Origin of the sequence: Mameliella sp. CS4 (assembly GCF_019392335.1) — a bacterium.
In the GTDB taxonomy this organism is placed as follows: domain Bacteria; phylum Pseudomonadota; class Alphaproteobacteria; order Rhodobacterales; family Rhodobacteraceae; genus Antarctobacter.
Genome location: NZ_JAHXRQ010000031.1, coordinates 1 through 45,964 on the forward strand (window position 1 = coordinate 1; position 45,964 = coordinate 45,964).

At 65.2% G+C, this 45,964-nt stretch carries 40 protein-coding genes and 2 pseudogenes; 25 read left to right on the top strand and 17 right to left on the bottom strand.

Translation table 11 applies throughout. The features are described from left to right. Window positions 1–174: 174 nt before the first annotated feature. The 7 genes and pseudogenes from KZZ07_RS23620 to KZZ07_RS23650 all read right to left on the bottom strand — a co-directional run bounded on the left by KZZ07_RS23620 (window position 175) and on the right by KZZ07_RS23650 (window position 8,160). Window positions 175–1,012 (bottom strand): annotated as a pseudogene (locus tag KZZ07_RS23620) (IS5 family transposase). 418 nt (window positions 1,013–1,430) lie between these two features. Next, window positions 1,431–3,110, bottom strand: coding sequence for an ABC transporter ATP-binding protein (locus KZZ07_RS23625; protein WP_219518240.1), 1,680 nt, complete (start codon window positions 3,108–3,110; stop codon window positions 1,431–1,433). A gap of 3 nt (window positions 3,111–3,113) precedes the next feature. Then, window positions 3,114–3,941: a metallophosphoesterase family protein gene (locus tag KZZ07_RS23630; protein ID WP_219518248.1), complete on the bottom strand. Its 828-nt coding sequence runs from the start codon at window positions 3,939–3,941 to the stop codon at window positions 3,114–3,116. A 57-nt stretch (window positions 3,942–3,998) separates the two neighbouring features. Next, window positions 3,999–5,549 (bottom strand): ABC transporter substrate-binding protein, encoded by a 1,551-nt coding sequence (locus KZZ07_RS23635; protein ID WP_219518250.1) that lies wholly within the window; start codon window positions 5,547–5,549, stop codon window positions 3,999–4,001. Window positions 5,550–5,595: 46 nt separating this feature from the next. Next, window positions 5,596–6,480 (bottom strand): ABC transporter permease, encoded by an 885-nt coding sequence (locus tag KZZ07_RS23640; RefSeq protein ID WP_219518252.1) that lies wholly within the window; start codon window positions 6,478–6,480, stop codon window positions 5,596–5,598. 4 nt (window positions 6,481–6,484) lie between these two features. Continuing rightward, entirely contained in the window at window positions 6,485–7,411 is a 927-nt protein-coding gene (locus tag KZZ07_RS23645) for an ABC transporter permease (protein WP_219518255.1), read from the bottom strand. Continuing rightward, window positions 7,408–8,160, bottom strand: a complete 753-nt coding sequence (locus KZZ07_RS23650) for an HAD-IIA family hydrolase (RefSeq protein ID WP_219518258.1) — start codon at window positions 8,158–8,160, stop codon at window positions 7,408–7,410. Before KZZ07_RS23650 ends, KZZ07_RS23645 begins: the two co-directional genes overlap by 4 nt. 186 nt (window positions 8,161–8,346) lie before the next feature. On the opposite strand from KZZ07_RS23650, the gene KZZ07_RS23655 reads away from it, so the two are divergent. Then, a complete protein-coding gene (locus KZZ07_RS23655; RefSeq protein ID WP_219518260.1) occupies window positions 8,347–9,219 on the top strand; it encodes a LysR substrate-binding domain-containing protein in 873 nt (290 codons plus the stop codon). Between the two features lie 224 nt (window positions 9,220–9,443). On the opposite strand, the gene KZZ07_RS23660 is transcribed toward KZZ07_RS23655, so the two are convergent. The 3 genes from KZZ07_RS23660 to KZZ07_RS23670 form a co-directional block, all read right to left on the bottom strand. Next, window positions 9,444–9,683, bottom strand: a complete 240-nt coding sequence (locus KZZ07_RS23660; RefSeq protein WP_219518262.1) for a transposase — start codon at window positions 9,681–9,683, stop codon at window positions 9,444–9,446. 182 nt (window positions 9,684–9,865) lie between these two features. Then, complete coding sequence (locus KZZ07_RS23665) at window positions 9,866–10,855, bottom strand: tyrosine-type recombinase/integrase (RefSeq protein WP_255564557.1); 990 nt, start codon at window positions 10,853–10,855, stop codon at window positions 9,866–9,868. Between the two features lie 199 nt (window positions 10,856–11,054). Then, window positions 11,055–12,896, bottom strand: coding sequence for a feruloyl-CoA synthase (locus KZZ07_RS23670; RefSeq protein WP_219518266.1), 1,842 nt, complete (start codon window positions 12,894–12,896; stop codon window positions 11,055–11,057). Between the two features lie 97 nt (window positions 12,897–12,993). Here KZZ07_RS23670 and KZZ07_RS23675 point away from each other — a divergent pair, with 97 nt between their 5' ends. From KZZ07_RS23675 to KZZ07_RS23690, 4 genes are all read left to right on the top strand, one after another. Further along, window positions 12,994–13,509, top strand: coding sequence for a MarR family winged helix-turn-helix transcriptional regulator (locus KZZ07_RS23675; RefSeq protein ID WP_300443757.1), 516 nt, complete (start codon window positions 12,994–12,996; stop codon window positions 13,507–13,509). Between the two features lie 79 nt (window positions 13,510–13,588). Continuing rightward, window positions 13,589–14,680 carry a TRAP transporter substrate-binding protein DctP gene (gene dctP, locus KZZ07_RS23680; protein WP_219518270.1) on the top strand — a complete coding sequence of 364 codons (1,092 nt, stop codon included), beginning with the start codon at window positions 13,589–13,591 and terminating at the stop codon, window positions 14,678–14,680. A gap of 66 nt (window positions 14,681–14,746) precedes the next feature. Next, window positions 14,747–15,247, top strand: a complete 501-nt coding sequence (locus KZZ07_RS23685) for a TRAP transporter small permease (RefSeq protein WP_219518278.1) — start codon at window positions 14,747–14,749, stop codon at window positions 15,245–15,247. Further along, a complete protein-coding gene (locus KZZ07_RS23690) occupies window positions 15,244–16,545 on the top strand; it encodes a TRAP transporter large permease (RefSeq protein WP_219518280.1) in 1,302 nt (433 codons plus the stop codon). Before KZZ07_RS23685 ends, KZZ07_RS23690 begins: the two co-directional genes overlap by 4 nt. Window positions 16,546–16,781: 236 nt before the next feature. Here the strand turns inward: KZZ07_RS23690 and KZZ07_RS23695 are convergent, their stop codons facing one another. Next, window positions 16,782–18,692, bottom strand: a complete 1,911-nt coding sequence (locus tag KZZ07_RS23695; protein ID WP_219518282.1) for a hypothetical protein — start codon at window positions 18,690–18,692, stop codon at window positions 16,782–16,784. 188 nt (window positions 18,693–18,880) lie between these two features. Here KZZ07_RS23695 and KZZ07_RS23700 point away from each other — a divergent pair, with 188 nt between their 5' ends. Beyond that, the gene (locus tag KZZ07_RS23700) at window positions 18,881–20,515 is read left to right on the top strand and encodes a tetratricopeptide repeat protein (protein ID WP_219518284.1); all 1,635 of its coding nucleotides are present in this window, start codon (window positions 18,881–18,883) and stop codon (window positions 20,513–20,515) included. Between the two features lie 89 nt (window positions 20,516–20,604). Here KZZ07_RS23700 and KZZ07_RS23705 read toward each other — a convergent pair whose 3' ends face one another. Then, window positions 20,605–22,071: a mannitol dehydrogenase family protein gene (locus KZZ07_RS23705; protein ID WP_219518286.1), complete on the bottom strand. Its 1,467-nt coding sequence runs from the start codon at window positions 22,069–22,071 to the stop codon at window positions 20,605–20,607. Further along, window positions 22,068–23,276: a mannonate dehydratase gene (uxuA, locus tag KZZ07_RS23710; RefSeq protein WP_219518288.1), complete on the bottom strand. Its 1,209-nt coding sequence runs from the start codon at window positions 23,274–23,276 to the stop codon at window positions 22,068–22,070. Before uxuA ends, KZZ07_RS23705 begins: the two co-directional genes overlap by 4 nt. A 101-nt stretch (window positions 23,277–23,377) precedes the next feature. Between uxuA and KZZ07_RS23715 the strand changes: the two genes are divergently transcribed. The 11 genes from KZZ07_RS23715 (at window position 23,378) to KZZ07_RS23765 (ending at window position 33,498) form a co-directional block, all read left to right on the top strand. After that, on the top strand, window positions 23,378–24,121 hold the full coding sequence (locus KZZ07_RS23715) for a GntR family transcriptional regulator (protein WP_219518290.1): 744 nt from the start codon (window positions 23,378–23,380) through the stop codon (window positions 24,119–24,121). Next, window positions 24,118–25,089, top strand: a complete 972-nt coding sequence (locus tag KZZ07_RS23720) for a TRAP transporter substrate-binding protein (protein ID WP_219518293.1) — start codon at window positions 24,118–24,120, stop codon at window positions 25,087–25,089. The genes KZZ07_RS23715 and KZZ07_RS23720 overlap by 4 nt, the downstream gene beginning before the upstream one ends. 75 nt (window positions 25,090–25,164) lie before the next feature. Then, window positions 25,165–25,668, top strand: coding sequence for a TRAP transporter small permease (locus KZZ07_RS23725; RefSeq protein WP_370631245.1), 504 nt, complete (start codon window positions 25,165–25,167; stop codon window positions 25,666–25,668). 3 nt (window positions 25,669–25,671) lie between these two features. Then, a complete protein-coding gene (locus KZZ07_RS23730) occupies window positions 25,672–26,949 on the top strand; it encodes a TRAP transporter large permease (protein WP_219518298.1) in 1,278 nt (425 codons plus the stop codon). An 11-nt stretch (window positions 26,950–26,960) separates the two neighbouring features. Beyond that, complete coding sequence (locus KZZ07_RS23735) at window positions 26,961–28,007, top strand: L-idonate 5-dehydrogenase (RefSeq protein WP_219518307.1); 1,047 nt, start codon at window positions 26,961–26,963, stop codon at window positions 28,005–28,007. Next, the gene (locus KZZ07_RS23740) at window positions 28,007–29,059 is read left to right on the top strand and encodes an Ldh family oxidoreductase (RefSeq protein ID WP_255564558.1); all 1,053 of its coding nucleotides are present in this window, start codon (window positions 28,007–28,009) and stop codon (window positions 29,057–29,059) included. The genes KZZ07_RS23735 and KZZ07_RS23740 overlap by 1 nt, the downstream gene beginning before the upstream one ends. Before the next feature lie 151 nt (window positions 29,060–29,210). Then, complete coding sequence (locus tag KZZ07_RS23745; RefSeq protein WP_219518310.1) at window positions 29,211–29,696, top strand: OmpA family protein; 486 nt, start codon at window positions 29,211–29,213, stop codon at window positions 29,694–29,696. After that, the gene (locus tag KZZ07_RS23750) at window positions 29,693–30,382 is read left to right on the top strand and encodes a hypothetical protein (protein ID WP_219518312.1); all 690 of its coding nucleotides are present in this window, start codon (window positions 29,693–29,695) and stop codon (window positions 30,380–30,382) included. Before KZZ07_RS23745 ends, KZZ07_RS23750 begins: the two co-directional genes overlap by 4 nt. Before the next feature lie 52 nt (window positions 30,383–30,434). Beyond that, window positions 30,435–32,108, top strand: coding sequence for an ABC transporter substrate-binding protein (locus tag KZZ07_RS23755; protein WP_219518314.1), 1,674 nt, complete (start codon window positions 30,435–30,437; stop codon window positions 32,106–32,108). A gap of 16 nt (window positions 32,109–32,124) precedes the next feature. After that, complete coding sequence (locus KZZ07_RS23760) at window positions 32,125–32,877, top strand: vWA domain-containing protein (protein ID WP_219518317.1); 753 nt, start codon at window positions 32,125–32,127, stop codon at window positions 32,875–32,877. Between the two features lie 3 nt (window positions 32,878–32,880). Beyond that, complete coding sequence (locus KZZ07_RS23765; protein ID WP_219518319.1) at window positions 32,881–33,498, top strand: hypothetical protein; 618 nt, start codon at window positions 32,881–32,883, stop codon at window positions 33,496–33,498. A gap of 3 nt (window positions 33,499–33,501) precedes the next feature. Here KZZ07_RS23765 and KZZ07_RS23770 read toward each other — a convergent pair whose 3' ends face one another. The 4 genes from KZZ07_RS23770 to KZZ07_RS23785 all read right to left on the bottom strand — a co-directional run bounded on the left by KZZ07_RS23770 (window position 33,502) and on the right by KZZ07_RS23785 (window position 37,250). Then, complete coding sequence (locus KZZ07_RS23770; RefSeq protein ID WP_219518321.1) at window positions 33,502–34,251, bottom strand: maleate cis-trans isomerase family protein; 750 nt, start codon at window positions 34,249–34,251, stop codon at window positions 33,502–33,504. Next, entirely contained in the window at window positions 34,248–35,414 is a 1,167-nt protein-coding gene (locus KZZ07_RS23775) for a M24 family metallopeptidase (protein ID WP_219518322.1), read from the bottom strand. The genes KZZ07_RS23770 and KZZ07_RS23775 overlap by 4 nt, the downstream gene beginning before the upstream one ends. Then, entirely contained in the window at window positions 35,407–36,447 is a 1,041-nt protein-coding gene (locus KZZ07_RS23780) for a pyridoxal-phosphate dependent enzyme (RefSeq protein WP_219518324.1), read from the bottom strand. Before KZZ07_RS23780 ends, KZZ07_RS23775 begins: the two co-directional genes overlap by 8 nt. An 83-nt stretch (window positions 36,448–36,530) precedes the next feature. Beyond that, the gene (locus tag KZZ07_RS23785) at window positions 36,531–37,250 is read right to left on the bottom strand and encodes a GntR family transcriptional regulator (RefSeq protein ID WP_219518326.1); all 720 of its coding nucleotides are present in this window, start codon (window positions 37,248–37,250) and stop codon (window positions 36,531–36,533) included. 167 nt (window positions 37,251–37,417) lie between these two features. On the opposite strand from KZZ07_RS23785, the gene KZZ07_RS23790 reads away from it, so the two are divergent. From KZZ07_RS23790 to KZZ07_RS27870, 8 genes and pseudogenes are all read left to right on the top strand, one after another. Beyond that, on the top strand, window positions 37,418–38,458 hold the full coding sequence (locus tag KZZ07_RS23790) for a TRAP transporter substrate-binding protein (protein ID WP_219518328.1): 1,041 nt from the start codon (window positions 37,418–37,420) through the stop codon (window positions 38,456–38,458). A 128-nt stretch (window positions 38,459–38,586) separates the two neighbouring features. Beyond that, complete coding sequence (locus KZZ07_RS23795; protein ID WP_219518330.1) at window positions 38,587–40,662, top strand: TRAP transporter large permease subunit; 2,076 nt, start codon at window positions 38,587–38,589, stop codon at window positions 40,660–40,662. A gap of 10 nt (window positions 40,663–40,672) precedes the next feature. After that, window positions 40,673–40,795, top strand: coding sequence for a dihydroxy-acid dehydratase (locus KZZ07_RS23800; protein ID WP_219518343.1), 123 nt, complete (start codon window positions 40,673–40,675; stop codon window positions 40,793–40,795). 13 nt (window positions 40,796–40,808) lie between these two features. Continuing rightward, window positions 40,809–42,539 (top strand): L-arabinonate dehydratase, encoded by a 1,731-nt coding sequence (gene araD, locus KZZ07_RS23805; protein WP_219518345.1) that lies wholly within the window; start codon window positions 40,809–40,811, stop codon window positions 42,537–42,539. Between the two features lie 91 nt (window positions 42,540–42,630). Next, window positions 42,631–43,530 (top strand): dihydrodipicolinate synthase family protein, encoded by a 900-nt coding sequence (locus tag KZZ07_RS23810; RefSeq protein WP_219518347.1) that lies wholly within the window; start codon window positions 42,631–42,633, stop codon window positions 43,528–43,530. A 10-nt stretch (window positions 43,531–43,540) separates the two neighbouring features. Continuing rightward, a complete protein-coding gene (locus tag KZZ07_RS23815; protein WP_219518349.1) occupies window positions 43,541–44,266 on the top strand; it encodes a ribonuclease activity regulator RraA in 726 nt (241 codons plus the stop codon). Beyond that, window positions 44,266–45,789 (top strand): UxaA family hydrolase, encoded by a 1,524-nt coding sequence (locus KZZ07_RS23820; protein ID WP_219518351.1) that lies wholly within the window; start codon window positions 44,266–44,268, stop codon window positions 45,787–45,789. The genes KZZ07_RS23815 and KZZ07_RS23820 overlap by 1 nt, the downstream gene beginning before the upstream one ends. Window positions 45,790–45,803: 14 nt before the next feature. Further along, a pseudogene (locus KZZ07_RS27870) lies at window positions 45,804–45,964 on the top strand (aldehyde dehydrogenase (NADP(+))); the annotation flags it as partial.

Sequence of the window (45,964 nt, forward strand, 5' to 3'; positions counted from 1 at the left end):
ACGAGCTTGCGCGGGGTGTTGCGGTCGGTGACCAGAGCCTGCAGCTCGGCTCGGTCGTTGGGGTTCAGATACAGGCAAATGTCATCGCGTCTCATACCCCGAGCATGACATGCTCGCCCAAAAATGGGAATCCTACGTCAGGCGGGGAACACTAGGGTCTGGACTCATTGAGTTTCAGAGCCAGTAGATTACGAGTGCGGCCAGCGCGATGGCCGACAGGAAGACCCTGGGACAGCGGTCACAGCGGGTTGCCATGCGCCGCCAGTCCTTAATCCTTCCGAACATGATCTCGATCCGGTTGCGCCGCTTGTACCGGCGCTTGTTCCTTGCCCGGCAGTGCATTGCGCAGCAATGGCACGAGAGGGGTATTTAACGGTTTTCTTGCGCTGCTTTCGACCTGGGATGCAGGCGCGTATCCCTTTGTCTCTCAACGCTTCTCGGAACCAGTCGGCGTCATAGCCCCTATCTGCGAGGAGCCAATCGACACTTGGCAGGCTGTTCAGAAGCGCCCGCGCACCGATGTAATCGCTGACCTGACCGGCAGTGATAAACAGGTTGAGCGGTCGCCCCTGGCTGTCGCAAATGGCGTGCAGCTTGGTGTTCATGCCGCCTGTGTGCGCCCGATCAGGCGCCCAGGCCCCCCTTTTTCACGCCCATGCTGGTCGCTGTCCGGTGTGCTTTCAGGTCCGTCGCATCGGTCATCACGGTCTTCTCTTCGCCGTGGTCTGCGGCCAGACCGGCCATCATCCGGGCGAAGATGCCTTTGTCGCTCCATCGCTTCCAGCGATTGTACAGCGTCTTGCAAGGACCGTATTCCTTGGGGGCGTCCCGCCATCGCAAGCCATTGCGGTTGATAAAGATAATCCCGCTCAACACCCGTCGATCATCCCTTTCGGGACATTGCTGCGCAATGCCCTGACGGGCAGTGGACCCGCGGCTTGCCGTGGGACTTGGGAAAGAAAGGCTCAAGGCGCGCCATCTGCGCGTCGGTCAACCAGAAAAGATCCGACATGTTCACCGCTCGTTTTCGAGCCGTGAACCATGCTGTCTTTCGGAAATCAATGGGTCCTGACCCTAGATAAGTTGCGCCGAGGCGTACAAGTGAGTGACTAAGGTCCGCTTAGGGATGTCCTTGCTCTGAAGGCGGACGACGCGCCCCAACTTTGCAAAGTCCGCTCCCTGCGCGTTGCTGCCGTTGGTGCCAGGCGCAGCGAAGGACGGGATCCGGCCCGGTCTGGCAGGGATGTCGCTCACGGCCCTCAGAGGCCATTGCCTACACCAGCTTCCGCCGCTGTGCGGCTTGACCGAAGCGGCCGTTGGTCGTTTGCGCAGCATTTTCGCGGGCCGGATGTCCGCAGCGCGGGCAAAGCCGCCTTTCACCAAGAGATCGCAGAACCAAGTCCACCCCCGGTTCACTTCATGCTTTCGAGTCAATTCGATCCGTCAGCAAGAGCCAGAGCATTTTTCGACGGCAAGTGCAGATTGGCGCGGGAGGGCCTTTGGGGAAGGGGGCTGGGCACGGCAGACAGCAGCCTTTTCGTGTAGGGATGGTGAGGCGATCGCAGCACTTGCGCAGTCTCGCCGGTTTCGACGATCTCGCCCCGGTACATGACAGCAATACGGTGGCTGACACGTTCGACGACGGCGATGTCATGTGAGATGAACAAGAACGCGATCCCCAGCTTTTCCTGCAGATCCTGCATCAGTGCTGTGACACGGGCCGCGGTGGAAACATCGAGCGCGGATACGGCTTCATCCGCAACAATCACCTTCGGGGAAACCGACAGCGCCCGTGCAAGGCAGAGCCTCTGACGCTGGCCCCCGGAAAACTGATGCGGATAGCGGTCGGCGGCCGAGGCATCAAGCGTCACCATTTCCAGCAGGTCAGAGGCCAGTGCCGTGCGGGCGGCGCCTTTCAATCCGCTGTGCAGATAGGCCGGTTCGGTGATGAGATCGCGCACCTTCATGCGGGGATTGAGGCTGGCGAACGGATCCTGAAAGACCATCTGCACATCGGCGCGCGCCTGTTGCAGCGCCTGCGTGCCAAGGCCGGTGAGCTCGCGCCCGGCCAGGATCACGCGTCCGGCATCCGGCTCGATCAGGCGCATCAGGGTGCGCGACAGGGTGGACTTGCCACAGCCGGATTCACCGACAAGACCCAGCGTCTCGCCCGGGCGGATTTCAAAGGACACGTCCTTGACGGCGGGCACCTTGACCTTCGCCTTCAGGAACCCGCCGTTGCGGACAAAGCTCTTGGACAGACCTTCGACCTTCAGCACCGGCTCCGCGGACGAAACCTGTGACCGCAGGGGCGACAGGCCCAGCTTGGGCGTCGCCGCCATGAGATCGCGTGCGTATTGCGATTGGGGGGCCTTGAAGAGTGCGCCGGTATAGGCAACCTCTTCGGTGTTGCCGTGCCGCATGACGACAACACGATCGGCGATTTCCGCCACCACACCCATGTCATGCGTGATGAACAGGATTGCCATGCCGATTTCCTGCTGAAGGCTTTTCAGCAGTTTCAGCACCTCGGCCTGTGTCGTGACGTCCAGCGCCGTTGTCGGCTCATCGGCGATCAGCACGTCCGGGCGGCAGGCCAGGGCAATGGCGATCATGACCCGTTGGCGCAACCCTCCCGACAGTTCGTGCGGATATTGGTCCAGACGCCGGGCGGGATCGGGGATGCGCACCTGATCCAGGGCACGTTCGGCGGCGATACGTGCCTCTGCGCGGCCCATGCCCTGGTGACGGCGCAGCACCTCGCCCAGTTGTTCGCCGATCCGCATGACCGGATTGAGAGAGGTCATCGGCTCTTGAAAGATCATCGAGATGCGGTTGCCACGATGGGCCTGCATCCCGCGGTCGGACAATTGCGCCAGATCGATCGGCGCCTGCGCGCCCAACCGGATCTGACCGGCGGTGATGCGCCCACCCTCACGTTCGATCAGGCGCATGACCGACAAGGCCGTGGCCGATTTGCCCGAGCCGGATTCCCCGACAAGTGCCAGCGTTTCCCCGGCATGGATGTCAAAGGACAGATCGCGCACGGCGGTATGGCTGCCAAAGGCGACAGTCAGCGACTTTATGGAAAGGACGGGAGCATCAAGCATGGGTCAGAACGGCATCAGGGCGGGCGTCCAGCGCCCGTGTTTCGGGGTAATGCGTGCCTCGAACGGATCTGCGCCAAAGACTTGCCAATGCAGGGTGTCGGACAGTTCGATCATCCCCCAGGCGGCGGCGGGCGCGCCCTGGGTGGTGAAGCTCTCCGTCAGGCTCTGCTGGGTCAGGTGGGTGATCCCGTCCACCGTGGTCACGGTGTTCCAGTGAACGTGGCCGGACAGGCAGACCACCGGCACGCGGGCCTGCGATAGGGCCTGCCGGGCGCGGTCGCTTTGCGGATAGCGAGAGACACCGGGGTTGCGTTCAAAGTAATAATTGCCGGTCTGGCCGTGTCCGGAAACGGGGACATGGCTGACCACCAGTGTCGGCTTTTCGGCGGCCTGCATGGTGCGCGACAGCCAGAGCAGGTCCGGTTCCGGCAGGTCGAACCCGATCCGGTCGGTTCCTCGGCTGATCTTGGGGTCGGCCCGCCACAGGGCGATCTGCCAATCGCCGCAGTCCAGCAGCTCGTTCCCAAGGCTTTGTCCAAGGATCTTCTCGTTCTGGGCCGTGGTCAGGTGGTCGCGGTCGTGGTTGCCGTTGACGTGATGGATGGGCGCGTTCACGGCCTTGAAGACCTCGGCCACCTCGGCTTCCAACCGCAGGTCGGTGGTCTCGTCGATGTCGGAGATACGGTCGCCCAGGTCCAGCACAAGATCGGGGGCCTCGGCATTGGCCCATGTGGCGAAATCCGCCATCAGCGAGAGCGCGGTATCGCCGCGCTTGGTGTGCGAGGGGGCGCCGTGGTGAATGTCGGCGATGGTGGCTATGCGGAAGGTCATGATGCGTGGTCCTGAAGGGAAGGGTGGCGCGCCCCGTTCGGGACGCGCCAAAGGTGCTCAGCTGTCGGCAAGCGCGATGGCACCGGCGCGGAAATCCAGCACATAGGGGATGTGGCCGGGCTGCGGCGCCCAGTCGATGCCCTTGTGCATGCCCCAGCTTTCAAAGGGACGGTACAGCGGCAGCACCGGCGGATCCTGCTTGATGCGGTCCATCAGCTCGACGTAGGCGGCCTTGCGCGCCTCGACGTCCTCGGAAAAGCGGAAGCGTTCCCAGATCGCGGCATATTCGGCGTCGGTGTTGAAGCGGCCCGAGCCTTCGGAGGGGCCATTCGGCGCCCACATCACCCCGAACGAACCGAAGGGGTCGGCGAAATACATCGGGTTCGACCAGCTGCGCGCCATCAGGTCCGGGCTTGCGCCGGTCCATTGTTCGGTGACGTTCACGCGGCCCTTGATGCCGACCTCGGCCCACATCTCGGTGATGGCCTGCGCGGCAAGCACGCCGTTGGTGTAGTAGACCGGGTAGGCGTCAAAGACGATTTCCTCGCCGTCGTAGGACGATTCCGCCAGCAGTTCGCGCGCCTTCTCGGGGTTGTATTCAAAGGTGTTGAGCTCGGGCATGTGCAGCTCGCCCATTTCGGCCATCGTGTGGGTCGAGGGCACGATCGCCTTGCCCAGCCACAGCGCCTCGTTCAGCAGGTCGCGGTCGATGGCCATCGACATGGCCTGGCGGATCCTGGGATCGACCAGGTCGGGATGGTTCACGTTCATGATCATGACGTGGAACAGCGCGGTGGCCGAACCTTCGGTCTTGAGGTTCGGGTCGGCATTGATCAGGTCCAGCTGATCGGGCGCGATATTGGTGACGATGTCCGCTTCGCCGGTTTTCAGAGCGGTGATGCGGCTGGCGGTTTCGGGGATGCGGATGACGGTGGCCTGTTCCAGAGGCGCGCGGTCGCCCCAGAACTCGTCAAAGCGGCTGTAGACGACCTTTTGCCCCGGAACGAATTCCGAGATCGCATAGGGGCCGGTGCCGACCGGTTTCAGCGAGAAGGCCTCGAAATCGCCGTCCTCGGCCACGTCCGGGTCGCCGGACAGCGCCTTGGTATAGTCTTCGGGGATGATCATGACCTGTTGCAGCGAAACCAGCGTTTCCCACAGCGGCTCGGGGCGCTCGACCTTGATCTGGACGGTATGGTCGTCGATCTTCACCGCCTCGGCAAAGTTTGCCAGGCGGTCCTTGGAGCGCACGACATAGGGGGCAAAGGTCGCCTGGTACATGCGGTTCAGCGAGAATACCACGTCATCTGCGGTCATGTCTTCGCCGTTGTGGAACTTGACGCCTTCGCGCAGCTTCAGTTCCATCGTGGTGTCATCCACCAGCCGCCATTCGGTGGCCAGCGCGGGCACCCATTCGGGCTCCAGCTTGGAGTGGTCGCGGTCGATCAGCGTGTCGAAGCTGTTATAGTAGAACTGCGATCCGACGTTGGAATGGTCACGGCCGGGATCAAGGTAGTCCGAGATATTGGCCGCGCCGACGGTGATCGACTGGGCAAGAGCAGAGCTGGCCAGAAGCGCAGCAGCGGTGGTCATCAGAAGGGTTTTCATGATTGTCTCCATTGAAGGACGTTGACGGGCGTCTTCGGCCTCTTGATTAGCGGTCGCGCAGGCGGACATCGGCGCGGTCGCGCAACCAGTCGCCGAGGATCTGCACGGAAAAGGTGACAAGGATGATCAGCGCAGCAGGGGCGATCACCATCCAAGGGGCGGTGGGCATGTAGTCGCGGCCATAGCCGACCATGCTGCCCAGCGTGGCGGTCGGGGGCTGTACCCCAAGGCCCAGGAAGGACAGCGTCGATTCAAGGATCACGATGTTGGACAGGGACAGGGTGAATTGCACCACCAGCGGCGAGACGATGTTGGGCAGCACATGGGTCAGCGCGATATACCGTTGACCGCCCCCCGAGGCGCGGGCCGCCTCGATGAAGGGCAGTTCGGTGATCTTGCGGACCTCGGCGCGCACGATCCGGGCGTATTGCTCCCAGCCGGCGATGCCCAGCACGCAGATCATGACGGTCAGGGACGACCCGAAGAGCGCCAGGATCAAGAGCGCCAGCAGGGTGAAGGGCACGGCGATCTGCAGATCGACGGCGGCCATGATCGCGTCTTCGGCCCAGCCGCGGCGCAACCCGGCGAACAGGCCCAGGGTGCCGCCGATCAGCAATCCGATGGTCGCCCCCGCCAGTGCCAGCCCAAGGGTCAGTTGCAGGCCGTGCAGGCTGCGCGAAAGGACGTCGCGGCCCAGTTCGTCGGTGCCCAGGTAGAACCCGTCCTTGTAGCGGTCGAACCCCAGCGGCGGGCGCAGGCGCGAGATCAGGCTTTGGGCCAGCGGATCGAAGGGGGCGATCAGCGGCGCCAGCAGCGCCATGAGGACCAGAGACAGACCGATCAGTGCTGCCACCTTCTGGATGGCATTGCTGTCGCGCCATAGCGTCAAAAGGAAAGGCGCGCGCGAGGGGACATGAGTGGTTGCAGTCATGGTATTATCCTTTCGCCATGCGGATGCGCGGATCCGCGACGACATAGGCGATGTCGGTGAGGGCATTGATGACGACCACGGCGAAGGCGACAGAGATCACCCCGAATTGCAGCACCGGGTAGTCCCGCATGATGGCGGCCGAGACGAGCAGCTCTCCGATGCCGGGCCAGCTGAAGATGGCCTCGACCACCACGTTGCCGGCCGCCGCCATGCCGGCGATCTGCAGGCCAAGTACCGACAGCACCGTGACGCCTGCATTGCGCAAGCCGTGTTTCAGGATCACGATCGTTTCCGGCAGGCCCTTGGCGCGGGCGGTGCGCATGAAATCCTGCCCCAGCACGTCCAGCATGGCGTTGCGGGTAAACCGGGTCAGCGCGGCAATCAGCACCCCGGACATGGCGATGGTGGGCATGATGAAATGCCAGGGCGAGCCATTGCCCACCACCGGCAACCAGTTGAGCCAGAAGGCAAAGATCAGCACCATGAAGGTGGCGATGACGAAGTTGGGCACCGCGTAGCCGATAAAGGCCAGGCCCATGACCGCGCTGCCGATCCAGCTGTCTCTCCACAGCGCCGCGACCACGCCCAGCGGGACGGACACAACCAGAGTCAGCGCAAGCGCGCTGCCCAGAAGTTGCAGCGTGGGCCAGATGCGTTCGGCCACGATGTCGGCCACGGGGCGGCGCTCGATGAAGGACAGGCCAAAATTGCCTTCCAGGATGCCGCGCAGATAGGCGAGGTATTGATGCCAGATCGATCGATCCAGCCCGAAGTACTCGATCATCAAGGCGCGATCTTCTGCTGACAGGCCGTCACCAAGGGCGGTGTCCAGCGGGCTGCCCGACATCCGCGTGGCAAAGAAGACAAGTGTGATGATGGCGAACAGGGTCAGCACCATCTTGAGCAAGGTGCGCAGGATATAGAGGGTCATTCCGGGGCTCCCGTGCGGCGAAGCAGGACAAAGCGGGTGCCGATGGCCCGCGCGATAGCGCCATCCGTGTCCGGGTTGTCCCCGACAAAGACGGCTTCTGTGGCGGAAACGCCGGTGCGTGACAGCGCCTGCGCTGCCAGATGAGGGTGGGGTTTGCCGATGCTCTCGAATTTCAGTTCCGACAGCATGGCGCGCAGCGCAGCCAGCAGGGCGCCGGTTTCGGCGATGGGTTGGCCAGCATGGCCGGGATGCGCGGTATCGGTATTGGAAACCCAGAAGGCAGCGCCGCCCTGGACCAGGGCCGCGATCGCGTTCAACCTGTCCAGCGACAGTTGCGTGTCACGACACAAGAGCACCAGGTCTGGCGTATCCCCTGTCAGGACAAAGCCCAGGCGCCGCGCTTCCTGTTCCATTGCCGGGCTGGCGAACAATGCCAGTCGCGCGCCGGGATGCAGGCGCGCCAGGTGCGCCAATGTCTGCTCCCCGGCCAGCAGGATTCGTTTGGCCGGAACGCTCAGGCCAAGCGCCGCGAGCTGGGTGCCGAGGTCTGCCGCGCAATGGGACGAATTGTTGGATACCAGCCAAAGGCGCTCTCCGCAGCTCTTCAGGAAGGAGGCGGAATCCCTGTAGGCGCGGCCTTCCGAGACAAGGCAGCCATCGAGATCACACAGCACAAGGCGGTCCTGCGCGATCAGATCGGGCGAAAGCTGGCTTACAATCCGGGTGTTTAAAGTCAGTACGGAGGCCACGGGCAAAAGCTCCCTGCGCCTCGGCGCAGGTTGCGCCGAGGTGGTCTGGTGTGGGGACGAGAGATCATTCAGGTTCGAGTGCGACCGTTTCCGGCCTTGGCGGCACATTTGCCTGCCGGCCGTGACATGGCTGTGACAAAGCAAAGTTATGCTTTGGGGAAACCATAGTTTTGTTTTGGATCGCTCATGACAATTTCTCTTCGCACCCTCGAAGCGCTCCGTTCGGTGGCCGAATCCGGTTCCTACGCTGCGGCCGCGCGGTTGTTGAACGTCACCCAGCCGGGAATCTCGCAGCAGGTGCGCAAGCTGGAAGAAGATTATGGCGTGGCGCTTTTCTTCCGCGAAAAGGGAAAGCTGCATCCGACGCCCCTCTGCGATAGGCTCTGTGATGCGGCCGAGCGCGTGATCAGCGAATATGAAACGCTTGAGCAGATGTTGTTGCGCCACGGGTCGCTGACCAAGGGGGAACTGTCCGTGGGGCTGGGCAACGCGATGCCCGGCATGTCGGTGATCGCGGCCTTCAACAAGGCCTACCCGCAGGTTTCCTTGCAGGTCACCACCGGGTCACATGACAAGATCATGCGGCAGGTCATCAACCACACCGTGGACGTCGGCATCCTGCCGGAGGTGCCCAAGGACGGGCGTTTCCGCCGTCATGCGCTGTTGACGAACAATGTCGTTGCCATCGTGCCGCTGTCGCACCCGTTGGCCAGCGCCGAGGCCGTCACCTGCGAAGACCTGCTGCGCCACAGGTTGATCTTTCGCACGACCGGGTCCTCGACACAGAAGGTGCTCGACCGCTACTTTCGGCGCCACGATGTGTCGCCGGAGCCTTTCCTGACCCTCGACAACCGGGATGGCGTCTATGAGGCAGTGGTCAATGACATGGGGATCGGGTTCGTCTGGCGGACGGGAACAGGGCGCAATGAGGATGTGAAACAACTGAAGCTGCTCGGAGCCGATACATCGAGCGCGGAGGTGGTCTTTGCCCCGGTCGAACGCAAGATGGAGACGTTGAATGCGCTTTTCGGACTGATGGACGGCATAGAATTACGTTGATCCTGGCATGTCGCGTGGAACCGGCAGAATCTCAGTTGAAGAACGCGTGTAATTTTGTAGCGGCACATTGTGTCCCGCCAACGAACATCGGCGAAGGGCGACAAGGCTGGTTGCTCAATGTCCTGCGTTTTTGGGGCAATCGACGCTCAGGTTGAACTGCCCCTTTCCCCGCTGACTTCGCGCCAGGGCGTCGCTCTCGTCCCTTCCGAGAGCTGAGCAGCGGTTCATTGTTGCGTTACGGAACTCGATTTCGGCGGTCTGTCAGCCGGGATCCCCACGCCTTTGCCGTTGCCAACCTCGGCCTTCTTGACCCACTCGTTCAGGGTCCGAGGCGCACAACCGATCTTCGAGGAAATCGACAGGATCGCCGACCATCGGCTCTCATGCTGACCGAGATTGTCGAAAACAAGGTGAACGGCACGCTCGCGCACTTCGGGGGAATACTTGTTCGTCGTCTTGCTCATGATGCTCCATCCTGCTCAGGAGTCGGAGCCTCCGGAAAACCCGGCGCGGTTCAAGGTTTCTCCACTAAATTGGCATTCCTTCACGTCCGTGGCGTTTGGGTCTCCGCCTGCGATGAGGATTACAGCATTTTCGACTGACAAGTCTGAGGCAAGCCGCCAAAGGTCCAAGGTCATTTCGTCATTTACCCAATAGTAACTATTTTTGCCCCAGCCCGGTCCTTTCCGGTCAGGTAATCTGCCCATGCCGCCATCATTGCGCGGCGTTTCTCCACCATGTCGCCGCGCCGGTAAGATGCCTCCACGGCATTGCTCAACTTGTGTGCCAAGGCCACCTCGGCCATGTCGCCAGGAAAATGCGTGCGCTCGGCCACCCAATCGCGGAAGGTGCTGCGCAGCCCGTGCGGCACTGCCGGGCGCTTGCTCACCCGGTCCACGAAACCCGGTCCGCCTGCATCAACGTCAGCCTTGTGCAACCGTTTCATGGCCGCGCTCAGGGTCATGTCGGACATCTCGCTACTACGCGGCGCAGGGAACACAAGCGGGTTGTCCTCGAAGCGCGGCAGAGCTTCCAAGAGCGCCACGGCCTCGGGCGTCAGCGGCACGCGGTGTTCCCGGTCCATCTTCATGCGCGCCGCTGGAATGATCCAAAGCCCCGCGTCCAGGTCGATTTCCACCCAGACAGCGCCGCGCACCACTTTGGAGCGGGAAGCGGTCAGGGCGGCAAATTCCAAGGCGCGTGCGCCCGTGCCGTCGCGCTTGCGCAGGGCAGTGAGCCAGCGCGGCGCATCGTCGATCTGAACCGCCGGTTGATTGTCCTGTTTCGCCACCTTCGCGGCGGCGGGCAGAAGTTCATTCAGGTTACCCGCCCAAAGGGCGGGATTATCGCCAGAGCGGTGCCCCGCCACCGTGGCCCATGACAGCACGCTTTCAATCCGTCCGCGCAATCGGGACGCGGTTTCCGTCTTGCTCTGCCAGATCGGTTCCAGAACGCGCAGCACATCCTGCACCGTGATTTCATCCACCAGCATTTTGCCAACCTCAGGCATTGCGTAGCTCTGCAAGGTGTTCTGCCATTGCTGGCGGCGCTTGGCGTTCTTGAAAGCGTCCAGCTTCGCGGTAAGGCATTTGTCGGTTGCCTCCGCAAAGGTCAGGCCCCGGCGCCGTGCGGCCAACAGTGCGCCTCTGCCTTGCGGCGCTGGGCGGCAGGAGCCGGACCGTGATAATCTCCGACATGACCGTCCTCCTTTGTGGATCAGCGCAGACCCACCTTGGCACATAGATGCCGTTGGGGGGCGGTCACATCATCAAAGCCCACAGGGATCGGACGTGCTGTTCGTGCATTGCGGCGGCACGCCCGCGCCGTTGTGGCTGTCAGCGGGGAGGGCGGGCCAGGATCACCTCGGGGCCGCCCGCGTAAAGCTGCCGGACCAGGTCGCCGCGATTGTTCAGAACGGCGCGCTGGTTGACAGATCCCTTGTCCGTCACCTCGCCCGCGTTCAGGTCCAGCGGGTCGATCATCACCGTCGCGCGGGCAATCCGCATCGAAGAGCCGGTGGCCTCTTGTGCCAGGTGCGCCAGCCGTTCTTGCAGCGCGGCGCGCACCTCGGGTCGGGCCCAGAGCGTCGCGTCGTCCAGCGTGGCGCCGTCGGGCACCAGCGCCTCTGCCCCGGCGCGGGCCGGGACCAGCAGGGCGCCCAGTTCGTCCTGGCCTTCGCCGGTGATGACCGCGTCGCGCGCGAGGCCCCCAAGGGCATCGACCAGTTTCGCCCGGAGCGCGCCCACAGCGACCCATGTCCCGGTGTTCAGCTTGAAGTTCTCGGCGATGCGTCCGTCGAAAAAGAACCCCTGCGCGGCATCGCCGGGAACGGCAAAGCGCACAGCATCGCCGAGCTTGTAGAACCCTTCCTCGTCAAAGGCCTGGGCGGTCAGCTCCGGTGCGCGCCAGTAGCCGGGTGTGACCAGTGGCCCCTTGATGCGCAGTTCCAGCTTGCCACCCGTGGGCACCAGCTTGATGGTGACGCCCTTTGCCGGCACGCCGACATTGCCGGGCAGCGCTTGTTCCTCGACGCAGGTCAGGGCAAAGGGCGCGGTTTCGGTCGCTCCCAGCCCCGTCGACAGCAGGGTGCGGGCACCCACGGTCTGTTCGGACAGCGCCTTGAGGTCTTCCCAGGTGTGGGTGGCCATGCCCGCGCCCGCGTAAAGCAACAGCTTGACCCGGCTGAAGAAGGTGCGGGCCAGGCCGGCGTCCCCCTTCATCGCGCGGATCAGCGCGTCATAACCGACGGGGACGTTGAAATACCAGGTCGGCGCGATCTCTCGCAGGTTGCGGATGGTCTCTCCGATGCCCTTCGGGCTGGGGTTGCCGGTGTCGATGTAGAAGGTGCCGCCGTTGTAGAGCGCCATGTTGAAGACCTTGCTGCCCGAGGCGACATGGTTCCAAGGCGCCCAATCCACCAGCACGGGGGGCTCTTCTTTCAGGAAGGCATAGCAGTCCTGCACCATCGCCATGTTGGAACAGAGCATCCGCTGTGTCGTGATCACCGCCTTGGGTGAGCCGGTGGTGCCGGAGGTAAAGAGAAACTTGGCCACCGTGTCGGGGCCGACGGCGCGGGCGGCGGCGCGGGCGGTCTCTGTCGGGGCGGTCCGCTTGAGGGACTCCCAGGACAGGATGCGGTGGCCGGGCAGCTCGCCTGCGCCGGTGATGATGGGCAGGTCGGGATCAAGGACCTGGGCGATGGCGGGGGCGAAGGCGTCTAGCTTGTCGGCAAAAACCGCCCCGGGCGTGATCTGGCCCGCGATGTCGGCCAGTTTCGGAAATTCCGGCCCGGTCAGCGAATAGGCCGGGGCAATCGCGGCGGAAGGGATGCCGACATGCTGGGCCGACAGGGCGATCACCGCGTGATCGAGGCTGTTGCCCGAGAGGATCAGTAGCGGACGGTCCACCGAGAGGCCCAGATCCAGCAGCGCGCTGCCGACCCGCTCGATCAGTTGGGCCAGCTCTGCGTAGTTGTGGCCGCGCCAACCGCCGGAGCCGTCGCGTTCAGCCATCCACAGCCGGTCCGGCGTGGCCGTGGCCCAATGTGCGATCTTTTCCGACAGGCAGCGCGGATAAGGGTCAAGCGGCTCTTCCTGCCAGACGAGAATGGTCCCGTCATCGCGGGTTTCCTGCCGAATACGCGGCTCCCACAGCCTGACCGGCCGCATCTCTGTCATGGTCGAACCCTCCCCCTGGTCCGGTTCATGTCTTACGAAAATCTTTACTTGGAAACAATTTAAAAATATAGAATCGGGGCAATCGCAGGAGGACCGTGTGAACAAGGGGGACACTTTCAGGCCCGAAGAGGATCGGCCCGGCGCAGAGGCCGCTCCGGAATCCGATGGGGCCGTTTCCCTCTATGAGCTGGAAGAGTCCCTTGGGTTCCTGCTGCGGATCTCGCAGGTGCGGGCCTACGAACGGTTCTATGCCGCATTCGACGAAATCGAACTGCGCCCGGGAGAGTTCTCGGTCATGTGGGTGATCCTGCGAAACCCGGGAGTCCGGCATGGCCTTCTGGCGGAAACTCTGGGGATCAAGCCTGCGCAGATGACCAAGATGATCCGCCGGCTGGAGGTTCAGGACCGCATCCGTCGCGTCATTCCGGACGATGACCGGCGGTCTGTCCGCCTGTACCTGACCGCAGGCGGCAAGGCCTTCGTCAGGGAACATCGGGACGCCTTTTTTGGACATGACGACTATCACAATCACGGGCTGAGCGAGGCGGAATGCCGTCAGCTGGCCCACCTTCTGCGGCGGTACAGCGGGGTGGGACGCAGGACGGACAACTGAATGGTGGCTGCCGGGAAGCCGTGAGGAGACGCGCAGCCCGGCAGGCCGAAAATGGACGACATCCAGGGAGGATAGACCTATGAAAACGCCCTTCTCATTCGCGGCGCTGGCCGTGGCGGGGACCTTGATCGCCGGGACGGCGGCGGCGCAGGACCTGCGCCTGGCGCCCGCGGCCCCGCCGGCGCATCCGGCCCATTACATGTACACCCATTTCGCCGAGTACCTGGCCAAGGAGTCCGGGGGCACGATCGGGACCACGCTGCTGGGCCCCGAGGTGGTGGCGCTGCCGCAGATGGCGGATGCGCTCAAATCGGGCCTGGCGGATGTCGGCAACTCGCTGCCGCTGTATTTCGCGGCCGATTTCCCGCTGACCGGCGTGGCGGGCGACCTGGCCCTGCAGGGGCGCAACCCGCATGCGATGGCGCTGGCCATGACCGAATGGGTGGTCACCTGTGAACCCTGCCAGCAGGAATACAAGGAGTTCGGCGGCGTTTTCCTGGGCGCAGGATCGTCCGACGTCTATGGTCTGATCACCACCAAGCCGGTGGAGTCGGTCGAGGATCTGAAGGGCCTGCGTCTGCGGTCGGGCGGCGCGCCCTATTCGCGCTGGGCCGAGCATTTCGGCGCGACCGGGGTGCCGATGGGGGTCGGGGCGACCTTCGAGGCGATGAGCCAGGGCGTCATCGACGGCACAATGGCCTCTGTCGTGGACATGCTGTCCTATCGGCTGGTGGACATCGCCACGCATTTCAACACGGTTCCGATCGGCACCTACCATGCCACCTCGAACTTTACGGTTGCCCTGCCGACATGGCAGCGCCTGTCCGAGGAAGAGCGCCTGATGATCGTCAAGGCGGCCAACCGCGCCAATTTCGACCTGACCGACCGCTGGGCCTTTCAACTGCCCGCCGATGCGCGCGACGCGGTGGCCGCCTCGGATATCGTGGTGGTCGAGGCCTCGGACGACCTGCTGGCCGCTTCCGAGGCCTTTGCCGCGGCTGACCGCGAGGCACAGATCGCCAAGGCCGGGGACATCGCCGCCGATTTCGCCCGGCTGGTCGACGAGTGGTCCGAGCTGATCGCCGAGACCGGCAACGATCCCGACGCCCTGGCCGAGCTGGCCTGGGAGCGGATCTGGAGCAAGGTCGACCTGGCGACCTACGGCCTCTGAAACCTCTGGCCCTGGCCCGCGCCCGGCGCGGGGCAGGGCGCCCCATCCGACCGGAAAGCCCGATACATGAACGCGCTGACACAGGCCGCGTCACGGATCGCCCGCGTGCTCGCCCTTCTGGGGGCCATCGCGGTTGTCGTGATGATGCTGCATATCTGCCTCGACGTGGTGCTGAGGAACCTCTTTCGCTATTCCTTCAGTTCGACCAACGCGATGGTGGCCCGTTACTACATGGTGCCGCTGGCTTTTCTGCCACTGGCCTATATCGAGCTGCGCGATGAAATGGTCTCGGTCGAGCTGATCGACAGCTTTTTGCCGCCCTGGCTGCGGCAACTGTCGGACGCGCTGGTCGCGGCCATTGCCTGCGGGATCTACGGCACGCTGGCCTGGGCGACCTGGGGGTCGATGGTCTCCAACTGGAGGCGGGGCACGATGATCGAACTGGGCGATATCGAGTTCCTGACCTATCCCAGCTACATCTTCCCGACGCTGGGCTTTGCGCTGGCAACGGGTGCCTGCCTGGTCAAGGCCGCCGACCGCGCGCGGCAGATCGGACGCAGCGCATGAGTGTCGAGACGGGCTTTTACGGGGTTGGCATCCTGATCGTTCTGCTGCTGTTGCGGGTGCCGGTGGCGATGGCGCTGATCGCGGTCAGTTTCGGCGGGGTGGTCAGCCTTGTCGGGATCAAGCCGGCGGTGGGCATCCTTTATTCCACGCCATACGATTTTGTCGCCTCCTGGACGCTGTCGGCGGTGCCGATGTTCTTGCTGATGGGCTTTGTCGCCTTTCACGCCGGGCTGACCGGGGGGCTGTTCGAGGCGGCCAAGCTGGTGCTGCGCAGGCTGCCGGGTGGATTGGCGATCTCTTCGATCTTTGCCTGTTCGGGGTTTGCCGCCGTGTCGGGGTCGTCGCTGGCCTGTGCCGCCGCAATGGGGCGCATCGCCATCCCCGAAATGGTCAAGGCGGGCTATCGCCCCTCCATCGCCGCCGGGTCCATCGCGGCGGGGGGCACCATCGGCGCCCTGATCCCGCCGTCGATCCTGATGATCCTCTATGGCGTCTTTGCCGAGACCTCGATCACCCAGGTCTTTGTCGGCGGCATCGGCATCGGGCTGGTGACGGCAGTGTCCTACTGCGCCGTGATCCTGCTCATCAGCCTGTTTCGCCCGGACGTCGTTCCGCCGCGTGTCGCGGCGCCCGAGTCCGGCACCACGCGCAGCGCGGTCCTGAACGTCCTGCCGATCCTGGCGCTGATCGTGCTGGTCTTTGGGGGGCTCTTCGCCGAGTTCTTTTCCGCCACCGAGGCGGGGGCGGTGGGCGCGTTGGGCACCATCATCATTTCCGCCGTGACACGCCGCCTGACCCGCGAGGTCATCAGCCAGTCACTGCTGGAAACCGTCACCACGACCGGCTCGCTTTTCATCATCGCCGTGGGCGCCTCGATGTTCACCCGCTTCCTGGGGCTGTCCGGCTTGTCGGGTTTCATCAATTCATGGGTAGCCGGGGCAGACCTGGCCTATGTGCAACTGATGCTGATCGTGGTGCTGATCTACCTGGTGCTGGGCACCTTCATGGAGCCGGTGGGCGCCATGCTGGTCACGTTGCCGGTCTTTCTGCCCGTCCTGCAGAATGAGGGGCTGAGCCTGGTCTGGTTCGGCGTGCTGGTGGTCAAGCTGCTGGAGATCGGGATGATCACGCCGCCGGTGGGGCTGAACGTCTTTGTCATCAAGAACGTGGCCTACAAATACGTCACCACGGCACAGATCTTTGCCGGGGTGATCCCCTTTCTTCTGGCGGATCTCGTGGTGGTGATCCTGACAATCGCCTTCCCGGCGGCGGTCCTGTTCCTGCCCGGGCTGCTATAGCCGCCGGTCAGCGCGGCCAGCGCAGCGCTGGCGTGGGCAAAGGGCTACACGCTGGATTTCTGCCGCCGGTGCATGCTGACTGAAGGGCTGAAGGATCTTTTCTGTGGCAAGGTCTGGGCAGAGGCCCACGCCCGGACGGAGGTGCCAGGAGAAGCGGACCTGGATCGCGACCGCCGACGCGGCTGATCCCTGAAAGGCGGCTGCCGGACCTGCAAGGGCACGGCAGCCGCTTTGCCTTACTTGGTGTCGAACAGCGCGATCAGGTCGGTCCCGACCGTCTTCAGCTCTTTGCGCAACGCGTCCAGCTTGTCCGCTGCCGCGACGATTTCCGTTTCGGTGCTGTCCAGCGCCTCGATATAGCGGTTGCGCAGGCTCTCGACCTCGACCGCGTCGAGGTTCGCGCGCAGGCGGCCCTGTTCGCTCGACAGCTCGCGTTGGCGATCTTCCAGAGAGCCGATCTCCTGCTCGATGGCGCGGGCCCGGCGCAGCAGGTCATGGGCGGTGTCAAAGCTCTCGCTCAGAGCCGCATCGACGGCAATCCGCCCGGCGCGGACGTCCAGCACCAGCCGTTCGAAATCGCCCGAGTCCAGCGAATATTGCCGGCGGCTGACCGAGCGTTCCACCAGGGCCAAAGAGACCTCGCCCTCTTCGACGGGCACGGTCACACGGATGAAACCGTCGCCCTGTTCCACCTTGCCCGGGGCGCTGTCGAGTTCGCCGAAGCCGCCGGGATGTTCGACCGAAAACAGCGTCGCCTCTTCCGGCACGGTGGCGTCATACCGCGTGGTGCGCAGGGTGATCAGGTTGACGGTCACACGTTCTCCGCCCGAGATCATCGCGGAAATGCGCTGGGTCTGACGGCGGTCGGTATTGACCGTGGCGCCGGTGGCCTCGGCGAAGGGCAAGAGACGGCTCTGTCCGGCCAACATGCCGGTGAAGGGCGCGTCGCCGACGAAGCCGTTGGCATCCTGGACCGAGACCAGCCCCGGCGCCAGCGCCTGATCCGCCTGCAGCGAGGCGGCCATCAGAACCTGGGTCCCGGTTTTCTGCGGACGGTAGAGCGCGCGGATCTCGGGCTCGATCGCCATGTCGAAATACATCAGGTTTGCGGTGCGCCCATCCTCCAGGTCGACCGGCTGCGGCATGGCATAGCGCAGGATGCCCGCGCCGCTCAGCACCTCTCCCGCGCGGGCGGTGCCCGAGGGTTTCGCAAGATCGAGTGCCAGTGATTCCTTGAACACGGGGGCATAGGCGGCTTCTGGAGCGGGGGCGGCAAGCGCCCTGACGCCCCGGTCGGGCGCAACCGTGACCGGGCGCGGACCCGAAGGAGGATCATTCCGCGCGATGTACAGTGGGTCGATCAGTTCGCGCCGGTAGGCCACGGGAGAGCCGGTGGTCAGCGTCAGCGCCACGTCGTCCCAATCCTGCCCCGAGACATTCTCGACCGTGGCCCAGCCCTGGAACCGGCCTTCGTCCAGCAGAAGACGCCAGGAGTTCTTCCAGGCCGCGACCTCGGTCACATAGGACAGGTGTACGTCGCGGGCATCTGCGGCCTCCAGCGTCAGGTCAAAGCGGCGGGTCTTGCTGTCGCGCCGGTCGGCGTCCATCGCGCGGGCCAGTTGCGCGGCGACCTCCTCGGAAAAGGTGACCTGCGCGCCGGGCGTCAGCACGATGTCCTGTACGCCATCCTCTGTCAGCATCAGGACGGTGGTGCGGGTGACGTCCTTGCCCTCTTCGACGATCTGGGTTTCGCCCACGCCCATGATGCGGCCGGTAAAGGCGCCGCGTGCGGTGGTGACTTCCAGAACCTCGCCAATCATGGCGCGCACCAGCCCCTCTGTCGTGCGGGGCACGCCGCCGGCAAAGATGGTGTCCGCCAGGGCGGCCAGGCTGCTGCCGGGGGTGTCGGTCTGCAGGTCGATCACGCCGCCCGACGGATCGCGCACGACGAGCGAGGCCAGCACGTCGTCGGAATCGCGCATCGGCACGTCAAAGGAGAGGGTGTTGCCCTCGGTCGGGGCGATGAATGTATAGCGCGCGATCCCGGCCTGTCCCAGTTCGATCCGGGTGATCTGTGGAGAGGCAAGGGCGGTGGAAACAAGACAGGTGGTCGCCAGCAGGGCGGGCAGGAAAATGGATTTTGTCATGGTCGTCGACTCCTCGGTGTTCGCGGACGGCTGAAAGGCCGTGTTCCGAGTCTACGACGCATCAGCCGCCCGCGTCCTTGGTGAGGTCGTGTCAGATTGTGAATTTTTTTCCGGCGAACCGTTCAGGCGGGTCTTTGGCCTGCCTGCCGGGAAATCTGTTACGATGTTCGCGGGAAAAGGGGGATGCGATGTCGGACTATTATGATCTCGGGACCTATGGCCGCCCGGTCGGGACCGTTCCACAGGCGCAGGTCTGGCTGGATCGGGGGCTGGTCTGGCTCTTTGGGTACAACCACGAAGAGGCGATCCACTGTTTCGAACGGGCGTTGGTGATCGACCCGGCCTGCGCGCTGGCCCATTGGGGCATCGCCTATGCCATCGGGCCGAACTACAACAAGCCCTGGGAGGTCTTCACCCCCGAGGAAAAGGCACCGGCGCTGGCCCGCGCCCATGCGGCTCTGGCCGCCGGGTTGGCCCTGACAGGCGCGGCGCCGGTCGAACGCGCCCTGCTGGAGGCGCTGGCCGCGCGCTATCCGCAGGATCCGGAGATCGAGGACTACCAGCCATTCAACGACGGGTTTTCCGCCGCGATGCAGCCGGTCCATGCGCAGTTTCCCGACGATCTGGATGTCATCTTTGTGCATGCCGAGGCGATGATGAACCGTACGCCCTGGCAACTCTGGGACTTCCATCGTGGCATCCCGAACCCTGAGGCCTCGACCACTGAGGCGATGGCGGTGCTGGAGCGGGCCTTCGACCAGATACCGGGCGCCTGGGATCATCCCGGCCTTCTGCACATGTATATTCACCTGATGGAAATGTCGCCGCATCCCGAACGCGCATTGCCCCACGGCGACCGGCTGACGGGGTTGGTGCCGGACGCGGGGCATCTGGTGCACATGGCGACACATATCGACGTGTTGTGCGGGGACTATCAGAGCGTTCTGTCGCGCAACCTGGCCGCGGCCAAGGTCGACGAGACCTTCAAGGCGCGGTCGGGGGCCGCGAATTTCTATGCGCTCTACCGCATTCACAACCTGCATTTCGCGCTCTACGGGGCGATGTTCCTGGGCCAGAAGGCTGCCGCCCTGGACGCGGCGCAGCGCTTGCGGGCCGAGGTGCCGGACGAGGTGGTGCGGGTCTATCCCGACCTGTTCGAGACCTTCGTGGCGGCCCTGCCGCATGTCTATATCCGCTTTGGCATGTGGTCCGAGGTGCTGGATCTGGAATTGCCCGAGGATACCGAGCTTTACACGACGACCAACGCGCTGATCCTTTATGCGCGGGCCATCGCGCTGGCCAACCTGGGCCGGCACGACGCGGCGAAAGCGGCGAAACAGGCTTTTGCCGAGGCCTATGCCGTGGTTCCGGAAGAGCGGATGCTGTTCAACAACACGGCGCGCGACGTGCTGGCCGTGGCCGAACAGATGATGCTGGGCGAGGTCGCCTACAAGGGAGGGAGACGCGAAGAGGGGCTGGCCTATCTGCGCGAGGCGGTCGCCCTCGACGATGGGTTGCAGTACGAAGAGCCGTGGTCATGGCCGCAGCCCACGCGGCATGCGCTGGGCGCCTTGCTGATGGATGCCGGACGCTACGCTGAGGCCGAGGCGGTCTATCGCGCGGATCTCGGGCTGGACGGGAAATTGCCCCGGCCAAGCCAGCATCCCCGCAACGTCTGGGCGCTGCACGGGTTGGACGAATGCCTGACCCGACGCGGCGAGACGGTGGAGCGTGCCCATATCAAGGCAGCGCTCGACGTGGCCCTTGCCCGGACCGATGTGCCGATCCGGGCAAGCTGCCTTTGCCGGTCCCGGGTGGCCTAGATGTTTTGTCCCGAGGTGTGATGCTCTGTTGCCTCGGCCTCGCGGACAACGGCCCCACCCGAAAGGCGGGGCCGTTTCGCGTTCCGGGGTCAGCGCGTGGCTTCGGTCTCGATGGCTGCGCGCATGCCCTTGTCCAGCATGAGCGATAGCCGAGCGATGACCGCGTCGCGCCAGCCGGAGGCCTTGGTCAGGCGGGCAGGGATCAGGTCCGGGATCGCGGCAAGCCGGTCGTGCAGGCCCTCGGGCGTGACCGGCAGGTCCGGCGGCGGCGTCAGCAGGGCCGCCCTCGGGTCGCGCAGGTCATAGGCTTGGCCTGTCGCGTCGCGGCCAAGCGTGTAGCGCATCCAGGCGGCGGTGGCGAAGGCGAAGGGCTCCAGCGGTTGGGCGCGTTCCTGCGCGTCACAGGCGGCGGCAAAGATGCGCTGCGGCATCTTCTCGGTCCCGTCCATCGCGATCTGGTAGGTCTCGTGACCGAGGTGCGGGTTGGCAAAGCGCGCGGCCAGATCGGCGGCGTAAACCTGCAGATCCACGCCGGGCAGGGTCGGCAGGGTTTCTGCGGCGGCGGCCAGATGGCGCCGGACCAGCGCCGCCAGCGCGGGGTCGCCCATCACGTCGCGGACATACCTGTGCCCGGCGAGGAACCCGGCATAGGCCAGCATGGAGTGTGCACCGTTCAGCATCCGCAGTTTCATGTTCTCGAAGGGGCGGACATCCTCGACAAAGACCGCGCCACCGGCCTCCCATGCGGGACGGCCTTGGGGAAAGCGGTCCTCGATCACCCATTGGCGAAAGCTCTCGCTCTCGATGGCGCCGTGATCCTCCACACCCGTCATCTCGCGGGCCAGCGCCAGCGTGGCCTCGGTGCGGGCCGGGGTGATCCGGTCGACCATCGTCGAGGGGAAGGCGACCTCCTGTGCGATGTGATCTGCCAGGTCGGGCGCGGTCTGCCGGGCGAAATCGACCAGAAGCGCGTGCACGAGTGTCCCGTTTTCCGGAAGGTTGTCGCAGCAGAGTACGGTAAAGGGCGGCGTGCCGGCCTGTTTTCGCTGCCCCAGCGCCCAGACCAGCAGACCGGCCACGCCCTGCGGGTCGGTCGGGTCCGCGAGGTCGGAGGCAATCGCCGGATGGGTGCGGTCGATGCCGCCGCTGGCGCGATCAATGCCATAGCCCTTTTCGGTCACGGTCAGAGAGACGATGCGCGTTGCCGGATCACACAGCGCATCCAGAACCGCGCGGCGGTCCGTGGACAGGCTGAGCGCGCGGTCGATGGCGCCGATGACGCGCGCTGTGCTGCCCTCGACGCCGCGTTCGATCACGGTAAACAAACCGTTTTGCGGCGTCAGTTCCGCCGCCGGTTCCAGGCTGCGCAAGCTGACGCCGGTGATGCGCCAGTCGCCGCCTGCCGCTGCCAGCGCATCATCCGTGTAGACCGCCTGGTGCGCCTTGTGAAAGGCGCCAAGGCCGATGTGGACGATGCCCGGGCCGTGGGCCGCCGGATCAAAGCCCGGGCGGCGGACACCCTGGGCAAGTTGGTCAAGTGCGCTGAGCCGGGTCATGCCACCACCCGGGGCGAGAGTGCGGCGATGATGCCGCGCAGTTCCGCCAGGCCCTTGAGACGCCCGATAGACGGATAGCCCGGCTGCGCCTTGCGCCCCAGGTCATCAAGAATGTCCTGCCCGTGATCGGGGCGGAAGGGGATGGACCAATCGGCGCGGCCCGCGGCCCTGCGGCGGGCCTCTTCCTTCAATGCGGCCTTGACAAGGGCCACCATGTCGGTGTCGCCGCCCAGGTGCTCTGCCTCGTGGAACGATCCGCGCAGCTCGGGTGTCTCGCGCTTGACGTTGCGCAGGTGCAGGAAATGCACCCGGTCGCCGAGACGATCCATCATGCCCGGCAGGTCGTTGTCGGGCCGCGCGCCCAGCGAGCCGGAGCATAGCGTGATGCCGTTGGCGGGCAGGTCGACCGCCTCCATCACCGCGCGGTACTGTGCCTCTGTCGACATGATGCGCGGCAGGCCCAGCAGCGGAAAGGGTGGGTCGTCCGGGTGACAACACAGCCGCAACCCCAGGTCTTGTGCCACCGGCGCCACCTCTGTCAGGAAATCGATCAGGTGGCCGCGCAGGGTCTCTTCGCTCAGGGCGGCATATTCGGCCAGGTGCGCGCGCACGTCCTCGAGCGAGAATCGCTCTGCCGCGCCGGGCAGGCCGTAGACGACGTTTCCGGCCAGCGCCTCTTTCGCCTCGTCCGACTTTTCGGCAAAGCGGCGGGCGGCGGCCTCGCGCAACTCTGCGCCATAGTCCTCTTCGGCGCCGGCCCGCGCGAGGATATGCAGGTCGAAGGCGGCGAAATCGGTCAGGTCGAAGCGCATGCAGGTGGCGCCGCTGGGCAGGCGCCAGGCCAGGTCCGTACGCGTCCAATCCAGCACCGGCATGAAGTTGTAGCAGATCACCTCAAGGCCCGAATCCGCCAGATTGTGCAGGCTTTCCTTGTAGTTGGCGATATGTTGCCGCCAGTCGCCCTGTTGCTTCTTGATGTCCTCGGAGACAGGCAGGCTTTCCACCACGGCCCAGTCCAGCCCCGACGGGGAGCCATCGGAAAAATGCGCGATTTCCGCCTGCCTCCGGGCGATCTCGGCGGGGCTCCAGACGGCGCCGGTAGGGACATGGTGCAGGGCCGATACGATGCCTTCGGCCCCCGCCTGTGCCACGTCATCGGGTGTCACCAAGTCCTTTGGGCCAAACCAGCGCCAGGTCTGTTTCATCTTGTCCTCCCGCGTTGAAGTCTCGCCGACTCTGTATCATCCGGCAACATTGCTGACTAGTATGGAAGTATGGTAGATGCCAAGTGGGAGGACGGCGAATCATGCATGTCGAGGGTGGAAACTGGGAGCTTGACCCGGCATTGCCGATTTCGCGGCAGATCCTGCGGATCCTGCGCGAGCGGATCATCCACAACGATCTGAAGCCCGGCGACAGGCTGTCCGAGTCCGAAGTGGCCCGCACCTACGATGTCAGCCGCCAGCCCGTGCGCGAGGCCTTTATCCGGCTTGCCGATCTCGGCCTGCTGGCCGTCCTGCCGCAGCGGGGCACCATCGTCAGCCGGATCGGGTATTCGGCAGTTCTGGATGCGCGATTCCTGCGCGAGGCCATCGAGGCCGACATCGCCAAGATCCTTGCCCGGTCGCCCGATCCTGTCGTTATCGCCGACCTGCGCGCACAACTACGCCGCCAGGAAGAGGCAGAGGGCGGGGACCCGAACGATTTCATCGACCTCGACGACCTGTTTCACCGCACCCTGGCCGAGGCCGCAGGCAAGGGCGGGGCATGGAAACAGATCGAGGGGCTGAAGGCCCAGATGGACCGGGTTCGTTTCCTGTCACTGGGCCAGTTCCCGCTGCGCAAGCTGATCGCACAGCACCGCGACATCGTGGACCAGATCGAGAAGGGCACCATCTCGGGTGCCAATTCGGCGGTCCGGTATCACCTGCGCGAGGTCCTGGGCGACCTTCCGCAGATCGTGGCGGCGAATGCCGCCTATTTCGAATTGCCGGACGGCGCATTGCCGCACCCGGTGAACGCACCCATCCAAGGAGGAGAACAGGGATGACTTTTGGTTTCAGGATGACCGCAATCGCCGCAGCCGTGGCGGCAATGGTCGCCGCCCCGGTCGCGGCGCAGGAGATGACGCTCAAGCTGGGTCACCTCGCCAACGAGGAGAACTCGTGGCACAAGGCCAGCGTCAAGTTCGGCGAGGAACTCTCGGCGCTGACCGATGGCCGTATCGCCGTCGAGGTGTTCCCGAACGAGTCGCTGGGCAAGGAAATCGACCTGATCAACGGCATGCAGCTGGGCACCGTCGACATGACGATCACCGGCGAAAGCCTGCAGAACTGGGCGCCGATGGCCGCCCTGCTGGCGGTGCCCTATGCCTTCCAGACCATCGAAGACATGGATGCCTTTGCCGCCGGTCCGGTGGGCGACGACATCAAGGCGCAGATCATCGACAAGGTGCAGATCCGCCCGATCGCCTATTTCGCCCGTGGCGCACGTGACCTGACCTCGAACCGGCCGATCACCTCGCCCGCCGATCTTAACGGCCTCAAGATGCGCGTGCCGAACGTGCCGCTCTTTGTGGACGTCTGGAAAGCGCTGGGCGCCAACCCCGGCCCGATGGCCTTTTCTGAGGTCTTCACATCGCTGCAGAACGGCACCATCGAGGCTCAGGAAAACCCGCTGGCCCTGATCCGCTCGGCCTCGTTTTACGAGGTGCAGAGCCATGTGAACCTGACCGACCACGTCCGGTCCTGGATCTACCTGACCATCTCCGAGCAGACCTGGGCCAAGCTGTCCGACGCCGACAAGGATGCGGTCATGGAAGCGGCGGCGCGTGCGCAGGCCTATGAGCGTGAGCTGTTCGAGCAGAGCCTGGCCGACGACCGCGCCTTCCTGGAGTCGAAGGGCATGACCTTTGTCGATGTCGACGCGGCGGCCTTTCAGGCGGCGGCCAAGGATGCCGTCCTGGCCAACGTGAACGACGAGATCAAGCCGATCGTCGAAGAGCTTTTCGCGCAGTAAGACCCGCGCGTTCGCAAGCAAACCTGGCCGGTGCCGCGGGGGCGTGGCGCCGGCCTGATTGACAGGGGGAACATGGTGAAACACGTTGATCGCTTTATCGGGGCCGTTGTCCTGCTGGCCCGGATCGGGGCGGGCCTGGGCTTTGCGGTGCTGATGGGGGCCGTGCTGGTTCAGGTCATCGGGCGGCTGTCGGGCACCTCGCCGGTCTGGACCGAGGAACTGACCCGCTACGCGCTGCTTTACATGGTGGCCTTTGGGGCGGGGGCCGCGCTGCGGTCGGGCGACCTGGTGAACGTGGATGTCATCAGCGAGTCCTTACCCGCACCTCTGCCCTGGCTGCTGCGCCTGCTGGCCGCCCTGGCCACCGCCGGGCTGGCCATCTTCCTGCTGTCCCACGCCTGGCGCTATGTCTCCATCGGCAAGATGCAGACCTCTCCCGCGCTGGGTATCCGCATGGACTATGTCCATTTCACCGTCTGGCTGATGCTGGTCGGCCTGGCCGTTTTCGCGCTGCTGCGCGTCATCGGCATGCTGTCCGGCACCGAAGACGGCAAGCCTCACCGTCCAGAGGAGGAGTGATCCGTGGACGTCGCCATTCTCTTCTCGGTTTTCGTGGCCGGCCTTGCGCTGGGCATTCCCGTCGCGATCACCCTTGGCCTGTCGTCGCTGGCCTATCTGCTGTTCGCCGGGATGCCCCCGGTGGTCATGCCGCAAAAGATGTACGCGGGCATGGATGTCTTTGTGTTGCTGTCGATCCCGGGGTTCATCCTTGCGGGCAACCTGATGAACCAGGGCGGGATCACTCATCGCATCATCCGCTTTGCAAATGCCCTCGTGGGATGGATTAGGGGCGGGCTTGGCTTGACCAATATCTCGGCCTCGATGCTGTTTGGCGGTATCACCGGCACGGCGGTGGCCGATGCGGCCAGCCTTGGCGGCGTGCTGATCCCCGGCATGAAGAAAGCGGGCTATCCGGCTGATTTCTCGGCCGCTGTCACTGCGGCCTCGTCCACGGTCGGCCCGATCATTCCGCCGTCCGTGCCGATGATCATCGTCGGCGCGCTGTCGGGGATATCGGTGGGCAAGATGTTCCTGGCGGGGGCCATTCCCGGCATCCTGATGGGCGTGGCCATGATGGTGACCTGCTACATCATCTCTGTCCGGCGCGGCTATCCGCACCAGCCCTGGCAGGGCTGGGGAGAGGTCGCGCGCAGCTTCGGCGGGGCGATCTGGGCCATCGCCATGACCTTCCTGATCATCTACGGGCTGCTGTCCGGCTATGCCACGCCAACGGAAACCGCCGTTGTCGCCTCTGTCTATGCCTTCATCGTCGGCGCCTTCATCTACCGTGAACTCCCCATCCGGAAAGTGCCGGGCATCGTGGCCGACAGCGCTGTGTCCGCCGCTGGCATCCTCGCACTGGTGGGCTTTGCCAATGTCTTTGGCTGGATCCTTGTGTCCGAGCGCATTCCGCAGGCCATCGCCGACTCCGTGCTTTCGCTGACCGACAACAAGTTCCTAGTGATCCTGCTGATCAACATCCTGCTGCTTTTCGTCGGCATGTTCATGGAGACGATCGCGGCGCTGATCATCCTCTTCGTGCCGCTCTTGTCACTGTCGAACGCGGTGGGCATCGACCCGCTGCATTTCGCGACCTTCGCGGTGCTGAACCTGATGATCGGGCTGACCACGCCGCCGGTGGGGGTCTGCCTCTTTGTCTGCGCCAATATCGCCCGGCTGCCGCTGGCGCCGGTGGTGCGTGCGATCCTGCCCTTCCTTCTGACCAACATCCTTGTGCTGCTGGCGGTCTCCTTCTTTCCGCCGCTGGCCACCTGGCTGCCATCCGTCCTGACCAACTGAGGAGGACCGACATGCAAACCCGAGTCTGCCGTCTTTACGGCGCCAAAGACCTGCGCATCGAAACCGAAGAGGTCGCCGCACCGGGGCCGGGCCAGGTGCTTGTCGCCGTCGCCGCGGGCGGCATCTGCGGATCGGACATGCACTACATGTCCGACGGCGGCATCGGCACCATCCGCGTGCGCGAGCCGATCATCCTGGGCCATGAGGCCTCTGGCCGGGTCATGGCGGTGGGCGCGGGGGTCACGGGCCTGACACCGGGCGATCCGGTTGCCTTGAACCCCAGCCGCCCCTGCGGGGACTGCGCATACTGCGCCGAGGGCCTGCCGATGCATTGCCTGAACATGCGCTTCAACGGGTCCGCCATGCGGCTGCCACATGAACAGGGGCTGTTCCGCGACCGGATCGTGGTGGACGCGGTGCAATGCGTCCCCCTGCTGGACGGCGCCGACCTGGGCGCCGTGGCCTGTGCCGAACCCTTGGCGGTCTGCCTGCATGCCGCGCGCATGGGCGGAGAGATCGCAGGCAAGCGCGTCCTGGTCACGGGCGCCGGGCCCATCGGTGCACTTTGCGTTGCCATCGCGGCGCGTGCGGGCGCGGCAGAGATTGTCGTCACCGACCTGCAGGACGCCACGCTGGAGGTCGCCCGCGCGATGGGCGCCACCCGCACCATCAATGTCGCCAGTGACCCGGACGCGATGGAGGCCTATGCCGCCGACAAGGGGTATTTCCACCTCGTCTACGAATGCTCTGCCGCCGCGCCTGCCATCCGCTCTGCCATCGCCACACTGCGTCCGCGGGGCACGCTGGTGCAGGTCGGCGTTGTCGGAGACACGCCGATGCCGATCAACGCGCTGGTGGCCAAGGAGATCAACGTGCAGGGCACCCATCGCTTTCACGAGGAGTTTGCCGAGGCCGTCGAGGCGATCACCTCGGGCAGTATCGACGTGGGTCCAATCATCACGGCAAGCTTTCCGCTGGAAGAGGCGGCACAGGCCTTTGCTGTGGCCGCTGACCGGACGAAATCGGTCAAGGTTCACCTGACATTCGAGGCCGCGTGATGCAGAGATTTGCCCGTAATGACCTGTTCGACCTGGCCCGTACTCTGCTGACGGAGGGGGGCCTTGACCCGGAGAAAGCGCGCATCGTCGCCGACCTGCTGATCCGCACCGATGAGTTGGGGGTCACGACGCACGGGATCTCGATGGTCTCTTACTACTTGCCGGAACTGGCCTCGGGGCGGATGACCTCGGAGGGCAGCCATGAGGTCATCACCAATCGCGGCGCAACGCAGGTCTGGGACGGCAATTACCTGCCCGGACATTGGGTCATGACCCATGCGCTGGAGTCCGGCATGGCCCGCGCCCGCGAGACCGGCATCGCCGCCATCGCGATCCGGCGCAGCCATCACATCGGCTGCCTGTCGACGCTGACCCGTATCGCCGCCCTGCAGGGGCAAATCTGTTACATCGCAACCTCGGACCCGTCGGGCCAGTGGGTTGCGCCCTTTGGCGGGGTCGAACCCTTGTTGACGCCGAACCCCTGGGCCATCGGCTATCCCGGCGGCGAGCACCCGGTACTGATCGACACCTGTGCCTCGATCACCACGGTGTCCAAGGTGCGCGAGCACATCAACAGCGGCACACAGTTCGCCCATCCCTGGATGCTGGACGCCGAGGGCAACGCCACCACCGACCCGAATGTGGTGAATGCCGATCCCAGGGGATCAATCCTGCCGGTCGGCGGCATGGATCACGGTCATAAGGGGTTCGCCATGAGCCTGATGGTCGAGATGCTGACCCAGGGCCTTGCAGGGCATGGACGGGTCGAGTCGCCCGACCGCTGGGGGGCGAACGTGTTTTTGCAGGTCATGGACCCGGCGGCCTTCGCCGGGGCAGGGGCGTTCGAGGCGCAGGTGGACCACCTCAATTCCGCCTGCCGTGACAGTGTCCCGATCCCGGGGCGCGGTCCGGTGCGCATTCCGGGCGACAGAGCCGCAAGCGCGATGGCACAGGCCGCGACGCAGGGGATTGCCCTGCCGGACGAAGTGCTGACCCGTATCCGCGCCTGCGCCGAGGCGGCGGGCCTTGATTTCCCCAAGGACCTCGCCTGAGCCTCGGGGAAATCACCGGAGTTTGATGAAAAATCAGGCATCTGCACGTCACAGGGCAATTGCGGGGGCGGGGGATATCAAGACCTGTTTCCCCGCCAAATCGCCGTTATGCTACCCATGTTTGACAAAGTCATTGCATGGAGCCTGACCCGTGACGTCACAGAATGCCGCCAGCCCGTCGACCCGCTCTGGCCCGGGTCTGCCCCGTCGAGCCATCTTCGGGGCGGTGCTGGTCGCTGCGGCCTTGGGCGCCGCCGCTGCGCTGGGCATCGCTGGTGCGGCGCTGAAACCCGCCAGCGAGGACTATGTCTTCAGCCGTGGCACCGGCTTTGCCACGGGGGAAGAGCTGCGCCTGAAAGCGCAGCTTTCGCAGCTTGCCGCCGATGATCGCATCGTCATTCGGATAACCGGTCACAGTGGGACCCAGGGCGACGAGGCCGCCAACCTGAAGCTCTCCGAAGATCGCGCCGAGACCGCGCGGCAGGTGGCGCTGGAGGCCGGTTTCCCGCTGCGGCGCATCGACTGGGCCGGCGGCGTGGGCGGGGGCGATCCGCTGCCACGAGAGGACGGCATGGGGGATCGTGCGTATCAGTCCAGCCTGGCCCGGGTGACACTGTCCTGGCAGGTGCGGCCATGACCATGCACGACCGCGTCTTCAGCGGGGGCAGCCTGTCGGCGCGCACGCCTGTCCTGCCCGTGGTGCTGGTGCTGGTCGCGGTACTACTGGCCGGGCTGGCCTACCTGGCGTTTGTCCGGCTGCCGCTGTGGTTCCCGGGCGCGCATATCGTCCTTGCCGTGGTTCTGGGGTTGGCGTTGTCGCTGGGGGCGCTGATGCTGTTGCCCGCCCGTATGCTGCATTCCGAGGCGGCGCTGCTGGCCCATGCCTTTGACCAGTTGCACGGCGCCCAGTCCGGACGCCACGCCACCGCGCTGGCCACGGTGATCGAAACCCACGACCGTGCCCGCCGCATCCGCCGTATCGTGCCCGGCACGCAAGAGGACATCGCCGCGCTGCTGACCCGGACCGCAGACAGGTTCGACGCATTGGCGCGCAGCCTGTTCTACGCGCCCGGCGAACTGCCACGCGTGCAGGCGGTGCTGGCGCGGTCCGACCTTGTGGTCGAGGCGATCGAGACCCACGGCGCCCTGCGCGCCCGTGCCGGCGGCGATGGCAAGGATGTCGAGGCCAGCCGCGCCCATCTGCGCACCAGCATACAGAGCCTGCATGATGCGCTGGACGGGCTGGAGGCGCGGGCAATCACGTCTTTGCTGGAGAAGGTCGAAGTGGCATCATCGACCGCAGAGACCCTGCTGCGCCGCTGAGGTGGCGTTGAATTTCCGGGGCCAAGTCCCCGACAACGACGAAGGACTTGTTATGAAGAAACTCATTCGATCCCTTTGCACAGTGCTGGCCCTGGCGGCCACTGGCCTGCCCGCGATGGCCGAGACAGGAGATCCGCTGGCCCAGGTCGTGACCAGCCCGGTGCGCGACTGTTCCGGCGGAACCACGCAGAAGATGCCGTTGATCGCCTGGGGCGCGGACGGTGTCGTGGTCCATGCCAACGGCAATTCCCTTTCCCCGCGCGGCGGGTTGCTGCAGGACGCGGGCTGGGAACTGACGCTTTCGGTCAAGGACAAGTTCGCGGGCCAGGTCGAAGACTACCTGGCCTGTGACACGCCTTTCCTGCGTGGCACGCTGGGCATGCTGATGGCCGCCGCCCCGGTGACCGAAGCCGACCCCAGGACCGAACAGATCGTTTTCTTCAAGCACAGCTGGTCGGCCGGGGATGGCATTGTCGCAGGAGAGGGCATCCGCCGTCCGTCCGATCTGGCGGGCAAGCGGATCGCGATCCAGGCCTACGGCCCGCACGTCGATTTCGTGGGCCGGGTGCTGTCGGACGCAGGCCTCAGCTTTGACGACGTGACCGTGGTCTGGGCCGAGGCGCTGACCGGCGACGGCGACACGCCTGCCAATCTCTTTGCCGAGGGCAAGGCCGATGCGGCGGCGGTGATCCTGCCGGATGCGCGTTTCCTGACCTCGGGCGGAGCCGTGGGCACCGGGGCCGAAGGCTCGGTCAAGGGATCGACGATCCTGATCTCGACGCTGGAGGCGACCTCGGTCGTCTCGGACTATATCGCGGTGCGGGCGGACTATTTCGACGCCCATCGCGACGAGATCGCCCAGTTGGTCAACGCGCTGTTCCGGGCCGAGGAAGAGATGCGCGCCTTCATGGCCGAAGAGGGCAATCCGGACCGCGCCCAGATGGCGCGGCTGATGGCCGACGAATTCCTGGGCGGGCTGCCGCAGGAAGAAGGCGTGTTCCTCTGGATGGATGCGATCACCGACGGCTGGTCGGGCAACGCCCGCCATTTTGCCGATCCCTCGGACCTGCGCCGCTTCGACGTCCTCAGCCAGGAGGTCGCCACGGCGCTGCGCGGCGCCGGAATGATCGACTTTCCGCATGAACTGGCCACGGCGGAATGGGATTACACCACGCTGACAGACGGGCTGAAAAACCTCGACGACCGCCAGGTCGCCGCCTTCAACCCGGAAAAGGCGGCGCAGGCCGTCAACCGGCTGCGCCGCACCGGTCAGCTGGACGCCAACACCAAGATCGACTTCCAGGTCTACTTCGAGCCGGACACCCCGGATTTCCCCGCCGACCTCTACGCCGAGGATTTCGCCGAAATCCTGCGCCTGGCCTCGACCTATTCCGGCGCAATCATCACAGTCGAAGGCCATGCCGACCCGCTGCATTTCCTTCGGCGCCAAAAGGACGGCGCCGCCAAGTCCGAGCTGCGTGGCATCCGCACCTCGACGCAGAACCTGTCGCTGCAGCGGGCCATCGCCGTGGTCGATGCGCTGGAAACCTATGCCGAGGACAATGGCATCCGGCTGATCCGCGACCAGTTCATCGTCGATGGCGTCGGCATTTCCGCCCCCAAGTTCAACCCGCCCACCACAGAGGCGGAGTGGCGGCAGAACATGCGTGTGGTTTTCCGGGTGCTGACGGCCCAGGCCGAAGCCACCACCTTCGATCCGCTATGACCCGGGGGATGGTGACATGAGCATGGCAAAAAGCGCCCTGGTGGCCGTGGCCGGCGTTGTGGCCGTGAGTGGCTTTATCTTTTACAACACCCTGTCCGAGCCGGGCACCTACACGCCCGCGACCGACATGGGCACCGTGGACTGGGAGGCGCTGGCCGCCTGGCCACCGCTGATCGAGGTGCCGGACGTGGAGGCGGTGCCGGACCCGGACCGGATCTTTACCATGATCGTTCTGGACGATTCCGGCTCCATGGGGTCCGACCTGGAACAGGCCAAGGCCGCGGTGCTGGAGGCGGTGCGCATGATGGACCCGAACGACAGAGTGGGTGTCCTGGCGCTGAATGCCGGGCTGGTCCTGCCTTTCGAGACGGTCGAGGATGCCGCGGATATCCTGCCGGGCCGGCTGTCGCCGCTGCGGTCCACCGGCTCGACCCCGCTGGGTCCGGCCCTGTCGGCGGCGCGTGATCTGCTGTCCGAAGAGGCGGCGCGCTCGCGGTCTTTCGGCACCTACCGGATCATCGTCACCACGGACGGGGCGGCGGACGATCCCGACCTTCTGGTGCGTGAGGTGATCGAGACGGTGAACAAGACGCCGGTCCAGGTGGCCACCATCGGCATCGGCATCGGACGGCGCCACGTCCTGAACGCCGAAGGGCACACGAGCTATGTCGCGGTGGACGATGTGGGCAAGCTGGCCCAGGCGCTGCAGGCCGCCGTGGCCGAGAACGCCAGTTTCGATCCGATCACGGCCTTCGAGGGGGACAATTAGGGCATGGGCCGCGCGCTGCTGCAATGGGACGAATGGAACCCGGGACTGGACACCGACGACATGACCCTGGCCGAGGTGCTGGCGACGATGCCCGCCGCCGAGGCCGAGGAGGTGCCCGAGATCATCCGGAAATACGAGAACCCCGAAAGTCCCGACGCGCTGCCCGGCGCGATCAGTCTCGCGCGGCATGATTGCATCCACGTCCTGCTGGGCCGGGGCCTGCACGTGCAGGACGAGGCCTTTATCATTGGCGCCACGATGGGCGCGGCCTCGGACATCACGGATGCGGCGGTGGATACCTTCATCCACGTCTCGACCACGCTTTACCCGAAGGTCTGGCAGTTCAAGCCCGAGCACATCCCCAGCTATCGGCTGGGGGTGGGCTATTCCATCGACAACCTGCCGAACCGGGATCTGCACCTTGTCCCGCTGGAGGACGACCCCTGGCAGTCGATGACCGTGCGCGAGCTGCGCAAACATTTCGGCATCGTCAAGGAAGAGTTGCGCGCCTATTTCCGCAAGGCGGAACTGCTGGTGCCCGGCACGCGCGCCTCGCGGCGGCTGGATACCTCGGCCCACAGGCGCGACCAGTCCTTGAACTACCGCGACGGCGGCGATTGACGCTCAGGCCGGTTCCACCTGCATCAAGCGGCAGTCGAGCCGGGCCATGACTTGTGGCCCGGCGGCGCGCGCCATCGCCCAGGCGAGCGCCACGTTGCTGCCGAAGACCGGCAGGCCCAGCTCCCGTTCCAGCGGTGCGATCACATCCAGCGTGCGCAGGTTGGTGCAGGACAGGAAAATCCCGTCGATATCGCTATGCCGGGCGACCTCGCGCGCGGCGGCCTTGACGCTTGCGGCAGAAATGCGCGCGACGTTGGCCTCGATCGCCTCACCGAAATGCACGGCGCGGGTGACCTCTGTTCCATCGCTGGCAAGCGCATCGCAGACCGGTTGCGCCACGTCGGGGCGATAGGGCGACACCAGCCCCAGACGGCGGATGCCAAGGTGACGGCAGGCGGCGCGGGCGGCGCTCAGCGGGTCGCAGACCGCGCCTGTCCGGCAGGCACCGCCGACCAGCTCTGTCACTCGCTTGACCCCGATCATCGTGGTGCCCGAGGTGCAGCCATAGCCCACGGCGCCAAACTGCGCGGCAGGGGGCAAGAGCGCGGTCACGCGCGGCAGGTCCGCCTCCATCCGGCCCAGCGTCTCGGGCGTCGCCTCGGCCCCCGAGGGGATGCGCGTGACATACAGCGCCACTGACGGATCGGAAAAGATGCGGCGGAAATCGCTTTCGATGGTTTCGTCCACATGCAGGACGATCAGCCCCAGGCAGGCTTTTTCGGCCGGGTCGAGATCAAAGGGAAAGCCGCTCATATCTCGATCTCCGGCAGCTCGAAGGGCGCGCGTTCCGTCAAGAGTTCCGGGCCGTCGGCGCGTAGCACGATGTCCTCTTCGTGCACGAGGATCCGCCCCGGCGCGATCTCGACCGAGGGTTCCAGCGTCAGCACCATGTTCTCGCGCAGTTCCGTGTTGTCGCGATCGGTGAACGAGGGCCATTCCGTCAACGTGATACCCAGCCCGTGGCCCAGCCTGCCGCCGCCGGGCGTTGCGCCGCGTTCGGAGAGGGCACAGGTCAGCAGCCGTTGCGCATCCCGCGCTGTCATGCCCGGGCGCAGCCGGTTCAGCGCGACCTCGGTCGCCTCGTACAGGGCGGCCTGCGCGCGGCGCGTGTCGTCATCCGGCGGTCCGATGCTGAAATTCCGGTCGAAGTCGCAGAAATACCCGTTCTTCACCGCGCCCGTGTCCAGCATCAAAACGTCACCGCGCCTGACAGGGACGGGCAGGGCCGGTGAAATGACGTCGCCATACCCGCCCGGACCGGCGCCGCCTGCGGTGTAGCTGACCCAGTCAGCCCCGCCGTCCAGCAAGGCGCCCTGGAACCCGCGAAAGATCGCGTCCAGTTTGCGTTCGGCGGCAACGATGGCGGGCACGGCGTCAAAGGCCCGCGCGGCGAGGGTGCAGGTCTCGCGGATCGCGGAAACCTCCAGCTCGGACTTGATCTCGCGCACCCGCTGCACCGTGTCGGTGGCGTCGGTGAAGGCGCGCGGCGCCAGGGCGGCCGTCAGGCGGCGGTAGTCGGCCAGGGGCATCCGCAGACTGGTCTCCAACCCCATCGGCACACCGATCCGGCCCCGTTCGGGGACCAGCGCGGACAGCGTCTCGGTCAAGAGGCCGATGCCGTCATCAACCGGGTCCGGGGCCGGCCAGGTGCGGACCTCGCCCACATGGCACTGGCCCATCAGGTGCGCGCCGATTTCGGGGATCACCGCGACAGGATCCCCCTTGGCGGGCAGCACGATGAACCAGGGGCGTGCCGGGCTTTCCCAAAAGCGGGTCAGGAACCCGGTGACGTAGAAGACATCCGCAGGCCCGGTCAAGAGCAGCGCATCCTCGCCCGCTGCTCTCATGCGGGCCTGCAGCGCGGACCAGCGGCGCCGGTATTCGCCCGCACCGAAACCTGTGGGCCCGTCAGCCATCTTCCGGGCCTTCGCTGAGCACCGCCAGCACCCGGGCCTCCGCCCCGATCCCGGGCAGTCCGGCGATGAGGGCGGCCAGTCCTGCACCGCCAGAGGGGGTTGTCGCCAGCCCGTGCCGGGCCAGCGCGGCGACGCCGTCCCTGGCCTCATCCTCGGTGATGGTCGCAAAACTGTCGGCGTCCCGAGACAATCCGGCCAGCGCGATCATCGAGGGCGTCTTGCAATCCAGCCGACCCATGCAGGAGACCGGCCCCGGCGCGGTCACGGCATGGCCCGCGCGGATGCTGTCCCGCAGGGCAGGGGCCGCATCCGGTTCTACGACGACGATCTTGGGGGTATCGCCCCAGGCGGCGCGGAAATGCGCGGCAAGGGCCGCGGCCATGCCGCCGACACCGGCCTGCAACAGGATATGCGTGGGCGGTTCGGGCATCTGCTCGACGGTTTCGGCGGCCAGTTGCAGGTAACCTTCCATGACCGCAAGCGGGGGATCTGTGTAACCCTCCCAGGAACTGTCCGACAGCAGGATCCATCCATACCCGGTGGCGGCCTGTTCTGCCGCGGCCATGCTCTCTTCGTAGGTGGCGCCCGCGCGCACGACCTCGGCGCCCTTGGCGCGCAGCCGGTCGGCAAAGGCCTCTGGCACCGTGTCAGCCAGGTAGATCACCGCGCGGGCGCCAAAGACGGCGGCCCCGGCCGCCACCGACAGGCCGTGATTGCCAGCGCTGGCGGCGACATAGGTGCGGCCCGCAGCCGAGGGCGGTTCGCCACCCGCGTCACATGCGTCCCGCGCAATGGCATAGGCCGCGCCAAGCGCCTTGAAGCTGCCAAGCCCCATGCGCCCGCTTTCATCCTTGATCTTCAGATCCGCAACGCCGCAGGCAGAGGCCAGGTCGGGCGCATCGCGCAGGGGCGTGGGGGCGTGTTTCGGGCAACGCGCCAGCAGGGCCGAGACGGGCGCCGGGTCCGAGGCGGGCAGGGGCCACTCCTGCAAGATCCCATTGCCACGGAACGGGTTTGGCTCGATCTCTGGCACGTCGCTGACCTCCGGCGCGGTTTCACAATCGGCCCGAGCCTAGGCGCATTCCCCTGACCGCGCAATCGCGGCGGGACAGGTGGTTACGTGCCGGGCGCCGGGTCAGAGAAATGGTCGGGAAAACGGGCACGCAGCAGGTCGAGGCGGCTGATCGTGCCGGAAAGATGGCTGCGCACCGCCTCTGTCGCGGCCTCGACGTCACCGGCCTCGATCCCGGCGAGGATGCGTTTGTGATGGCTCACGATGTCGGCCATCTTGCCCTCGGACGGCAGGTCCAGCCGCTGGCAGCGCAGCAGGTGCCCCATCCGCCGCACCAGCATCTGTTGCAGGTTGGTCATGCCGACCCCTGCGAACAGTGTCCGGTGAAAGGCGCGGTCCAGCTCGTTGAACATGCCCATCTGCTCGGTGTCGCCGACAAGGGTATCCTGCATCCGCACGATGGCACGGGCCCGGGCAAGGATGGTCGGCTGCGGAGCGAGCGCAAGGCGGCGCACCACCTCGGTCTCGACCGAGATCCGCAGGAACTGGGTTTCATACAGTTGGTCGACGTCGATGCGATTAACCACGGTGCCCGATTGCGGCATGATCCGCAGCAATCCGTCCTCTTCCAGCCGCTGCATCGCCTCGCGCACGGGGGTCAGGCTGACCCCGTATTCCTGCGCCAGAGCATTGCGCGAGAGCGATGTGCCGGGGGGGTAGTCCAGCGACACGATCTTGCCCCGCAGCGCGTCGTAGACCGTCCCCGCCGCCGAGGTCGGGGCGGCTTTCGCCGTGTCGCCAAAGCTTTGTTCAATCGAGGACATCGTCGGACCACTCCTGCGTCCACCCTGTGGATGACGAGGATCTAGGCGGGTGGACAAGGGTATTCAATCAAGATTGACGCTCTGGATCAACTAATATATTAGTTTGCGCAGCTGCCGATGAAGCCACACGAGAAAGCGTGGCACGCAGCGCAGAACGGGAGGAACCTATGAAATTCGAGATGCTCAAGACGCTGTCCAGGGCAGGGGTCGTTGCGGTTGCAGCCCTGGCCGCGGCCGGCGCGGCCAGCGCCGCGGACCGTGTGCTGAAGATCCAGACCTCGTCCAATGCCAGCCACGCCTCGCTGGCCTATCTGAACGAGGTATGGGTGCCCAAGCTGGAGGCCATGACCGGCGGCTCGCTGACCGTCGAGCTGCTGCCGATCAACGCGGTCGTGCCGCGCCGCGAAACCCCCGAGGCTATCGGCGTCGGCATCCTCGACGGCGACCTGACCTCGATCAACTATTTCGCCGGTGTCGATCCCGCCTTTGCCCTGATGGGTGACCTGATCGCCGGGTACGATTCCGCCGACCAGATCCAGGCCTTCTGCGCCCAGGGTGGCGGCAAGGAGATGCTGCAAAAGCTCTACGACACGCATTTCCCGGGCGTCCATGTGGTCGGCTGCGGCGCCTACGCGCGCGAGGCCTTCGTCTCCAAGGTGCCGGTGCGCGGCGTCGCGGACCTGGCGGGCCTGAAGATCCGTTCGCCCGAAGGTCTGGCCGCGGACGTGTTCAAGCGGGCAGGGGCGGCGCCGGTCTCGATGGCCGGGTCGGAAACCTACGGCGCGCTTGAAAAGGGCGTGATCGACGCGGCTGACAACTCGGCCTATGCCAACAACGATGCCAACGGCATGCACAAGATCGCCAAGTACCCGATCTACCCCGGCATCCACTCTACCCCGATCCTGCAGTTCACCGTCTCTGAACAGGTTTGGGAAGAGCTGACCGAGGCCGAGCAGGTCGCGTTGGAAACCTGGTATCTCGCCGCCTACAACGGTCTGCGCCAGCACTTCGAACGCCTCGACCGCCAGCTGGTGGCCCGCGACAAGGCCGAGGGTGAGATCACCGTCATCGACTGGCCGCAGGAAGAGCGCGACAAGTTCCGCAAGATCGCCCAGGAAGCCTGGGAAGACTTTGCCGCCGGGTCGGACCTGGCCAAGGAAGTCTACGACGCGCATATCGCCTTCATGAAAGAGGCCGGCCTGCTCTGAGGTCCGCCGCGATTGCCAGGGGCACGCCCGCCAGCCGCGGGCGTGCCGGACTGTCACCAAGGCCCCAACCGACGCGCCACAAGACCGCCCCGCGGCACCGGGGACGGCCGGGATAGGAACATCGAGCGATGACGCGCAACCTAGACGACGCCCTGGATGAGACCGAGATCGAGATCGGCGCCCAGGACCCGCTGCACGACGAGGCGGACTTGCCGCGTTCGCAATACACGGTGGTCGAGCATACCAGCCACATCACCGGCATCGCCATTTCCACCTTTTACCTGGTCGCCGCGCTGGCCACCCTCTGGGAGGTGTTTTCCCGCTACGTCCTTCATGCGCCCACCTACTGGGCCTTTGAAACGGTCATGACCATCGTTGCCGCCGCCTGGATGCTGTCGGCGGGCTACGTGACGATGAAACAGCGCCATATCGCGATCACGGTGATCCACAACCTGGCCAGCAAGAGCCAGCGCTGGTGGCTGGAATTGTTCGCGATGATCGTCGGGGTCATCGCGCTCTACATGCTGCTCAGCGATGCCTCTATCCGGGCCTATGACAGCGTCGGACGGATCGAGAAATCCGGTTCCGCCTTCAATTCTCCCATGCCGATGATGATGAAGAGCCTGATGGTCATCGGCGGGTTCATGTATCTCGCCCAGCTGATGATGAACCTGCATCGGCACCTGACCACCCCCACCGCAAAGATGCTGGTCAAGATCGTGGGCGGCTATTTCATCCTGTACTTCATCTCCGCCTTTCTGGCGCATGTTCTGGATGTGCAGATCGCGGTGATGTTCTCGGATTTCATCACCGGGATCGGCAAGGCATTGGACCCGTCCAAGGCGCTCAACCTGCGCCAGATGGATCTTGGCACGATCTCGATCATCATGGTGGTCCTGCTGATCGCGCTGATGATGACGGGGATGCCGCTGGGGATCGTGACGCTCTTCGTTTCGGTTGTCATGGCAATCGGCTTTTTCGGGCCGCGCGGGCTGTTCCTGGTTTCCTCCAACGCGGTCGGCCTGCTGGAGCATTACAGCCTTGTTGCCGTGCCCTTCTTTGTCCTGATGGCCTCGATCCTGGAACGCGCGGGCATCGCCGAGGACCTGTTCGACGCCATGTCGATCTTTGCTGGCAACCTGCGCGGCGGTGTCGCGGTGCAGACCACGGTCGTCGCCGTGATCCTGGCGGCCATGTCCGGCGTCATGGGGGGCGAGATCGTCATGCTGGGCCTTGTCGCCCTGCCGCAGATGTTCCGCCTTGGCTATGATCGCAAGCTCTCGATCGGGTTGATCTGTGCCTCCGGCGCGCTTGCCACGCTGATCCCGCCGTCGATCATCATGATCGTCTACGGGCTGGCCGCAGAGGTGGGGATCGGCGACCTCTTCATGGCTGGCGCCATCCCGGGGATCATGCTGGCCGTCTTCTATGCGGGCTATGTGCTGATCCGGGTGAACCTCAACCACAGCCTGGCCCCGACCGCCGCAGAGGTGGCCGGGATCACCGGCACGGAGCAGAAACTGTCCAGGGATCGCATGACCGCCGTGCTGCTCTGCATCCTCTTGATCGGCTCCGTCATGGGCTCGATCTATGGCGGCATCGCCTCGGTGACAGAGGCCGCGGCCGTGGGCTGTATCGGCGCGCTGTTCATTGCTGCCGTACGCAACAAGTTCCAGTGGGACGTGCTGTCGGCGGCGATGCTGGGCACGATGACCACAGTCGGCACCATCATCTGGCTGGTGCTGGGTGCGGTCAGCTTTGTCGGCATCTTCAACCTTGTCGGCGGTGGCGAGTTCATGCGCTCGCTCTTTCTGGACCTGGGTCTGTCGGCGCTGGGCACGGTTCTGGTGATGATGCTGATCCTGATGGTGCTGGGCACCTTCATGGAATGGATCGCCATCGTGCTGATCACCGTGCCGGTCTTTGCCCCGGTCATCATGACGCTGGCGCCGGACCTGGGCCTGACAGAGGATCAGGCCAAGATCTGGTTCGGCATCCTCTTTGTCATGAACATCCAGATCTATTTTCTGTCGCCGCCCTTTGGCCCGGCCTGTTTCTGGCTGAAGTCCGTGGCGCCCAAGGACGTGACCCTGCAAGAGATCTTCATCTCGGTCCTGCCCTTCATCGGGTTGCAGATCGTCGGCTTGCTGCTGGTGATGTTCTTCCCGCAGATCGCGCTTTTCCTGCCTGAATTCCTGAACTGAGGAGAGACCAATGATCGGACGCGACAGCCATGACGATATCAACGGTTACGGCATCTGGCCCTGGGTCTTCGGTCTTGCGCTGGCGGCGCTGATCGTTTTCCTGATGTTCCAGTATGCACACCCGATTTCCTGAGGAAGGCCGGATCATGACCAAGAAACCCGAAGACCTCCGTTCTGCCCGCTGGTTCGCACCGGATGACCTGCGTTCGATGGGGCACCGGTCGCGCGCCATGCAGATGGGGCTGGACGGCGAAGACTGGGAAGGCAAGCCGGTCATCGCCATCATCAACACATGGTCCGACCTGTCGCCCTGCCACCACCATCTGCGCGACCGCGCCGAGTTCGTGAAAAAGGGCGTCTATCAAGCGGGTGGCATGCCCGTCGAAATGCCTGTACACAGCTTCTCGGAACAGTTCCTGAAGCCGACGTCGATGCTTTACAGGAACATGGGCGCGCTGGAGGTGGAGGAGACTCTGCGCGCCCACCCCATCGACGGCGTTGTGCTGCTGGGCGGCTGTGACAAGTCCACCCCGGCGCTGGTCATGGGGGCGGTCAGCATGGGGCTGCCCTTCATCTTCATGCCTGCCGGGGCGATGCTGCGCGGCAATTACGCCGGCCAGAAACTGGGCTCGGGCACGGACGTCTGGAAATACTGGGACGAACGCCGCGCCGGGACCATCACCAAAGAGCAGTGGGACGGCGTGCAGGGCGGCATTGCGCGCAGCTATGGCACCTGCATGACGATGGGCACGGCCAGCACCATGATGAGCATTGCCGATGGCTGGGGCCTGACGCTGCCGGGCGCCTCGTCGATCCCGGCGCCGGATGCCGGCCACAAGCGCATGGCCGCCGCCTGCGGACGTCGCGCGGTGGAAATGGTCTGGGAAGACCTCACACCCGACAAAATCCTGACGCCCGAATCCACCCGCAATGCCGTCACCGTCGCCATGGCCACCGGCTGTTCGACCAATGCCATCATCCACCTGATCGCAATGGCCCGCCGCGCAGGTGTGCCGCTGACGCTGGAAGACCTGGACGAGATCGGACACGGCACGCCGGTGATCGCCAACATCCGCCCCTCCGGCAAGGAATACCTGATGGAGGATCTCTTTTACGCGGGCGGTCTGCCCGCCCTGATGAAAGAGCTTGGAGACAAGCTGGACCTTTCCGTGATGACGGTGAACGGGCGGACGATGGGCGAGAACATCGCCGATGCGGTCAACTACAATGACGACGTGATCCGTCCGCTGTCCAATCCGGTCTACCACGAGGGCAGTCTTGCGGTGCTCAAGGGCAACCTCGCCCCCGATGGCGCGGTCATCAAGCCCGCCGCGATGGACCCGAAGTTCCAGACCCACTCCGGCCCCGCCATCGTCGCCGACAGCTATGCCCAGCTCAAGGAGATCATCAACGACGAGGATTACCCGATGACGCCGGATCACGTGATGGTCCTGCGCAATGCCGGGCCGCAGGGCGGGCCGGGGATGCCGGAATGGGGCATGATCCCGATGCCCAAGGCGCTCTTGAAACAAGGCCACCGCGACATGCTGCGCCTGTCGGATGCGCGCATGTCGGGCACGTCCTATGGCGCCTGCATCCTGCATGTCGCGCCCGAGGCCTTTGTCGGCGGACCGCTGGCCCTGATCGAGACCGGCGACATCATCGAGATCGACGTGCCAAACCGGACGCTGAACGTGCGCCTGACGGACGAAGAACTGGCCGCGCGCCGCGACAACTGGACCGCCCCCCCGCCGCGCTACGAACGCGGCTGGGGCTGGATGTTCTCGAAACATATCGAGCAGGCGGACAAGGGCTGTGACTTCGACTTCCTGCGCACCGAGTTCGGCGGCCCGGTTCCGGAACCGGAGATCAACTGATGACACAGGCGTATCCTGCCCCGGGCTTGACCCGGGGCCTCTTTCCCCTCTGCCGGGAGGTCCCGGGTCAAGCCCGGGACGGCGTGGCACGATGACGACCGACCTGGCGATCGCCCTGAAGGGTGTTTCCGGCATCCTCGTCACGCCTTTCGACAGCGCGGGTGAGATCGCGCCGGATCTGCAAAAACCGATCGTGGACCGGGCGGTTGCGGCAGGCGTCCATGTCCTGACCGCCAATGGCAACACCGGCGAATTCTACGGGCTGACCGTGGACGAGGCCTGCGCGATGGTGGCGGCCGCGGGCGCGCATATCGCGGGCCGCGTGCCGATGGTGGCGGGTGTGGGCCGTGGCCTGCGCGACGCGCAGCGCCTCGCCGAAGCATCACAAAAGGCAGGCGCCGCCGCGCTGATGATCCACCAGCCGCCCGATCCTTTTGTCGCGCCTCGCGGCCTTGTCGATTACGTCCGCGCCGTGCGCGAGGCGGGGCAGGGGCTGCCGATCATCCTCTACCTGCGCAACGACACCATCGGCACCGATGCCATTGCCGCGCTCTGCGCCATCGAGGGCGTCATCGGCGTCAAATGGGCCACGCCCAACCCGATGAAGCTCAAGGCCGCCATCGCCGCCTGCCCGGATCACATCATCTGGACCGGCGGACTGGCCGAGGTCTGGGCGCCGACCTTCTACGCCGTGGGCGCACGGGGCTTCACCTCCGGCCTGATCAATGTCTGGCCGGACCGCTCCGTCGCCATCAACACCGCCCTGGAGGGCGGAGACTATGCCGAGGCGCGCCGCCTGATCGCGGAAATGCAGGTCTTCGAGGATATTCGCGCCGAAGAGCAGGGCGGCGCCAATGTGCCCGGCGTCAAGGCGGCCCTGTCCCTGATGGGCGAAGACTGCGGCATCGCGCGTCCGCCCGCCGCATGGCCCCTGAGCCAGGACCAGATGACCCGCCTGCGCGCCTTCATGACAACCAACGGCCTGATCTGAGGACACCAAGATGACCGACCACCCCATGAACCCCGACACCAAGGCCAAGCTGGAGCAGGTCTCTGTCGCGACGCTGGCCACGGCGCTCTACAAGCGCGGGCTGCGCCACCAGGTCATCCAGGACGTGCGCCCGCTGAGCCAGAAGGGCCGCAACATGGTGGGGCCGGCCTTTACCCTGCGCTACATGCCCGCCCGCGAGGACCGCAACCAACTGGTCGAGTTCCGCAACCCCGACCACCCACAGCGCAAGGCGATTGAAACCTGCCCGCCGGGGCATGTCATGGTCATGGACAGCCGCAAGTCGGCCCGGGCCGCCAGCGCGGGCGATATCCTCATCACCCGGTTGATGGTGCGTGGCGGGGCCGGTGTCGTGACCGACGGCGGCTTTCGTGACGCGATGAACATCGCACAGCTGGACATGCCCGCCTATCATTCGCGCCCTTCCAGCCCGACCAACCTGACCACCAACGAGGCCATCGACATCAACGTCCCCATCGGCTGCGGCGACGCGCCGGTCTTTCCGGGTGATATCGTGGTGGGCGACGATGACAGTGTCATCATCATTCCCGCGCATCTTGCCGATGAAATCGCGGATGAGGCCATCGAGATGACCGCCTACGAGGATTTCGCGCTGGAACAGGTGCAAAACGGCGAGACGATCATCGGCCTCTACCCGGCCACGAAAGAGGAAAACCTCGAGAAATTCGCGGCTTGGCGCAAGGCGAACAACCGCTGATGCCAGTCGCGCCCGTCATCCGCCTTGACCCGCGCGACAATGTCGTCGTCGCGCGGACCGCGATCCCGGCGGGTGCGCAGATCCCGGGCGAAGGCGTGACCGCGCTGCAGGACGTCCCGGCGGGGCACAAGATAGCCGTCATGCCGATTGCCCAGGGGGAACCGGTTCTGAAATACGCCACCCTCATCGGCTACGCCGGTGACGACATTGCGCCGGGCACATGGATGCACAGGCATAACGTGCTGGTGGACGACATCCAGAAGGACTATCGCTTCGGCCAGGACTACATCGCGGCGGAGCTCTTGCCCGCGAATGAACGCGCCAGTTTCATGGGGATTCAACGTCCCGATGGCCGCGTGGGCACGCGCAATTACATTGGTGTCTTCATCACCGTGAACTGTGCGGCCACGGTCGCGCGCAAAATCGCGGCCTATTTCGACGAAGAACGGCTGGCCGGTTTTCCCAATGTCGACGGGGTTGTGCCGTTCATCCATCAACAGGGCTGCGGGATGGAGGCGACGGGCGAACCGATGGAGCTGCTGCACCGCACGCTGTCCGGCTACATCCGCCATCCGAACTTGGCCGGCGCGGTGGTCTGCTCGCTGGGCTGCGAGCGCAATTCTCTGGATCGCTTCTTTGGTGACACGGCGCTGGACACCGGGCTGATGCTGCGCACGATCCGGATGCAGGACGTCGGCGGCACGGCGGCGGCCATCGAGGCGGGCAAGGCGGCGGTGCGCGAGATGCTGCCCGAGGCGAACAAGGCGGCGCGCAGCCCGCAATCCGCGGCACATCTCAAGATCGGGCTGCAATGCGGTGGCTCTGACGGGTTTTCCGGCCTCAGCGCCAACCCGGCACTGGGCAAGGCGGTCGACCTCCTGGCCCGTCACGGCGGCACCGCGATCCTCTCGGAGACGCCCGAGCTTTACGGAATCGAACACACGCTGACGGCCCGCGCGCGGGACGAGTCGACGGGCCGCGCGCTTTTGGACCGGATCACATGGTGGCTGGAGTACACCGATGGAAAGGACGTCCAGATGCAGGGCGTGGTCGGCCCCGGCAACCAGGACGGCGGTCTGGCCAATGTGATCGAAAAATCGCTGGGTGGCGCCAAGAAGGGCGGCATGACCGGGATCGAGGCGGTCTATCGCTACGCCGAACCCGTGACAGCGCGCGGGCTGGTCTTCATGGACACGCCGGGTTACGACCCGGTGGCAGCCACGGGTCAGATCGCGGGCGGCGCCAATCTGATCTGCTTCACCACCGGGCGGGGCAGTTGCTTTGGGTCCTTCCCGGCACCGACGATCAAGCTGGCGACCAACACGCCGATGTTCACCCGCATGGCGGGGGACATGGACATCAACTGTGGCACGGTCATCGATGGAGAGATGACATTGGATGCGATGGGAGAGGCGATCTTCGACAGGATCCTGGCCATCGCCTCCGGCGAGACATCGAAGAGCGAGGCGCTGGGTGTCGGCGCCGAGGAATTTGTACCCTGGCCCATCGGGGTCACAGGTTAAGGAAAGGACATACCATGCTGGACAAAAGCACATTCACCCCGCACGGCAAGCATCTGATCGCGGGCGAGTGGGTCTCTGGAGAGACGACCTTTTCCTCCGAGCCGGCGCATGGCCCGGTGCATGATTATTCGGTGGGCACGCCGGCGCTGGTCGACCGGGCCTGCGAGGCCGCCGA

Bases quoted from the DNA above. Each gene is read 5' to 3' on its own strand.
- dctP (WP_219518270.1), top strand. From the start codon at position 13,589: ATGAAAACGCCCTTCTCATTCGCGGCGCTGGCCGTGGCGGGGACCTTG.
- KZZ07_RS23785 (WP_219518326.1), bottom strand. From the start codon at position 37,250: ATGTCCTCGATTGAACAAAGCTTTGGCGACACGGCGAAAGCCGCCCCG.
- KZZ07_RS23810 (WP_219518347.1), top strand. From the start codon at position 42,631: ATGACGACCGACCTGGCGATCGCCCTGAAGGGTGTTTCCGGCATCCTC.
- KZZ07_RS23815 (WP_219518349.1), top strand. From the start codon at position 43,541: ATGACCGACCACCCCATGAACCCCGACACCAAGGCCAAGCTGGAGCAG.
- KZZ07_RS23765 (WP_219518319.1), top strand. From the start codon at position 32,881: ATGGGCCGCGCGCTGCTGCAATGGGACGAATGGAACCCGGGACTGGAC.
- KZZ07_RS23760 (WP_219518317.1), top strand. From the start codon at position 32,125: ATGAGCATGGCAAAAAGCGCCCTGGTGGCCGTGGCCGGCGTTGTGGCC.
- KZZ07_RS23705 (WP_219518286.1), bottom strand. From the start codon at position 22,071: ATGACCCGGCTCAGCGCACTTGACCAACTTGCCCAGGGTGTCCGCCGC.
- KZZ07_RS23715 (WP_219518290.1), top strand. From the start codon at position 23,378: ATGCATGTCGAGGGTGGAAACTGGGAGCTTGACCCGGCATTGCCGATT.
- araD (WP_219518345.1), top strand. From the start codon at position 40,809: ATGACCAAGAAACCCGAAGACCTCCGTTCTGCCCGCTGGTTCGCACCG.
- KZZ07_RS23770 (WP_219518321.1), bottom strand. From the start codon at position 34,251: ATGAGCGGCTTTCCCTTTGATCTCGACCCGGCCGAAAAAGCCTGCCTG.
- KZZ07_RS23690 (WP_219518280.1), top strand. From the start codon at position 15,244: ATGAGTGTCGAGACGGGCTTTTACGGGGTTGGCATCCTGATCGTTCTG.
- KZZ07_RS23800 (WP_219518343.1), top strand. From the start codon at position 40,673: ATGATCGGACGCGACAGCCATGACGATATCAACGGTTACGGCATCTGG.
- KZZ07_RS23750 (WP_219518312.1), top strand. From the start codon at position 29,693: ATGACCATGCACGACCGCGTCTTCAGCGGGGGCAGCCTGTCGGCGCGC.
- KZZ07_RS23740 (WP_255564558.1), top strand. From the start codon at position 28,007: ATGCAGAGATTTGCCCGTAATGACCTGTTCGACCTGGCCCGTACTCTG.
- KZZ07_RS23735 (WP_219518307.1), top strand. From the start codon at position 26,961: ATGCAAACCCGAGTCTGCCGTCTTTACGGCGCCAAAGACCTGCGCATC.
- KZZ07_RS23635 (WP_219518250.1), bottom strand. From the start codon at position 5,549: ATGAAAACCCTTCTGATGACCACCGCTGCTGCGCTTCTGGCCAGCTCT.
- KZZ07_RS23775 (WP_219518322.1), bottom strand. From the start codon at position 35,414: ATGGCTGACGGGCCCACAGGTTTCGGTGCGGGCGAATACCGGCGCCGC.
- KZZ07_RS23820 (WP_219518351.1), top strand. From the start codon at position 44,266: ATGCCAGTCGCGCCCGTCATCCGCCTTGACCCGCGCGACAATGTCGTC.
- KZZ07_RS23755 (WP_219518314.1), top strand. From the start codon at position 30,435: ATGAAGAAACTCATTCGATCCCTTTGCACAGTGCTGGCCCTGGCGGCC.
- KZZ07_RS23685 (WP_219518278.1), top strand. From the start codon at position 14,747: ATGAACGCGCTGACACAGGCCGCGTCACGGATCGCCCGCGTGCTCGCC.
- KZZ07_RS23700 (WP_219518284.1), top strand. From the start codon at position 18,881: ATGTCGGACTATTATGATCTCGGGACCTATGGCCGCCCGGTCGGGACC.
- KZZ07_RS23625 (WP_219518240.1), bottom strand. From the start codon at position 3,110: ATGCTTGATGCTCCCGTCCTTTCCATAAAGTCGCTGACTGTCGCCTTT.
- KZZ07_RS23670 (WP_219518266.1), bottom strand. From the start codon at position 12,896: ATGACAGAGATGCGGCCGGTCAGGCTGTGGGAGCCGCGTATTCGGCAG.
- KZZ07_RS23655 (WP_219518260.1), top strand. From the start codon at position 8,347: ATGACAATTTCTCTTCGCACCCTCGAAGCGCTCCGTTCGGTGGCCGAA.
- KZZ07_RS23795 (WP_219518330.1), top strand. From the start codon at position 38,587: ATGACGCGCAACCTAGACGACGCCCTGGATGAGACCGAGATCGAGATC.
- uxuA (WP_219518288.1), bottom strand. From the start codon at position 23,276: ATGAAACAGACCTGGCGCTGGTTTGGCCCAAAGGACTTGGTGACACCC.
- KZZ07_RS23720 (WP_219518293.1), top strand. From the start codon at position 24,118: ATGACTTTTGGTTTCAGGATGACCGCAATCGCCGCAGCCGTGGCGGCA.
- KZZ07_RS23640 (WP_219518252.1), bottom strand. From the start codon at position 6,480: ATGACTGCAACCACTCATGTCCCCTCGCGCGCGCCTTTCCTTTTGACG.
- KZZ07_RS23630 (WP_219518248.1), bottom strand. From the start codon at position 3,941: ATGACCTTCCGCATAGCCACCATCGCCGACATTCACCACGGCGCCCCC.
- KZZ07_RS23695 (WP_219518282.1), bottom strand. From the start codon at position 18,692: ATGACAAAATCCATTTTCCTGCCCGCCCTGCTGGCGACCACCTGTCTT.
- KZZ07_RS23645 (WP_219518255.1), bottom strand. From the start codon at position 7,411: ATGACCCTCTATATCCTGCGCACCTTGCTCAAGATGGTGCTGACCCTG.
- KZZ07_RS23790 (WP_219518328.1), top strand. From the start codon at position 37,418: ATGAAATTCGAGATGCTCAAGACGCTGTCCAGGGCAGGGGTCGTTGCG.
- KZZ07_RS23660 (WP_219518262.1), bottom strand. From the start codon at position 9,683: ATGAGCAAGACGACGAACAAGTATTCCCCCGAAGTGCGCGAGCGTGCC.